Source organism: Streptomyces sp. SM18 (assembly GCF_002910775.2).
Classification (GTDB): Bacteria; Actinomycetota; Actinomycetes; order Streptomycetales; family Streptomycetaceae; genus Streptomyces; species Streptomyces halstedii.
Genome location: NZ_CP029342.1, coordinates 7,381,686 through 7,438,769 on the forward strand (window position 1 = coordinate 7,381,686; position 57,084 = coordinate 7,438,769).

Annotated in this window: 50 protein-coding genes and 4 riboswitches (2 of these 54 running past the window's edge); of the genes, 36 read left to right on the plus strand and 14 right to left on the minus strand. The window is 71.4% G+C overall.

Going from position 1 to position 57,084, the window contains the following annotated elements:
- The 3 genes in view from B9S64_RS32645 to B9S64_RS32655 are tightly spaced (at most 3 nt apart) and all read left to right on the plus strand, a layout consistent with a single transcriptional unit that may run on beyond the window.
- Positions 1-299 carry the 3' portion of an ATP-binding cassette domain-containing protein gene (locus B9S64_RS32645; RefSeq protein WP_103492941.1) on the plus strand. The gene continues 445 nt to the left of window position 1, outside the view, so the window shows 299 of its 744 coding nt (coding positions 446-744); the start codon falls outside the window, past its left edge; it ends in the stop codon at positions 297-299.
- 3 nt (positions 300-302) lie between these two features.
- Entirely contained in the window at positions 303-1,553 is a 1,251-nt protein-coding gene (locus B9S64_RS32650) for a hypothetical protein (protein ID WP_103492942.1), read from the plus strand.
- Positions 1,550-2,158 (plus strand): hypothetical protein, encoded by a 609-nt coding sequence (locus tag B9S64_RS32655; RefSeq protein ID WP_103492943.1) that lies wholly within the window; start codon positions 1,550-1,552, stop codon positions 2,156-2,158. The genes B9S64_RS32650 and B9S64_RS32655 overlap by 4 nt, the downstream gene beginning before the upstream one ends.
- Positions 2,159-2,412: 254 nt before the next feature.
- Here B9S64_RS32655 and B9S64_RS32660 read toward each other — a convergent pair whose 3' ends face one another.
- Positions 2,413-3,084, minus strand: coding sequence for a thioredoxin domain-containing protein (locus tag B9S64_RS32660; protein WP_103492944.1), 672 nt, complete (start codon positions 3,082-3,084; stop codon positions 2,413-2,415).
- 366 nt (positions 3,085-3,450) lie between these two features.
- The gene (locus B9S64_RS32665; protein ID WP_103492945.1) at positions 3,451-4,440 is read right to left on the minus strand and encodes an Lrp/AsnC family transcriptional regulator; all 990 of its coding nucleotides are present in this window, start codon (positions 4,438-4,440) and stop codon (positions 3,451-3,453) included.
- A gap of 306 nt (positions 4,441-4,746) precedes the next feature.
- On the opposite strand from B9S64_RS32665, the gene B9S64_RS32670 reads away from it, so the two are divergent.
- Positions 4,747-6,309, plus strand: coding sequence for an MFS transporter (locus B9S64_RS32670; RefSeq protein WP_103492949.1), 1,563 nt, complete (start codon positions 4,747-4,749; stop codon positions 6,307-6,309).
- Between the two features lie 210 nt (positions 6,310-6,519).
- Entirely contained in the window at positions 6,520-7,233 is a 714-nt protein-coding gene (locus B9S64_RS32675) for a GNAT family N-acetyltransferase (protein WP_375153037.1), read from the plus strand.
- Between the two features lie 87 nt (positions 7,234-7,320).
- Here B9S64_RS32675 and B9S64_RS32680 read toward each other — a convergent pair whose 3' ends face one another.
- Both B9S64_RS32680 and B9S64_RS32685 read right to left on the minus strand, forming a co-directional pair.
- Positions 7,321-8,487 (minus strand): glycoside hydrolase family 3 N-terminal domain-containing protein, encoded by a 1,167-nt coding sequence (locus tag B9S64_RS32680; RefSeq protein WP_103505272.1) that lies wholly within the window; start codon positions 8,485-8,487, stop codon positions 7,321-7,323.
- A 132-nt stretch (positions 8,488-8,619) separates the two neighbouring features.
- A complete protein-coding gene (locus B9S64_RS32685) occupies positions 8,620-9,504 on the minus strand; it encodes a GH25 family lysozyme (RefSeq protein WP_103493387.1) in 885 nt (294 codons plus the stop codon).
- A gap of 898 nt (positions 9,505-10,402) precedes the next feature.
- Here B9S64_RS32685 and B9S64_RS32690 point away from each other — a divergent pair.
- The 22 genes from B9S64_RS32690 to B9S64_RS32795 all read left to right on the plus strand — a co-directional run bounded on the left by B9S64_RS32690 (position 10,403) and on the right by B9S64_RS32795 (position 34,555).
- The gene (locus tag B9S64_RS32690) at positions 10,403-12,433 is read left to right on the plus strand and encodes an FAD-dependent oxidoreductase (protein ID WP_103493386.1); all 2,031 of its coding nucleotides are present in this window, start codon (positions 10,403-10,405) and stop codon (positions 12,431-12,433) included.
- 352 nt (positions 12,434-12,785) lie between these two features.
- The gene (locus B9S64_RS32695) at positions 12,786-13,862 is read left to right on the plus strand and encodes a methyltransferase domain-containing protein (protein WP_103493385.1); all 1,077 of its coding nucleotides are present in this window, start codon (positions 12,786-12,788) and stop codon (positions 13,860-13,862) included.
- Between the two features lie 7 nt (positions 13,863-13,869).
- Positions 13,870-14,181 carry a hypothetical protein gene (locus tag B9S64_RS32700; RefSeq protein ID WP_103493384.1) on the plus strand — a complete coding sequence of 104 codons (312 nt, stop codon included), beginning with the start codon at positions 13,870-13,872 and terminating at the stop codon, positions 14,179-14,181.
- Positions 14,181-14,582 (plus strand): nuclear transport factor 2 family protein, encoded by a 402-nt coding sequence (locus tag B9S64_RS32705; RefSeq protein WP_103493383.1) that lies wholly within the window; start codon positions 14,181-14,183, stop codon positions 14,580-14,582. Before B9S64_RS32700 ends, B9S64_RS32705 begins: the two co-directional genes overlap by 1 nt.
- 34 nt (positions 14,583-14,616) lie before the next feature.
- Positions 14,617-15,741 (plus strand): ABC transporter substrate-binding protein, encoded by a 1,125-nt coding sequence (locus B9S64_RS32710; protein ID WP_103493382.1) that lies wholly within the window; start codon positions 14,617-14,619, stop codon positions 15,739-15,741.
- 40 nt (positions 15,742-15,781) lie between these two features.
- Positions 15,782-16,612, plus strand: a complete 831-nt coding sequence (locus B9S64_RS32715; protein WP_103493381.1) for an ABC transporter ATP-binding protein — start codon at positions 15,782-15,784, stop codon at positions 16,610-16,612.
- A gap of 11 nt (positions 16,613-16,623) precedes the next feature.
- Positions 16,624-17,508, plus strand: a complete 885-nt coding sequence (locus B9S64_RS32720) for an ABC transporter permease (protein ID WP_103493380.1) — start codon at positions 16,624-16,626, stop codon at positions 17,506-17,508.
- Complete coding sequence (locus B9S64_RS32725; RefSeq protein WP_181012425.1) at positions 17,505-18,269, plus strand: SDR family NAD(P)-dependent oxidoreductase; 765 nt, start codon at positions 17,505-17,507, stop codon at positions 18,267-18,269. The genes B9S64_RS32720 and B9S64_RS32725 overlap by 4 nt, the downstream gene beginning before the upstream one ends.
- Before the next feature lie 34 nt (positions 18,270-18,303).
- Complete coding sequence (locus B9S64_RS32730; RefSeq protein WP_103493379.1) at positions 18,304-19,665, plus strand: M20/M25/M40 family metallo-hydrolase; 1,362 nt, start codon at positions 18,304-18,306, stop codon at positions 19,663-19,665.
- Complete coding sequence (locus tag B9S64_RS35335) at positions 19,662-20,927, plus strand: Ohr family peroxiredoxin (protein ID WP_239084914.1); 1,266 nt, start codon at positions 19,662-19,664, stop codon at positions 20,925-20,927. The genes B9S64_RS32730 and B9S64_RS35335 overlap by 4 nt, the downstream gene beginning before the upstream one ends.
- 74 nt (positions 20,928-21,001) lie before the next feature.
- Positions 21,002-21,820, plus strand: coding sequence for an IclR family transcriptional regulator (locus B9S64_RS32740; RefSeq protein WP_103493378.1), 819 nt, complete (start codon positions 21,002-21,004; stop codon positions 21,818-21,820).
- Positions 21,817-23,049, plus strand: coding sequence for a CaiB/BaiF CoA-transferase family protein (locus B9S64_RS32745; protein ID WP_103493377.1), 1,233 nt, complete (start codon positions 21,817-21,819; stop codon positions 23,047-23,049). Before B9S64_RS32740 ends, B9S64_RS32745 begins: the two co-directional genes overlap by 4 nt.
- A gap of 55 nt (positions 23,050-23,104) precedes the next feature.
- Positions 23,105-23,989, plus strand: a complete 885-nt coding sequence (locus B9S64_RS32750) for a cyclase family protein (protein WP_103493376.1) — start codon at positions 23,105-23,107, stop codon at positions 23,987-23,989.
- On the plus strand, positions 23,982-25,424 hold the full coding sequence (locus B9S64_RS32755; protein ID WP_103493375.1) for an MmgE/PrpD family protein: 1,443 nt from the start codon (positions 23,982-23,984) through the stop codon (positions 25,422-25,424). The genes B9S64_RS32750 and B9S64_RS32755 overlap by 8 nt, the downstream gene beginning before the upstream one ends.
- Positions 25,417-26,883: a dihydroorotase family protein gene (locus B9S64_RS32760; RefSeq protein WP_103493374.1), complete on the plus strand. Its 1,467-nt coding sequence runs from the start codon at positions 25,417-25,419 to the stop codon at positions 26,881-26,883. Before B9S64_RS32755 ends, B9S64_RS32760 begins: the two co-directional genes overlap by 8 nt.
- An 86-nt stretch (positions 26,884-26,969) precedes the next feature.
- The gene (locus tag B9S64_RS32765; RefSeq protein ID WP_103493373.1) at positions 26,970-27,809 is read left to right on the plus strand and encodes a CoA ester lyase; all 840 of its coding nucleotides are present in this window, start codon (positions 26,970-26,972) and stop codon (positions 27,807-27,809) included.
- 44 nt (positions 27,810-27,853) lie between these two features.
- Positions 27,854-28,684 (plus strand): precorrin-6A synthase (deacetylating), encoded by an 831-nt coding sequence (gene cobF, locus B9S64_RS32770; protein ID WP_103493372.1) that lies wholly within the window; start codon positions 27,854-27,856, stop codon positions 28,682-28,684.
- Between the two features lie 90 nt (positions 28,685-28,774).
- Positions 28,775-28,956, plus strand: a riboswitch (cobalamin riboswitch).
- A 181-nt stretch (positions 28,957-29,137) separates the two neighbouring features.
- A complete protein-coding gene (locus B9S64_RS32775; RefSeq protein ID WP_103493371.1) occupies positions 29,138-30,661 on the plus strand; it encodes a CoA-acylating methylmalonate-semialdehyde dehydrogenase in 1,524 nt (507 codons plus the stop codon).
- A 6-nt stretch (positions 30,662-30,667) separates the two neighbouring features.
- The gene (locus B9S64_RS32780) at positions 30,668-31,816 is read left to right on the plus strand and encodes an acyl-CoA dehydrogenase family protein (RefSeq protein ID WP_103493370.1); all 1,149 of its coding nucleotides are present in this window, start codon (positions 30,668-30,670) and stop codon (positions 31,814-31,816) included.
- Complete coding sequence (locus tag B9S64_RS32785) at positions 31,813-32,874, plus strand: enoyl-CoA hydratase/isomerase family protein (protein ID WP_103493369.1); 1,062 nt, start codon at positions 31,813-31,815, stop codon at positions 32,872-32,874. Before B9S64_RS32780 ends, B9S64_RS32785 begins: the two co-directional genes overlap by 4 nt.
- Positions 32,757-33,767, plus strand: coding sequence for a 3-hydroxyisobutyrate dehydrogenase (gene mmsB, locus B9S64_RS32790; protein ID WP_258038026.1), 1,011 nt, complete (start codon positions 32,757-32,759; stop codon positions 33,765-33,767). Before B9S64_RS32785 ends, mmsB begins: the two co-directional genes overlap by 118 nt.
- Positions 33,764-34,555: an enoyl-CoA hydratase gene (locus tag B9S64_RS32795; protein ID WP_103493367.1), complete on the plus strand. Its 792-nt coding sequence runs from the start codon at positions 33,764-33,766 to the stop codon at positions 34,553-34,555. The genes mmsB and B9S64_RS32795 overlap by 4 nt, the downstream gene beginning before the upstream one ends.
- A 21-nt stretch (positions 34,556-34,576) precedes the next feature.
- On the opposite strand, the gene B9S64_RS32800 is transcribed toward B9S64_RS32795, so the two are convergent.
- A complete protein-coding gene (locus tag B9S64_RS32800) occupies positions 34,577-36,019 on the minus strand; it encodes a short-chain fatty acyl-CoA regulator family protein (RefSeq protein ID WP_103493366.1) in 1,443 nt (480 codons plus the stop codon).
- Positions 36,020-36,227: 208 nt separating this feature from the next.
- Between B9S64_RS32800 and B9S64_RS32805 the strand changes: the two genes are divergently transcribed.
- From B9S64_RS32805 to B9S64_RS32815, 3 genes are read left to right on the plus strand one after another with little or no spacing between them, the layout of a single operon-like run.
- Positions 36,228-37,736, plus strand: coding sequence for an MmgE/PrpD family protein (locus B9S64_RS32805; RefSeq protein WP_103493365.1), 1,509 nt, complete (start codon positions 36,228-36,230; stop codon positions 37,734-37,736).
- Complete coding sequence (gene prpB / locus B9S64_RS32810) at positions 37,736-38,644, plus strand: methylisocitrate lyase (protein ID WP_181012424.1); 909 nt, start codon at positions 37,736-37,738, stop codon at positions 38,642-38,644. The genes B9S64_RS32805 and prpB overlap by 1 nt, the downstream gene beginning before the upstream one ends.
- A 33-nt stretch (positions 38,645-38,677) precedes the next feature.
- A complete protein-coding gene (locus tag B9S64_RS32815) occupies positions 38,678-39,814 on the plus strand; it encodes a bifunctional 2-methylcitrate synthase/citrate synthase (protein WP_103493364.1) in 1,137 nt (378 codons plus the stop codon).
- 5 nt (positions 39,815-39,819) lie between these two features.
- Here B9S64_RS32815 and thiI read toward each other — a convergent pair whose 3' ends face one another.
- From thiI to aceA, 8 genes are all read right to left on the minus strand, one after another.
- A complete protein-coding gene (gene thiI, locus B9S64_RS32820; protein WP_103493363.1) occupies positions 39,820-41,076 on the minus strand; it encodes a tRNA uracil 4-sulfurtransferase ThiI in 1,257 nt (418 codons plus the stop codon).
- 10 nt (positions 41,077-41,086) lie between these two features.
- Entirely contained in the window at positions 41,087-42,109 is a 1,023-nt protein-coding gene (nrdF, locus tag B9S64_RS32825) for a class 1b ribonucleoside-diphosphate reductase subunit beta (protein ID WP_103493362.1), read from the minus strand.
- Between the two features lie 40 nt (positions 42,110-42,149).
- Positions 42,150-44,309, minus strand: coding sequence for a class 1b ribonucleoside-diphosphate reductase subunit alpha (gene nrdE / locus B9S64_RS32830; protein ID WP_103493391.1), 2,160 nt, complete (start codon positions 44,307-44,309; stop codon positions 42,150-42,152).
- Positions 44,306-44,737 (minus strand): class Ib ribonucleoside-diphosphate reductase assembly flavoprotein NrdI, encoded by a 432-nt coding sequence (gene nrdI, locus B9S64_RS32835; RefSeq protein ID WP_181012423.1) that lies wholly within the window; start codon positions 44,735-44,737, stop codon positions 44,306-44,308. The genes nrdE and nrdI overlap by 4 nt, the downstream gene beginning before the upstream one ends.
- Before the next feature lie 166 nt (positions 44,738-44,903).
- Positions 44,904-45,134: riboswitch (cobalamin riboswitch) on the minus strand.
- Between the two features lie 65 nt (positions 45,135-45,199).
- Positions 45,200-45,571, minus strand: a complete 372-nt coding sequence (locus tag B9S64_RS32840; protein WP_146060176.1) for a hypothetical protein — start codon at positions 45,569-45,571, stop codon at positions 45,200-45,202.
- Positions 45,572-45,978: 407 nt separating this feature from the next.
- Positions 45,979-46,166: riboswitch (cobalamin riboswitch) on the minus strand.
- Between the two features lie 199 nt (positions 46,167-46,365).
- A complete protein-coding gene (locus tag B9S64_RS32845; RefSeq protein WP_103493360.1) occupies positions 46,366-47,235 on the minus strand; it encodes a 3-hydroxybutyryl-CoA dehydrogenase in 870 nt (289 codons plus the stop codon).
- Positions 47,232-48,812 carry a malate synthase gene (locus B9S64_RS32850; RefSeq protein ID WP_103493359.1) on the minus strand — a complete coding sequence of 527 codons (1,581 nt, stop codon included), beginning with the start codon at positions 48,810-48,812 and terminating at the stop codon, positions 47,232-47,234. Before B9S64_RS32850 ends, B9S64_RS32845 begins: the two co-directional genes overlap by 4 nt.
- Positions 48,813-48,884: 72 nt before the next feature.
- On the minus strand, positions 48,885-50,186 hold the full coding sequence (gene aceA, locus B9S64_RS32855) for an isocitrate lyase (protein WP_103493358.1): 1,302 nt from the start codon (positions 50,184-50,186) through the stop codon (positions 48,885-48,887).
- Positions 50,187-50,568: 382 nt separating this feature from the next.
- Between aceA and B9S64_RS32860 the strand changes: the two genes are divergently transcribed.
- The 6 genes from B9S64_RS32860 to B9S64_RS32885 all read left to right on the plus strand — a co-directional run bounded on the left by B9S64_RS32860 (position 50,569) and on the right by B9S64_RS32885 (position 56,099).
- Positions 50,569-51,981, plus strand: a complete 1,413-nt coding sequence (locus B9S64_RS32860) for a short-chain fatty acyl-CoA regulator family protein (RefSeq protein WP_103493357.1) — start codon at positions 50,569-50,571, stop codon at positions 51,979-51,981.
- A gap of 92 nt (positions 51,982-52,073) precedes the next feature.
- A riboswitch (cobalamin riboswitch) is annotated at positions 52,074-52,197 on the plus strand.
- Between the two features lie 63 nt (positions 52,198-52,260).
- Positions 52,261-52,638, plus strand: coding sequence for a hypothetical protein (locus tag B9S64_RS32865; protein ID WP_103493356.1), 378 nt, complete (start codon positions 52,261-52,263; stop codon positions 52,636-52,638).
- Positions 52,639-52,720: 82 nt separating this feature from the next.
- Positions 52,721-53,416 carry a (2Fe-2S)-binding protein gene (locus B9S64_RS32870; protein ID WP_103493355.1) on the plus strand — a complete coding sequence of 232 codons (696 nt, stop codon included), beginning with the start codon at positions 52,721-52,723 and terminating at the stop codon, positions 53,414-53,416.
- 330 nt (positions 53,417-53,746) lie between these two features.
- Entirely contained in the window at positions 53,747-54,349 is a 603-nt protein-coding gene (locus B9S64_RS32875) for a sporulation delaying protein family toxin (RefSeq protein WP_258038025.1), read from the plus strand.
- A 107-nt stretch (positions 54,350-54,456) separates the two neighbouring features.
- Positions 54,457-55,050 carry an SdpA family antimicrobial peptide system protein gene (locus B9S64_RS32880; protein ID WP_103493353.1) on the plus strand — a complete coding sequence of 198 codons (594 nt, stop codon included), beginning with the start codon at positions 54,457-54,459 and terminating at the stop codon, positions 55,048-55,050.
- A gap of 5 nt (positions 55,051-55,055) precedes the next feature.
- Complete coding sequence (locus tag B9S64_RS32885) at positions 55,056-56,099, plus strand: sporulation-delaying protein SdpB family protein (RefSeq protein ID WP_258038024.1); 1,044 nt, start codon at positions 55,056-55,058, stop codon at positions 56,097-56,099.
- Positions 56,100-56,206: 107 nt separating this feature from the next.
- Here B9S64_RS32885 and B9S64_RS32890 read toward each other — a convergent pair whose 3' ends face one another.
- Positions 56,207-57,084 carry the 3' portion of an NAD(P)/FAD-dependent oxidoreductase gene (locus tag B9S64_RS32890; RefSeq protein ID WP_103493351.1) on the minus strand. It continues 283 nt past the right edge of the window, so 878 of the gene's 1,161 nt are visible here — the last part of the coding sequence; the start codon falls outside the window, past its right edge — the gene reads right to left on this strand; its stop codon occupies positions 56,207-56,209.

A 57,084-nucleotide genomic window follows, 5' to 3' on the forward strand; every position in this document is an offset into this window, starting at 1 on the left:
CCCTCGTGCACCAGGCCGAGGTCGTTCTCCTGGACGAGCCGACCGCGGGGCTCGACCCGGTCCAGCGGGGAGTTTTCCGCGACCTGCTGGCCGAACTGAGTGACTCGGTGCACTTCATCGTCTCCACGCACCAGACCGAGGACCTCGCCGACATCTACGACACCGTCCTCGTCTTCGACCGTGGCCGGCCCGTCTTCCGAGGACCGGTGAGCGACTTCTTCGCTACCGCCCCCGCCGGCACCCCGTACGAGCGGCGCGCGGAGAGCGCCTACCGCGGCCTGGTCCGAGGGGAGATCTGAGCTGTGCGTACCGCGACACTCCTACGCTCGGGCGCCGCCGTGTGGACCGCTCTGATCCTCATCCCGGTTCTGGTGTGGTTCAGCGCCCAGAACACCGAGTCCGCCATCGCCTACTGGCCCTCCATCAGCTCACAGACCACCATCGTCGTCGGCTTCATCAGCGCCGCCTGCGGGGCGGCAGCAGCCTGGGAAGCCGCCCGGATCAAACAAGGCGGGATCACGGCACTCGCCCCGGCCCGTGGGCTGCTCAGCGTGGCAGCCCTGCACCTCGGCCCCATCGCCGTACTCGGCCTGATCGCGATGATCGCCCCCTTCGCCGTCGTCACGACATCGGTCGCGTCCACGTCCGGCTTCCCGAACCCGGCGATACTCGCCGTCTCCTACAGCGTGATCCTCGCCCACATCGCCCTGGGCTGGTTCATCGGCACCCGCACCCCGAAACTCCTCGGTGCCGCCACCATGCTGATCTTCGGCTACCTGTGGGGCTTCTGGCCCGCCGCCATCGGCGCACTGCCCTGGCTGCGCCATCTCAACGGACAAGGCGTCAGCGAGTGCTGCGGCCTCGACCAGGAACCCTCCGCCCGCAGCCTGATGGCCACGGTCACCTTCTCCCTCGCGATCGTGACGGCTGTCGTCCTCAGCTCAGCACTGCACCATCGCCTCCTGCGCCCCCTGCTGTCCCTGAGCGCGTTCACCCTTGTCACCGTTGTGGCACTCGTCCTGGCCGTCCCCCTCGAATTCCAGGGCACCCAGGCCCGCGACACCTCACTGCGCACCTGCTCCGGCCACGCCCCCCAGGTCTGTCTGTGGCCCGAGCAGCGGACCCAGGAAGCGCGCATCAGCCAGTGGGCCAAGGAAACCACCGCCCACCTGGCAGCCGTCGGCGTCGCCCCGGCCCGCCAAGTCGAGTTCGGCGAACCCCGCCCGGACCGTACGAACGTCGCCTCCAACGTCGCCACCAGTCCCCTGCCCAACGACGTACCCGCCTGCGCCCTGCGCCAGGGCGCCGCCTACCCCGGCGACGAAGCCATGATCGCCATATACGCCTGGCTCTCCCTCACCGGCGGCGTCCCCAAGAACGACCTCGCCCAGCGCTGGCCCCCCGAAGCCATCGCCCTCGCCGAACAGATCCAGGCCCTGCCCCCACAAGCCCAGCACGCCTGGTACGAACGCAACATGCGCTCTGTCCGCGACTGCGCCGTCCTGCCCGATCTCGCCCCTGCCTCCTACACCACCAAGGCGGGCACCCCGTGAACTGGTGGCACCGCGCGCACACCACAGCACTCACCACCGCGGTCCTCACCGCCACCATGCTGCTGGCACCGCTCCTCGAAGGATCCGTCCTGCCGATCCCGTCCCTGCTCGCCGGTACGAGTACCGGCGTCCCGGTAGCCCTGGTCCTTCCGGCCGTCCCGGCGGCCCTCATCCTGCACGCGCTCAACCGAGTACCCCGCGTCTACGACACCACCGCGGTCCGCCCGACGGCCGGCTACAAGGCGGGCATGCTGGGAGCGGCGGCCCTTCTGACGACCGTTCTCGGCTTGGCGGGCAGCTACGCGGCGGACTCCTCCATGCCTCTGGCCGCGGCCAGAAACGTAGTCGGGTACCTGGGCGCCGGCCTCATCGTCCAGTACCTCGCCGGCCGCCAGTACGGTCCCCTGGCCGTCGCTCTCGTTCCCGTACTCTGCGCGCTGATCGGTCTCGGCCCGGGCGGACGGCCATTCCCCTGGACCTGGCCCCTCCACGAAGCGACGTCCCCGCTGGCCGGTGTCACCGCGACGATCCTGTTCGCCTCGGGTGTCACCGGAGCCACCGTCCTCGCGCCGCAACGCGATGCCAGGCGCCCTGCCGCCGCCTGACAGAACGCTACCCGGGGCCGCCGCTGGTAGGCCGGTACCTCAGCCGCCCCACGTCCCCGCCGAGTGGACCCGGTACTCGGCCGAGGTCCTCGCCGACGGGCGCACGAACCCAACTTCGTCATGGCGACGCGCGTGCGCTCACGCCACCCAGCACGGCCACGTGCCCAGCGGTCCAGCGGAGATCGTGCACGGCCCGCCGACGGGCGGGTGCCCTCCTCCCGCTGCGACGTCCTTGGGGAGCCGACCGGGAGGTATCAGGGCTTTGTGGTCCACACGGGCGACGACTCGGTGTACTGGCTGAGGTAGCCCCTCTCGAACTCCGGCAGCTTCACGCCACTGAGTTCCAGCGATGGCGTGCCATAGGCACTGGACTCCTGATAGGCCTTCTCGGACGCGGTGACGAAGTCCTGGTACCGCATGGTCCTGACCGCGGCGTCGAAGTCCGGCCCGCGCAGGCCCTCCACGCGGGATGCCATCTTCAGTAGGAACCCGTCGGTGAAGCCGTCGAGCGCTTCATCCGGCTGATGCGCGTAGAGGACCTGGTGGTACTCGACGAACTTGCCCTCTTCCAGTGCAGCGCGCAGCGCGTTCGCGGCTTTCTTCGAGCCGTTGCCGCCGAGCTTGTCGTCGAGGAAGGACGCCAGTGTGTAATGAACCTGCACCGAACCCTTCTGAGCCAGCTTGCTCAGCTCGGCCCCGGCGCCCTGTGTTTCGAACTCCTCACAGGCGGGGCAACGCAGATCCTCGAAAAGCCGGATGGTGGTATCCGCGCCCTCGTCGCCGACCACGATCGTCGTTCCGTCCGTGCCCAGCGACTCCGGTATGTCGGCATCATTGGCATAGCCGGTACGCGTCCCGCACGCCGCGAGCGACAGTCCCAGGACGGTGGCGATCGCTATTGCCCGAATCGCCTGCTTCACCAGCATGAATGCACCTTCCCCGTGGCGAATGCCCGGACTCTGTACGCCGGTCTGCAAGGATGGATCATGGGCCCTGGGGCACGGAAAAGGCAAGGGAGCGGCGCCCTGCGCCCTACTCCGGCCCAGAGGCCGGCATGGCCGCTCGGATCGGACGTGACACTCGGCTGAGTGGTCCACAGAAGCCGAGCCGAACCTCTGCGTTGACGTCCATGTGTGGGAACGCCCCTGACGCGTCCACGCGACGGAGCCCGGCGCCGACGGTGCGGACGGCGGCTCGCTCCGGTCGGCTCCCCGGCTCCGGGTGGCACGTACCTGGCCACATTCTGAGGCCCGTCGGACACCAGGATGTTCCGGGGCCCGGACAGCGCTCACTCAGCGGGGCGGTGCCACCAGCCGCCCCTGGTAGACGAGTGAGGCGGCCTGTTTGAGGGTGCGGAGCCGGACGCTGATCGTGTAGCCGGTGATGCCGGGGACCGTCGAGAGCCGGCGGCTGAGCCAGTCGTAGAAGTCGGCGGTGTCCGTGCACATGACGATCGCCATGAGGTTCTGGGCGCTGGTCGTGGCGGCGGCGAAGACGACCCGGGGGAGCGCGGCGACGGCCGTGCCCGTCTCGTGCAGCAGGGCCGGGGAGGTGCTCAGCCACAGCGCGGCGCTGAAGGGGTAGCCCAGCTTTTCCAGCGCCAGGTCCACGTCGTAGAAGAGGGTGCCCGAGCGTTCCAGGACCTCCAGGCGCCGGGCGACCCGTCCCGTGGTCCAGCCGGTGCGCCCGGCGAGGGTGGCCTGACTCGCCCGGCCGTCCTCGGCGAGCGCGGCGAGCAGGGCCGCGTCCTCCTCCTGCGGTTCGACCTGCGGGCCCCGCGGCGCGATACGCGGGCCGTGCGCGCGCAGGGATTCCACCGCCTCCTCGGGGAGCGAGGGGCCGAGCCGCCCCCAGTCGGCGCCGGGCGGGGAGTAGGTGTGCAGGATCATGCGGGGGTCCGTCGCCAGGACGCCCGGGGTGCGGGCGAGCTGGCGCAGTACCTCCGGCATCCGTCCGTCGTGGGGAGCCGCCATCGAGCAGACGATCTCCGAGCCGCCGAAGGAGATGGTGGCGAAGGAGACTTCGGGGAGCCGGGTCAGCGCCTCCGCGCAGGCGTCGGTCCGGTCGGGGCGCAGCGAGATCCGGACCACGCTCGCCACCAGGCCCTGCACCGCGGGGTTGACGAGCCCCACCACCCGTACCGTGCCGCCGCGGCGCATCGTCCGGTAGCGCCGGGCGACGGTCTGCTCCGAGGCGCCCACCACCTCTCCGACCAGCCGGAACGGCGCCCGGGGTGCGACATGGAGGGCGTGGAGGATATGGCTGTCCAGGGTGTCGAGCATGGGGTAAGTATGGCGCCCGGCGTCTTCTGGTGGCGGTTTCCCTTGGATGCGCCCGCTCGGTTTGATGGAAAGACCGCTTTCGGTGGAGACTCGGGGAGGCTCGACGGTCGTGACCGCGGTCCCCGGTCGACGGCGACCGGAGCGGCCCGCCCGGTATGCCGCCGAGGCCCCCCGCGAAGGGACGCGCCCTCGCGGCCGCCCCGCCTCTCGTCTGCTGTTCCCCGCGCCGCACCCCGGCGCCCCGAAGGAGTCGTGTTGTCCCAGTCACCGCCCTCAGCCGTGCCCCACCGCGGGGCGACCATCGTCATGGCCTGCCTCGGGGTCTTCGTCGCCTACCTGCCGGTGACCAGCGTCTCGGTGAGCCTGACCGCCATCCAGCAGGCGCTGTCCACGACGACCTCGCAACTGGCCTGGGTGTCGGACGCCTTCGTGCTGCCCATGGCGGCCTTCATCCTGACCGCCGGGGTCTTCGGCGACGTGCACGGCCGGCGCAAGGTCTTCGTCGCCGGGCTGCTGCTCTCCGCCGCCGGTGCCGCCACCTCCCTCACCGCGCACTCGGTCGGCCAGCTCTGGACCGGGCAGGCGCTGTCCGGACTCGGCGCCGCCGCGCTGCTGCCCACCACGCTGGCCCTGATCAGCCACGCCGTGCCCGACCACCGGGAACGCGGGAAGTTCATCGGCATCTGGGCGATGTGCCTGCTCGGCTCGCTCGCCGTCGGCGGCGTGCTGGCCGGCACCATCCTCAGCCACGCCGAATGGCGCTGGATCTTCCTCGTACCGCTCCCCGTCGCGCTCGTCGCCGTCGTCATATCCCTGCGGGCGCTGCCCGAGTCGCGGGCGCCGCGCGCCGGGCGGCTGGACTGGCCCGGACAGATCACCGCCGCGCTCGCCATCATCGCGCTCGTCTACGGCGTCATCGAGGGCGGCGCCGGGTCCTTCGGCGACACCCAGGTCGTCGTCGCGCTCGCCGTCGCCGTCGTCAGCGGCGTCCTCTTCGTCCTGACCGAGCGGCGCTCCGCCCACCCGATGCTCGACCTCGCGCTGTTCCGCAGCCCCGGTTTCACCGCCACGACCCTTGTCGCGATGATCATGTTCCTGGGCATGATCGGCTTCTTCTTCGTGCTGAGCCTCTACTTCGGCATGGTCCAGCGGCTCGACACCCTCGGTACCGCCTGGCGGCTGCTCGTGATCACCGGAGCCGCCCTGATCGTCAGCGGCATCGCCGGACGCGTCATGCACCGGCTCTCGCCCCGGCTCATGATCACCACGGGTCTGCTCATGGTGACAGCGGCTCTGCTCACCCTGCTCGGCGCCGACGCCGGTACGTCCTTCGGCTCGCTGTCCTGGCGGCTGCTCCTCCTCGGGCTGGGCATGGGGCTGGTGACGACGCCGATGACGGCCACCGCCGTCGCGTCCGTACCGCACCCGCTCGCCGGGATGGCCGCCGCCGGGAACAACGCCTTCCGCCAGGTCGGCGGCGCGCTCGGACCGGCCGTGCTCGGCGCCCTGCTCACCAGCCGCGCCGTCTCCTCCCTGCCCGGCCACCTCTCCGAGGCGGGCGTGGACGGCGCGCTGGCCGACCAGGTCACCGCCGCGACCCGGGACGGCGGCCTCGGGGCGGTCGGCTCGATGGCCCTCGGCCCGGGTGCCGGTCAGGTCTGGGGCGCGGTCGGTGACGCGTTCCTGGAGGGCATGCGGCTGTGCCTGATCGTGTCGGCGGGCCTGACGTTCCTGGCGGCGGTCCTCGCCTTCGTCCTCCTCCACCCCCGCCTGGGGCGCGAGCGCACGCTGAGCGTCGCGGGCGACCCCGCGGCGCGGGTGTCCGGCGGCACGGAGCGGCGCGCGGTCGAAACGGGCACGCCCGCCTGACGGTTCTTCCCCGCGGTGTGAACGGCGGCACCGGTCCGGCGGCCGACACGGGCCCCGGACCGGTGCGCTGCCGTGCGCGGAGGGCGCGACCTGGAGGCCGGGCCGGTGGCCGGGCCGTCGCCTGGGCGCGCGTCCGTCTCCGGCGACCGTTCGTACGGGCGCGGCGGCACCGGGGCACGCCCATGATCCGCGAGAGGGCATCATGGGGGCGTGAGGTACGACGCGACGCTGAACGGCGACACCCTGGCGCTGGACGACCCGGTGGGTCAGTCCCTCAGCGGCGGCCATGCCCATCTGGGCCGCCGGCTCGGCCGGGCCGCCACCTATCTGCCGGAGGTGGCCACCTTCTCGGTGGTGCCCCCGGACGCGGACGAGGCCCAGTGGGCGGAGCTGGCCCGGCTGCTGGGCCCGGGGCAGTTCGCGGACATGTTCAGCTGCCCGGCCGTCCCGCCGCCGGACTGGGAGCCCGTGTTCGTCCTGGAAGGCCGCCAGATGATCTGGCGGGGCGAGAGCCGCTCGGGCGGGGCACCGGCCGAGACCGGTGTGGTCGAACTGGGCCCGGACCACGTGCCGGAGATGCTCGACCTCGTGGCACGGACCCGGCCGGGGCCGTTCTGGCCGCGCACCCATGAGCTCGGTACGCATCTCGGCGTCCGCGACCGGGGCGTGCTGGTGGCCATGGCGGGCGAACGGCTGCGACCGCCGGGCTGGACCGAGATCAGCGCCGTCTGCACCGCCCCCGAGGCACGCGGGCGGGGCCATGCCGCCCGCCTGGTCGGCGCGCTGGCCGCGCGCGTCACGGCACGCGGCGAACGCCCGTTCCTGCACGTGGCGGAGGCGAACACACGGGCGACGGCACTCTATGAACGGCTCGGATTCACGACCCGCAGGCCGGTGACGTTCCGGGGGTTCCGCACGCCGTGAGGGGCGGGGCGGCAAAGATGCCGCCCCGCCTCTCCGCGCCCCGTGTACGCGGGGCGGTCGGGGCAGGGCGGCAGGGCCGGGCCCCCGTCAGGCCAGCCACCCGCGCAGGGCCGCCACCCGGGCCGCGCCCGCGTCGAACGCCGCCCCGTCCAGCGTGCCCGCCGTCAGGGCGTCGCTCAGCGCCGTCACCGCCTGGTCCCCCTGAGCGGCGTCGCGGGCCGAGCACAGGATCAGGTCCATGCCCGCCCCGGCCGCCAGGACCGCCCGCTGCGCCGTGCCGCCGTAGGACTTCAGCGCCCCGGCCTCCAGCGCGTCCGTGACCGTCACGCCCTGGAAGCCGAGCCGGTCGCGGAGTTGGCCCACCACTGTCGGGGAGAGCCCCGCCGGACGGTCGGCGTCCAGGGACGGGTAGACCGCCCAGGACAGCATGACCAGCTTCGTCCCGGCCGCTATCGCCTGGCCGTACGGCACTTCGTCGATGCTCCGCAGGGTGGCCGCGGACGTGGTGAGGGTGACCGGGCCCAGGTCGGTGTTCTGGTTCGCGGCGGCGGGGCCGAGGCCGGGGTAGTGCTTGGCGGTGGCCGCCACCCCCGCGGCCTGCTGGGCGGTGACGAAGGCCGCGCCGCACCTGCCGACCGCCGCCGGGTCCTTGCCGTACGACCGCTTGTACTGGTCGGTGAAGTCGCCCGCCTTCCGGTACACGTCCAGCACCGGGGCCAGGTTGACGTTCATGCCGACGCCCGCGAGGTTCATGCCCGCGCCACCACCGGTGAACTCCGCCTGGGCGGACGGGTCGGCCGAAGCGCCGACCTCCTTCGCGGAGAGCACCGGTTCGCCGGGCAGACGGCGTACCAGACCGCCTTCCTGATCGGTCATCAGCAGCAGGGGGGCCTTGACGGGGGAGGAGGCGTGCGCCGCGTTCATCCGCTGGACGACGCCCTCGATCTGGGTCAGGTTCTCGATGTTCTCGCCGAAGAAGATCACTCCGGCGGTACGGCCCTCCCTGATCGCGTTCATCAGCCGGGCCGGCGGGGTGAGCCCCGGGTAGGAGTGGATCACGCACTGCCCGGCGCGCTGGGCCGGGGTCAGGGCGGCCGAGGAGGCAGGTGCCCGGGAGGGGGTGGGGGACTTCCCGACGGCACGTGGGGCCGCGTCCGTACGGCCCGCCGGCCCGAGTACGCCCGCCAGTGCGGCCGTTGTGGCGAGCAGGGCGCCGCGCCTGCTGAGGACGTGGGGCCGCGGTGTCGCGCTCATGGACTTCTCCTTCGCGGACTGCGAGGTGGGGGGAGGAGGCACCGCGCGCCGGAGCGGATCAGTCCTCCGCTCCGGCACGCGGCGCGAGGGCCCGGCGTACGCAGGTGGCTGCCGTGCGCCCCGGGCCCGCCGTCACGGGGTGTTGTTCGCCAGGGCCAGCAGCCGGGAGCGGTCGCCGCCGAAGCGGTCACGGTCGACGTTGCCGGAGACGCCGCTCACCGAACCGGTCGAGGTGTACTGCCAGACGGTGTAGAACGGGAAGCCGTTCGGGATGCTCGGACTGGCGGCCGACGTCCAGTGCGCCACCCACAGCGGGCTGCGGGTGGACATGCCGCTCCAGCCGCCCGTGCAGGAGTTCCACCAGCTGGGGCTGGTGTAGATCACCACGTCGCGGCCGGTGCGGGCCTTGTACGTGTTGTAGAAGTCCAGGATCCAGGACTGCATCGCGGCGGCCGACTTGCCGTAGCAGCTGCCCTCGATGTCCAGCACGCCCGGGAGGGTCAGGTTGTCGCGTGACCAGGCGCCGCCGTTGTCGGCGAAGAAGTTCGCCTGTGCCGCGCCGCCGGAGAGGTCGGGTCGCGCGAAGTGGTAAGCCCCCCGGATCACACCCGCGTTGTAGGCGCCGAGGTAGTTGGTGCTGAAGGTGGGGTCCTTGTACGACGTGCCCTCGGTCGCCTTCATCCAGGCGAACTCGATGCCCGCCGCGCGTACCGAGCCCCAGTTGATGCTGCCCTGGTAGTGGGAGATGTCCACGCCGGCCGGGTTGGCCAGGAGGTCCGTGGCGGGGGCCTTGTCGAGGTTCAGCTGCCGGGTGTCGGGCTTGAAGTCCTTGCTGTCCTGGACGTAGCCGACGCCCATGTAGCCCTGGCCCGGCGGCACGGCGCTGTCGGACGGCAGCGGCGCCGAGGAGGCGCTGCCCGACATCAGGCTGAGCGTGAGAGCGGCGCTCATGCCGAGCACGCCGGCCGCGGTGAGTCTCTTCTGTGTGGACGAACGGGAAAGGCTCCGGGGGAACATGGTGTGTCCTCCTGCTTGGTGGGGGGCGAGATGCGATGGTGCCGAGCGGTGGTGCCGCGGTGCGGTGGATCTCGGACGCGCCGGAGACGGCGCGACAGACAGAAAGAGGGATCTACGCGCGGAGCGAGGGGATCTACGCGCGTCTACCTGACGTGAGCACGTCATAGTGAGCCATAGTCGGGCGGGCGCGGTAAACAGTTTTCCGATTCATTAGTGGTCTAGACCTCGGTCCGCTTCGATGAGCTGCGCGAAAGGTTTGCGCTGACGGAAACTTTCTTCAGTTGGCGGGCGGTGGGTGGCACACCTGTGGGGAGCCCGCTCCGGCGTGCCCGTCCCAATTCCCGGCTTCTTGACAGCATGTGACGGCCAGTCGAATCAATTCTTGTGGTGCGCGGCGATCCGCCCGTGTCTGTGGCGGTGGAAGTGCCCCCGCCGCCGATGTCCGTGCCGGTTCCCCGTCCGGGGCGTGTGCGCACCCATCCGGCTGATGCGGTGACGGTGACTGGCGCCCGCCAGTTCGCCAACAGCCCCTATCGCCAGGCCTGTTGACGCACCTGCTTCTACGTCAGCCGCCGCGCCGGTAGCCCGTCGGCTTCCGCCCGCCGTCGCGACGGCCTCGGTGCGACCGGGCGTCCCGCCCGTCGTCCGCCACCGCCAGGTTCCTTGCCGCCCGGCGGCGCCAGGCCTCGCGCGGTGCGCGCGGGTCCATGTGGCGGCCGGTCGATGGCGCACCCGTTGCCGTGATGAGGCCGAAAACAGTCGCATGCCAGTCTCGTAAGTTACTGGTGAGTCTTGATTGACCCGCCCGACCCGACTCCTTAGTGTTCCGTTCAATCGAACGGCGTACCTGTCAATGGAACGCCGCTGAGTGCCGGCCCTCGGATAGGGGGGATCATAGGTGACAAGCACGGACATCAGCACTCTGCTTTCCCCGATCAGTCTCGGCTCGGTCCATCTGCGGAACCGGGTGTTCGTCCCCGGGCACACCACCAATTTCGGCCATGCCAACAGCCCTACCGGGCGGCTCGCCGCCTACCACGGCGAGCGCGCTCGCGGCGGCGTGGGGCTGATCGTCACCGAGGGCATACGGGTCCACCCGACCAGCGCGGGCCGGCACATCAGCCTCGGCAGCTTCGACGACGCGTCCGTACCGGCGTACGAGGCCGTCGCCCGGGCCGTACAGACCCACGGCACCAAGCTCTTCGCCCAACTCCTGCACACCGGACGCCAGGCCAACGGCGACGCCACCCGCACCGCGGCGTGGTCGCCGGGCACCACCCCGTGGGCGGCCGGCACGCACATCCCGCACGCCATGGGCCGGACGGACATCGCCACCGTCGTGCGTGCCTTCGGAGCCGCGGCCCGGCGTATGCGACAGGCCGGATTCGACGGTGTGGAGATCCACCTCGGGCACGGCCACCTGATCGAGCAGTTCCTCTCGCCCTTCACCAACACCCGTACCGACGCCTACGGAGGCAGTCCGGACGGACGGCTCCGGTTCGCCCGCGAGGTGCTGACCGAGGTCCTCGCCCAGGCACCCGGACTCCCCACGGGCATCCGCGTCAGCGCGGACGAGTTCCTCCCCGGCGGGCTCACACCCCCCGACATGGTCGGCATCGTGGACGTGCTGAGGCGGGAGTTCCCCCTGCTGTACGTCCATGTGAGCCACGCCGCCTACCACGGCAGCTACTCACTGGGCACGCAGATGGCGGACATGAGCTTCCGGCACGCGCAGTTCCGCCACCACGCGGCCCTGTTCAAGAGGGAGATCCCCGCCCTACCGGTCCTGGCCGTCTGCCGGCTGGACAGCCTGCCGGAGGCCGCGGCACTCGTCGCCGCCGACGAAGCGGACCTGGTCGGACTGGCCCGCCCGCACATCGCCGACCCGTATCTGGTCCGCCGCGCCGAGGAAGGGCGCCCGCACGACGTCCGCTCATGTCTCGCCTGCAACCAGGGGTGCGTCGGACGGCTGGAGGCGAACCTGCCGATCGCCTGTGTGGTCAATCCGGAGGTCGGCGCGGAACGGGAGTGGGCGGCCCTGCGGGCGGCCCCGCCCGCCCCGGTCCGGCGTGTGCTGGTCGTCGGGGGCGGCCCCGCCGGGATGGAAGCCGCTCTCGCCGCGGACCGTGCCGGCCACGAGGTCACCCTCGCCGAGGCCCGACCGGCCCTCGGCGGGCGGATTTCCGTCGCGGCCACGGTCCCGGGCCGTGAACGGCTCGGGCTGATGGTCACCGACCTGGCCCGCGAACTCGCCGGTCGCGCCGTCGACGTACGGCTGGGCGAGCGGGTGACGGCGGACGACCTGCTGCCCGGGGGGCGGCTGGACGGCTTCGACGACGTCGTCGTGGCGACCGGTGCCCGGCCCGGCCGCCGCGAACTGCCCGGCGGACCACCCGTGTTCGACATCCTGGAGACGATCAGCGCCCTCCGGGACCCCCGCTCCCCACTGCGCGGCACGGTCCTCGTCCGCGACGACCAGGGCACCTGGGCGGCGGCCTCCGTCGCCGAGGCCCTGGCCCGTGAGGGCGTGCGGGTGCACATGGTGTCGCCCACCGCCTCGTTCGCCTCGAAGATCACCACCTACTCCAAGCTGGCCCTGACCACCCGGATGGGAGAGCTGGGCATCAGGTCGCACCTCATGCGGGACGTGGTGACGGCGGACGGGGACACGGTCGTCCTGCGTGACACCCTCTGTGGCCACACCGAAGAACTCACCGGCGTCACGGCCGTCGTGGACGTGGGACTGCCGGTGGCCGACGACACGCTGTACCGGGAACTCGACGCCCGCACCGACGCGCCACGCGTCCATGTCGTCGGCGACGCCAACGCCCCGCGCACCGCGCTGGAAGCCGGATACGAAGGCCGGCTCGCCGGAACCTTCCTCACCGACGCCGTCACCGGCGCCGGACTCCTCGCCGACACCCACTGACTCCCCGTAACCGCACAGCGCCCCACCCGGGCAGGCACGACAGCCGGCCGCCGCACCCCTGGCGACCGACACCATCCCTGGCGGCCGACACCACCACGGGCGGCCGACTCCCGCCCCCGGTGACCGCTCGCCGGTGCGCGGGCCACGAGCCCCCGGAACGACCCCTCCGGCCCGCCGGGCACCGACACGTCCCGCTCCCGCCGGCTCACCGCGCCTCACGTCCCGCGAGGGCGGGCATCCCCCGCCCGTACGCCCTTCGAGCCGTACCCCCGTCCCCTCACCACCCGGTCGGCCCCCGTGGCCCCGTCCGGTCCCGCCTGCTCCGAAGGCCCCGCCTGAACAGGAGAGACACATGATCGACATCGAGAACCAGCTCACCCTGGACGAACGCTCCTCCGTCGACTTCATCCTGGCGCTGCGCAAGCGCTGGTCCGACACCGTCTACCCGGCCCTCGCCGAGGAGTACCGGGCGACCGGCCCGGTGGCCGACAGCGTGGACGACGCCACCGGCCGCCTGCGGGAACTCAGGCTGTACCCCTGGTACAGCCACCTGGAGCGCGTACAGCAGAAGATGCTGTGGAAGACCGTCGGTGAGGCCGTCGTCAGCCGGGCCGGGGAACTGCGCGAACAGCTCGACGAACTGCCCGACACCCCTCAGGGCACTCTCGAACTCGACTCCGACGTCGAACTGCCCGACTGGTACACGGACTACGACATCCACATCCAGCCCGGCAGCTTCTACTCCGACGACCTCAGCGCCTACGTGTACGAACTCGGCGCCCGTATCGTGATGCTCCGCGACAACGACGGCTACAAGTTCCACCGCCTGTTCACCGAGACCGCGCTGCCCGACCTTCCCGCCGCCGCCAGGGTCGTGGACATCGGCTGCGGCTTCGGCAAGAGCACCCGCCCGCTGGCGCTCCGCTACCCCGGCGCCGAGGTCATCGGCATCGACTTCGCCGCTCCCGGTCTGCGCCTGGCCCACGCCGAGGCGGAGGCCGAGGGCGCCGCCATCACCTACCGGCAGGGGGACGGCCGGAACACCGGTATCGACGACGCCTCCTGCGACGTCGTCACCGGCACCATGGTGCTGCACGAGATGCCCGCCGAGGCGGTCCGCGAGACCGTCCGGGAGGCGGCCAGGCTGCTCAGGCCCGGCGGCACCATGAGCTTCCTGGAGTTCCACCCCACCGGCGACCCCTTCCGCGACGCCACGATCCACGAGCACGCCGAGCGCAACAACGAGCCCTTCTTCCGCGACCTGTTCGCGACCGACCTCCTCGACATCTGCGCCCAGGCCGGACTGACCGGCGCCGACTGGACGCCCTTCGACGAGCGCCGGGAGGGCAAGCGCCCCGAAGGCTGGGGGGACCGCCGTGAATGGCACTTCCCCTGGGCCGTCCTGACCGCGACCAAGCCGGAGAACTGAGGCGATCATGACCGAGGAATTCGACTACTTCCGCGACCGCAACACGGGCAAGCTGTTCGACCTGCTGCTCCAGCTCACCACGGACCTGCACGTCACCACCCAGCGCCTGCACGCCCTGGAAGCGCTGCTGGTCCGCCACGGCGTCCTCACCGGCGGCGAACTCGACGCCATGCGGCCCACCGAGGACGAGCAGCGAGTGCTGGACGGCCGGCGTGAGGCGGCCCTCGCCGGACTCATGAGGATCATCACCGAGAGCGGCCCCGCCGAGCGGCCCCTGCGCGACCAGTGGGAGTCGACCCTGCGGCAGAAGGCCGGCTGATGGGCGCCGGACCGCTCACCCCCGCCGAGACCGTGGACCGGTACCTCCAGCTCTGCGAGGACCGCGAACTGGACGAGGCCGGCACGCTGCTCGCCCCGGGACCGCGCATCGTCTTCCCGGGAGGAGCCCGCTACGGCTCCCTGACCGAGATGGCCGCCGACCAGCGCGGCCGCTACCGGTGGGTGCGCAAGCACCGCGACCGGTACTTCACGGGCACCGCCCCGGACGGCCTGGTGACCATCACCTCGCTCGGCACCCTCTACGGCGAGGACCTGAGCGGCCGGCCCTTCGAGGGCGTCCGCTACGTCGACGTCTTCGTCCTCCGCGACGGCCTCATCGCCGAACAGCACGTCTACAACGACCTCTCCGACACCGGGATCAGCGCTCCGGTCCGCGGTTGACGGTCCCCTTCACCGAACAGCAGAGGTACCGAACATGAAGCAAGCTCTGAGAGCCGGCGTCGGCGCGCTCACCGTGTCGGCCCTGGCCGCCCTCACCGCCTGTGGCGGCGACGCGTCCTCCGGATCCTCCACCGCGGGCTCCGGCAAGGGGACCGCGACCGTTCAACTGGCCATCGCCTCGGCCGTCATCGGGCCGAAGGAGGAGGTCGCGACCTACGCGGTCGCCAAGGAGGAGGGCTTCCTCGCCGAGGAGAAGCTCGACGTCAAGACGATCAACACCGACGGTTCGGTCGCCGCGGTCCAGGCGGTCGCCTCCGGCAGCGCCGACATCAGCCCCGCCGACGCGAGCGCCATCCTGGCCGCGCGGGAGAAGGGGGTCCCCGTCGTGGCGGTCGGAGGCCTGGTGCAGAACTGGCCCTGGCGCATAGCCACCCTGCCCGGCAAGGGGATCAAGAGCGCCGGGGACCTCAAGGGCAAGAAGATCGGCGTGATCAGTCTCGCGTCCGGATCCGCCCCGTACGCGCGGGCCTTCGCCGAGGACGCCGGACTGGACCCGCAGAAGGACGTCGATCTGCTGCCCGTCGGCGTCGGGAGCCAGGCGCTGTCGGCCCTGGAGAGCGGCAAGGTGGACGCGCTGGCCCTGTACACGCAGGCGTACACCACCCTCGAACTCACCGGGAAGAAGTTCGACTACCTGGAGAACGGCGAGCGTTTCGACGGGATCCGCTCGCTGACCTTCGCGGTGCGCGAGGACACCCTGCGCTCCAAGAAGGACGAGATCACCCGCTTCCTGCGGGCCTCGTACAAGGGTCTGCTCTTCTCCGCCGTCAACCCCGAGGCGGCCATGAAGGACGGGTACAAGGTGTTCCCCGCGATTCTCTCCGGCCAGAAGGCCGGCACCCGGATCGAGAACGACACCGCCATCCTCGAAACCTGGGTGAAGACGGCCGTTCCGGCCGAGGGGGAGCCGGAGTCCTTCACGGACTGGGGCGCCGTCAGCGACGAGGCGTGGACCAGGACGGCCGACTACATGAAGTCCTCCGGAACCATCACCAAGGACCCCGACCTCGCCGCCCTGTGGGACGACAGCCTCCTGAAGGACGTGGGTGCCTTCGACGCGGCAGCCGTCATCAGCAAGGCGGAGAACGCCACCAAGTAACCGGCGGCGACGCCAGGACCAGGAAGCCAAGGAGGTCACCATGGCCATCAAGACCCTCGGTCGCCGCCCGCGTGCGGCAGCCGCCGCGGAAGCCGACGACGACAGCTGGATCGAGCTGAGCGGGCTGCACAAGATCTACCGCCCTCGTAAGTCCGAGCCGACCCACGCGCTGTCCGACATCGATCTCAAGGTCAGGCGTGGTGAGTTCATCTCGATCGTCGGTCCCTCGGGCTGCGGCAAGACGACCCTGCTGAAGATCCTCGCCGGTCTCATCCCCCGGACCGAGGGCGCCGTTCGCGTGGCAGGACGCGACGTGGACGGCCCGCTGCCGGAGGTGGGGATGGTCTTCCAGGCGGCGACCCTGCTGCCCTGGCGCACCATCCTGCAGAACGTGATGGTCCCGGTGGAGATCCAGCGACTGGACCGGTCCGCCTACCGGGAACGGGCCGGCCGGCTGCTGGAGATGGTCGGGCTCAGCGGATTCGAGGACAAGTACCCCGACGAACTGAGCGGCGGGATGCAGCAGCGGGCCGGCATCTGCCGGGCCCTGGTGCACGACCCGTCGGTCCTGCTGATGGACGAGCCGTTCGGTGCCCTGGACGCCATGACGCGCGAGTACATGAACGTCGAGCTGCTGCGCATCTGGCGCGAGAGCGGCAAGACCGTCGTCCTCGTCACCCACTCCATCCCGGAGGCGGTGTTCCTCTCCGACCGGGTCGTCGTCCTCAGCCCCCGCCCCGGCCGGATCGCCGAGGTCATCGACATCGACCTCGGACGCCCCCGGGACCTGGGCGTCATGGCCTCCGACCGGGCCGGCGTCCACGTCCAGCGGATTCGCACCTACTTCAACGCCCACGGCGTGATCGACTGATGAGGCCGCCCATGACGACAACCGAGAAGGCCGCGGGCGACGGCGGCGCCGGACCGGACCGCGCCCTCTCCGGCGAGGCGCCGGCCACCACCGCCCCGGACAAGCCACCCCGCCGACGGGACCTGCGCGACCACCCGGAATGGGTCCTGGTCCCCGGTGTCTTCGTGATCGTCGTCCTGCTCTGGGAGTACCTGCTGCCGGTGCTCGGGGTCGACGCGTACGTACTGCCGCGGCCCAGCCAGATCGCCGACGCCCTGGTGACCCAGCTGTCCGACGCCCTGTTCTGGACCCATCTGAAGATCACCATGCTGGAGTCCCTGTACGGCTTCCTGCTCGGGGTCGGCGCCGCACTGTTCCTCGGCACCGCGATATCCCAGATCAGGCTGGTCGAGAAGACGCTGATGCCCTACATCGTGGCCTTCCAGACGGTCCCGAAGGTGGCGCTCGCGCCGCTGTTCGTGGTCTGGTTCGGTTTCGGCATGACCAGCAAGGTCGTGATGGCGGCGGTCATCTCGTTCTTCCCCATGCTGGTCAACGTCGTCGAGGGACTGCGCTCGGCGGACGCCGACCGGGTGCAGATGCTGACCGTGTTCGGGGCCGGCAAGTTCGACGTCTTCCGCCGGGTACGGCTGCCCAGCGCCCTTCCCTTCATCTTCGCCGGCCTCGACATCGGCATCGTCTTCGCCATCCTCGGCGCGGTCGTCGGTGAGTTCATCGGAGCCAAGGAGGGGCTCGGGTACCTGCTGCTCCAGACCAACTACAACTTCGACATCGCGGGGATGTTCGCGGTCCTGGTGGTGCTCTCGCTCATGGGCCTGATCGCCCACTTCATCATCCGCACCGCCCAGAAACGCTTCGCCTTCTGGGCCGAGGACAACACGGTGATCGGCGCATGAGCATCCCTGTGAACGACCCCGTACGGTTCGACGGAAGGGTGGCCCTGGTGACCGGGGCCGCCCGGGGGATCGGGGCGGCCGTCGCGGCCCGCCTGGCCGAACTGGGCGCCACCGTGGCGGCGGCCGACATCCTTCCCGAGGACCAGTGGCAGGACGCCCTCCCCAGCTGCGGCCCGCACACCCGCCACCACCTCGACATCACGTCCGCGCGCTCCTGCCGCCGCACCGTCGACGATGTCGTGGCGGCACACGGACAACTGAACCACCTCGTCAACAACGCCGGAATCGTCAGAAGGGGAGCGGCCGCCACGACCAGCGACGACGACTTCGGCCTGGTCATCGACGTCAACCTCACCGGCACCTTCCGGATGTCGCGGGCCGCCTACCCCGCGCTGCGCTCCGCCGACGAGGCCAGCATCGTCAACATGGGCTCGACCAACGGGCACATAGCGGTCCTCGACACCCTCGCCTACTGCGTCAGCAAGGCCGGTGTGATGCACATGGCCCGGGTCCTGGCCCTGGAATGGGCCCCCGACGGCATCCGCGTCAACGCGGTCGGCCCGACCATCGTGCCGACCGCCATGACCGAGGACGTCCGGGCCGACGGCGCCTACATGGCGGACAAGCTGGCCGGCATTCCGCTCGGCCGGATGGCCGAAGCCCGCGACGTGGCCCTCGCCGTCACCCATCTCCTCAGCCCGGCCGCGTCCATGACGACCGGTCAGACCGTCTTCGTCGACGGCGGAGTCGTCATCCACTAGCAGCCCGGTCCACCCGGAAATCGGAGAACCCACCATGCCCGAGATCGATCTGGAAGCGGCCCTGGCGGCCGTCGACGAACACTTCGACACCTTCGTCACCGAGCTCCAGGAGCTGTGCCGCCTGCGCAGCCGACGCCAGGAGCCCGAGCAGATGTCGGCCACCGCCGACTTCCTCAAGGCCTCCGTGGAACGCTGGGGAGGCACCGCCGAGGTCATCGCCTGGGAGAAGTCCCACCCCTACGTCCTGGCCGAGGTCGGCGGCGGCGAACGCCGCCTCCTGCACTTCAACCACTACGACGTCGAGGTGGAGCCCACCGGCGACGCGTCCGAGTGGATCAGCCCCCCGTACGCCGCCGAGATCCACGACGGCCGGCTGTACGCACGGGGCGTCGCCGACGACAAGGGCGCCCTCATGTCGCGGGTGCACGCCGCGGCCGCCTGGCAGCTCTCCGGCCAGGAACCCCCGGTCACCAGCCGGTACATCCTGGAGGGCAAGCAGTGGCTGCACAGCCCCGGGCTCGGCTCCTTCGTCGCGGCGCACGCCGACCGGCTGGCCGCCGACGCCGCGCTGTGGGAGAACTCCTGGTGCGACGGCGAGGGGCGGCCGCTGCTGAAACTCGGCGAGAAGGGCGTCCTCTACCTGCGGCTCACCTCGACCACCCTCACGCGCGAACTGACCAGCCAGAACACCGTGCTGCTGCCGTCCGCCACCACACGGCTGACCGCCGCCCTGGCCAGTCTGCTGAACCCCGACGGCAGCTGCGCCGTCACGGGTTTCGCGGACGACGCCCGCGTCCCCACCGACGCCGAGCGCGCACTCCTGGAGAAGATGCCGTTCGACGGCGCGTTCCTGAAGAAGCGCGCGGGAATCGACGCCTTCAGGGGAGACCTGGACGACACCGAGGCCGCCGTGGCGATCCGCACCGTCCCGACGCTCACCGTCACCGGCGTCCAGGGCGGCGACCTCGCGGACGACGTCACCCTCGGCGTCCCGGCCACCGCCACCGCCAAGATCGAGATCCGTCTCGTGCCCGGCCAGGACCCCGAACGGGTACTGGCGGCCGTCCGCGACCACCTGGCGGCGGCCGGCTTCGAGGACGTCGCCGTCGACGTGATGGCCGTCAGCCACCCCCACCACACCGACCACACCGACCCGTTCGTCGCCCTCGTCGCGGAGACCGCGCGCACCGCCTACGGTGCCGAGCCCCTCGTCGAGCCCTACACCCAGTGGATCGGCAACCAGGGTGTCCTGTCCGGCCTGCCCATCGTCGGCGTGGGCGTCTCCCGCGCGGACGCGGGCATCGACGGCCCCAACGAGCACATACGCCTGGAGGACTACCGCACGGGCATCAAGCACGTGGTCGCGATCATGGCCGCGATGGCGGTGCGGGCATGAGCACCCACGCCACCCACCTGAGAGGCACCTCACACCGCGGGTACCTCGAACTCCCCTGGGGGCAGGTCCACTTCCGCCGGTCCGGCGACACCGGCGGACCCGCGCTCCTCCTCGTCCACCAGTCTCCGCTCTCCTCGGCCACCTACGAACCGGCCATGGCGGAACTCGCCGCCCACGGACTGGACTCCGTGGCCGTGGACATCCCCGGCTTCGGGATGTCGGACGCCGCCCCGGAACCGTGGTCCATCCCCCGGTACGCCTCGGCACTGTGGCAGATCGCCGACGCGCTCGGACTGGGCGAGGTGCACCTCCTCGGCCAGCACACCGGCGCCGTCATCGCCGCCGAGGCCACGCTCCAGCAGCGTGACCGGGTACGGAGCCTGGTCTTCCAGGGCATCCCCCTCTACGACGACGAGGAACGCGCCGAGAAGGCCGCCCGGTACGCCCCCGGGTACACCCCCGCCCCCGACGGCGGTCATCTGCGGGTCGTGTGGGACCGGATCCGATGGCTCTACCCCACCATCCCGGCCGAGTCCGCGAGCCGCCAGGTCGCCGAATACCTCGGTGTCGGCCCCGACTACGGCGTCGCCTACCGCGCGGTCTTCGCCCACACGACGGACACCGCGGCGCTCGCGGGTGTGCCGACCCTGCTGCTGCACGGCGCCGACGACGTCCTCGACCGGATGAACGACGTCGTCACCGCGGCGTTCCCCCACGCGCCCCTCGTCCGTATCGACGGGGGCACCGACTTCGTCGCGGAGGAGAAGCCCGAGGAGTTCGCGGACGCCGTCGCCGCCCACGTACGGGCCCACAGCGGCGGCCGCGCCGGCGAGCCCGGGTTCAGCCCCCTCTACACGGCCACCGTCGAGGTGACGGGCGGTCGCGCGGGGCGCGCCCGGTCCACCAGCGGCTCACTGGACGTGCCGCTGTCCCGGCCGGCCGAGCGGGGGAAGGACACCGCGGGGACGGACCCGGAGGAACTCTTCGCCGCAGGCTACGCCGCCTGTTTCGGCAGCGCGCTGGAGGTCGCCGCGCGGCGCCGCCGGGTCACCGCGGGACCGGTCACCGTCACCGCCGCGGTCACGCTCGGCACGCGGCCGGGCGGGGCGTACGGCATCGCGGTCCGGCTGGGCGTCAGCGCGCCCGAATGCCCGCAGGACACGCTGGAGGAACTGGTGCGGCTCACCCACTCCCTCTGTCCCTACTCCCACGCCGTACGGGGCAACATCGAGGTCGTCACGGAGACCCACGGCGGCGGTTGACGCCGCCGTGGGCCCCCTGTGCGACCCATCCACGCCGGCCCGGGAGCCGGGCCGGCCAACTGACCGAGGTTCCCATGATCATCGACGAAACCACCGAGCACACCAGCCCCAGCCGCTCCGGGATCTCCCGGGCGCTCGCGGTGATCGACGTCATCGCGCGTACCCCCCAGGCCCAAGGCGTCTCGGTGATCGCACGGGAGACGGGGCTGTCCAAGGCGGTGGCCTACCGGATCCTGCGCGAACTCGTGGCCGGTAACTTCCTCTCCTTCGACGAGGACACCAAGGTCTACCGGATGGGCCCCGGCGCCCTGAACATCGGCCTCGCGGCGATGCGGGAACTCGACGTCCCCTCCGTCGCCCACCGCCATCTCGTGGCCCTGTCCGAACTCACCGGCCAGACCGCGACCCTCTCCCTGCGCCAGGGCTGGGCGCGGGTGTACGTGGACCAGGTCCTCTCCCGCCAGGAGATCCGGATGTCGGTCGCGCTCGGCACCAGTCACCCGCTGCACGCGGGCTCCTCCTCCAAGGCCATCCTCGCCGCCCTGCCCGACACGGAGGTGGAGGACTACATCGACCACCACCGCCTGGACAGCGTCACCGACGCCACCATCACCTCCGCCACGACCCTGCGCGACGAGATCTCCCTGATCCGCGCCGCCGGCTACGCGGTCAGCGTGGGGGAGCGGCAGGCGGAGGCGGCCAGCGTGGCCGCCTGCCTGCACGGACCCATCGGGCAGGCCGTCGGTTCGGTCTCCGTCTGCGGAACCAGGGCGATGTTCGGCGAGACCAGCAGCCGTCAGCTCGGCGAACAGGTGGCCAAGGCGGCCGCCGACATCTCCGCCGACCTCGGCGCCGTGCGGGAGACCGCAGGGGAACGAAAGGACACACCATGACGACACCGGAACAGCGGGCACCGGACAGCGGTGCGGGGCCTCTGCGGGGCATCCGCGTCATCGACGCCTCCACCATCCTGGCCGGACCGCTCTGTGCCCAGCTGCTCGGCGACTTCGGGGCGGACGTGGTCAAGATCGAGCATCCCGTCGCCGGTGACGGGATGCGTGGCCACGGGGAGTCCAAGGACGGCGTCCCGCTGTGGTGGAAGGAGATATCCCGCAACAAGCGCACCGTCGGCCTCAGCCTCTCCGACCCGGACGGCGCCGCGCTCTTCCGCCGGCTCGTCGAGACCGCCGACATCCTGGTGGAGAACTTCCGCCCCGGGACGCTGGAGCGCTGGGGCCTGGGCCCCGACGTCCTGCACGGGATCAACCCCGGTCTGGTGATCGTGCGCATCACCGGCTTCGGCCAGAGCGGCCCGTACGCCTCCCGGGCCGGCTTCGGCACCCTCGCCGAGGCGATGAGCGGGTTCGCCCACCTGACCGGGGAGGCCGACGGCCCGCCGACGCTCCCGGCGTTCGGGCTCGCCGACACCATCTGCGGGATCGCCGCCTCCTCGGCCGCCACCATGGCGCTCTACCACCGGGACCGCGACCCGCTGCGCCGGGGACAGGTAGTGGACATGAGCCTGATCGAGCCCATCATGGCCGCCGTCGGCCCCTCGCCGACGGTCTACGACCAGCTCGGGATCGTCAGCCGGCGCCACGGCAACCGGTCCACCAACAACGCCCCGCGCAACACCTACCGCACCCGGGACGGCCACTGGGTGGCCGTCTCCACCAGCGCCCAGAAGATCGCGGAACGCGTCATGGAACTGATCGGCCATCAGGAGGTCGTCGACGAGGCGTGGTTCGCCACCGGCGCGGGGCGGGCCGAGCACGCCGACCTCCTCGACGACCTCGTCGGAGGCTGGATCGCCGAACGCACCCGGGAGGGTGTCATCGCCGAGTTCACCGCGGCCGGGGCGGCGGTGGCCCCCGTCTACGACGCGCGGGACCTGGTCGAGGACCCCCACATCCGGGACACCGGCATGCTCACCACAGTCGAGGACGACGACTTCGGTCCGCTGCTCATGCACAACGTCATGTGGCGCATGTCCGGCACACCGGGACGGATCCGCTTCACCGGACGCCACCTGGGAGCCGACACCGACGAGGTCCTCACCGGTGAACTCGGAGTGAGCGAAACGGAACTGACGGACCTTCGGCGGCGCCGGGTCGTCTTCTGACCGTCAACGGGCGGACCACAGAGCACAGAACCACCGAAAGAAGGACGGGACGTACATGAGCAGCACGGCATCGATCACCGGACCCGCGCCCACGAAGCCGCGGGATCCCCTCCTCGCGGCAGTGCGCGAAGGGGTGCGCGTCCTCGATCTGGGCCGCCGGCTCTACATCGGCATGCCCCAGTCGCCCAACCATCCCGCCTACTGGCACACCCTGCCGCGCCGTCACGGGGACCGGGTGCGCGAGGACGGCGGCTCCGCGGCCAACGACATGCTCGTCATGGGCACCCACGTCGGTACCCACATCGACGCCCTCGCCCACGTCTCCCACCAGGGGAAGCTGTTCGGGGGCGCGGACGCCCGGACCGCCGGAGAAGGAGGCGTCTACCCCGACCACGGTGTGCACACCATCGCCCCGATGATGTGCCGGGGCATCCTGCTCGACGTGCCCGCCGCCCTCGGCGCCGAGGTCTGCGAGCCCGGCTACGAGATCACCGTCGCCGACCTGGAAGCCACCGAGCGCCTCCAGAAGACCCCCGTGGAACCCGGCGACGTCGTCCTGGTCCGCAGCGGCTGGGGGCGCCAGTTCGACGCACCCGGCCGGGACGCCTTCATCGGCCACGACTCCGGCGTTCCCGGGGTCGGCGAGAGCGGCGCGCGGTGGCTCGCCGGGCGCCAGGCGCACGCGGTGGGCGCCGACTCCATCGCCTTCGAGCGGCTGGCCCCCGGCGCCGGCCACAGCAGCCTGCCCGCCCACCGGGTGCTGCTGGTGGAGGCGGGCATCTACATCATCGAGACGCTGGACCTGGAGGAGATCGCCGCCGAGGGCATCCACGAGTTCACCTTCGTCCTGTCCCCGCTGCCGCTGTTCGGCGCCACCGGATCGCCCGTCCGCCCGCTGGCCGTGATCAGCGAACCGGTCACGGGAGGCGGCCGTGGCTGAGCGCACCCTCGCCCAGCGGCTCGCCCGGTTCGCCGTCGCCACCACGTACGAGACCCTGCCGGGGGAGGTCACCGACAGCGTCCGCAAGCGGGTCGTCGACGTCCTGGGGCTGTGCGTGGCCGCCCACCGGCTGCCCACCTCCACGGCGATCGTCGAGCACGTACGGGAACAGGGCGGCCGGCCCCAGGCCACCGTCGTCGGCGGCGGACACACCCCGCTGCCCGCGCCCCTGGCGGCCCTCGCCAACGGGGTCCTGGCCCACTCCCTCGACTACGACGACACCCATCTGCCGTCCGTGCTGCACCCCAGCGCCTCGGTCGTCCCCGCGGCGCTCGCGGCGGCCGAGTCCTCGGGAGCGGACGGCCGTGACACCGTCCGGGCCATCGCCGTGGGCCTGGAGGTGTGCGTGCGGCTGGGCATGGCGGGCTACGACCGGGCCTCCGGCAACTCCACCTTCTTCGAGCACGGCCAGCACGCCACGTCGATCTGCGGCGCGCTCGGCGGTGCCGTGGCCGCCGGGCTGCTGCTGGACCTCCCCGAGGACGGCCTCGTGGACGTCCTCGGGGTCACCGCCTCCATGGCCGCCGGCATCATCGAGGCCAACCGGACCGGCGGCACCGTCAAGCGCCTGCACTGCGGACTGGCGGCCCAGTCCGCGGTCACCGCCGCCCAGTTGGTGCGGCGCGGATTCACCGGGCCGCCCACCGTCCTGGAGGGACGCTTCGGGTTCTTCGAGGCGTTCCTGCACGGCGTCTACGATCCGGCCGCCGTCACCACGGACCTCGGCACCGCATGGGCCGTACCGGGCATCTTCTTCAAGCCCTACCCGGCCAACCACTTCACCCACACCGCCGCCGACGCCGCGATGGCGCTGCGCGAGCGGGGCCTCGACCCGGCGAAGGTGGAACGGCTGGTGCTCGGCGTACCGGCGCCGGTGATCCGCACCATCGGCCAGCCCATCGAGCGCAAGCGCGCCCCGGAGACGGGATACCAGGCCCAGTTCTCCGGGCCGTACATGGTCGCGGCCGGACTTCTGGGCGGAGGCGGCGGACTCGGCCTCGGCCTGGACGACTTCACCGACGAACTGGCCCGGGACCCGGTCCGCCGGGCCCTGATGGCCAAGGTCGAGGTCGTCGCCGACGACACGGCCACCGGCGTCTTCCCGGAGCAGTTCCCGGCGGTGCTCACCGCTCACGACAGCGACGGCCGTACCTGGCGGCAGGACGTGCCGCACAACCGAGGCGGCCCGCACCGCCCCCTGTCGGACGCCGAACTCGCCCTGAAGTTCCGTGACAACGCCACCGGCCGGCTGTCCGGGACCGACATCGACACCGTCATGGACCGGGGCGCGCGCCTCGCCGAACTGGACCGCATCCAAGACCTGCTCAGCCCCGTGGCCGAGCTGAAGACAGTGGCAGGAGACCATCATGACTGAGTACGACCTCGTGCTGACCGACGTCCGTGTCGTCACCGACGAACGGGACGAGGCACGGGCCGCGGACATCGCCGTACGCGACGGGAAGATCGTCGAGGTGGCACCCGGCCTGGACACCGCCGGCGCCCGCGACGTCGTGGAAGGCGGCGGGAAGCTGGCCTTCCCCGGAGTCGTCGACGCCCACCAGCACTGGGGCATCTACAACCCGCTCGACGAGGACGCCTCCGTCGAGAGCAGGGCCTGCGCCCAGGGCGGTGTCACCACGGCTCTGACGTACATGCGGACCGGCCAGTACTACCTGAACAAGGGAGGCGCCTACGCGGACTTCTTCCCGGAGGTGCTGGAGCGGACGGCGAACCGCGCCCACGTCGACTACGCCTACCACCTGGCCCCCATGTCCAAGGGCCACATCGCCGAGATACCCGACCTGGTGCGCGAGCACGGTGTCACCTCGTTCAAGGTGTTCATGTTCTACGGCGGCCACGGCCTGCACGGACGCTCCGCCGACCAGAGCTCCTTCCTGATGACCCCCGAGGGGGAGCGGTACGACTACGCCCACTTCGAGTTCGTGATGCGGGGCGTCCAGGAGGCCCGGGAGCGGTTCCCCGACATCGCCGACCAGATCTCGCTGTCCCTGCACTGCGAGACGGCCGAGATCATGTCGGCGTACACCCAACTGGTCGAGGAGGCCGGTGAGCTGACCGGTCTGGCCGCCTACAGCGCCTCACGCCCGCCGCACTCCGAGGGCCTGGCCGTCTCCATCGCCTCCTACCTCGCCCACGAGACCGGCCTGCCCACGATCAACCTGCTGCACCTGTCCTCGCGCAAGGCGGTGGACGCCGCCGTACGCATGGGCCGGGCCTTCCCGCACATCGACTTCCGCCGCGAGGTCACCGTCGGACACCTGCTCGCCGACATCACCACCGCACACGGACCGGGCGGCAAGGTCAACCCGCCGCTGCGGCCCCGCGAGGACGTCGAGGCGCTGTGGGAGTACGTCCTGGACGGCACCGTCGACTGGGTCGTCTCCGACCACGCCTGCTGCCGCGAGGAGGCGAAGTTCGGCGAGCCGAAGGACGACGTCTTCCTCGCCAAGTCCGGTTTCGGCGGGGCGGAGTACCTGCTGCCGGGCATGGTCACCGAAGGTACCCGGCGCGGTCTGTCCCTCGGCCGGATCGCCGCTCTGACCGCGTGGAACCCGGCCCGGCGCTACGGGCTGCCCACCAAGGGACGGCTGGCGGCCGGCTTCGACGCGGACATCGCGCTGGTCGACCCGGACCACACCTGGACCGTCCGCGCGGCCGACTCGGAATCCGCCCAGGAGTACACGCCCTTCGAGGGCTTCGAGCTGACCGCCCGGGTCACCGACACCTTCCTGCGCGGCACCCGCGTCCTGACCGACGGCAAGGTCGGCGGTGAGCCCACCGGCCGCTACCTGCACCGCCCCACCGGCCGCTGAGCGGACCGGGCGGACACGAACCGCGGTGGCGGACGGAGCCGCTCCGCCACCGCGCCCCACCGAGCGGCCATGAAGGAGGACGAAGCGTGAGATCCGCGCTGTACGTGCCGGGGGACCGTCCGGACATGCTGGCGAAGGCCCTCGGGAGAGGCGCCGACGCCGTGATCGTGGACCTGGAGGACGGTGTCGCCCCGGCGGCGAAGGAGTACGCGCGGACCACCGCCGCCCGATGGCTGGGGGAACTGCCGCCGTCCGGGTCCCGGTCGGGCACGGAGATCTGGGTCCGGATCAATCCCGGCGGCCCGGGACTTCTCGACGCCCGCGCGGTGGCCCTTCCCGCTGTCGCCGGGATCGTGGTGGCCAAGGCCGAGCACGTCGACGACCTCGCCGCCGTGGCCGGCGAACTGGCCTCGGCCCCCTGGATCGCGCTCTGCCCCCTCCTGGAGAGCGCGGCCGCCCTGCTGGCCGCGCCGCTGATGGCCCGAGCGCCACGGGTGACGAGAATGCAGCTCGGTGAGGCGGACTTCTGCGCCGACACGGGCATCGTCCCCGGGCCGGACGAGAGGGAGCTGCTGTGGCCCAGGACGCAGCTCACCCTGGTGAGCGCGGCCGCCCGGCTGGCACCGCCGCTCGGCCCGGTCAGCACCGACTTCCGTGACCTCGGCGCCCTGCGCCGCTCCACCACCGCCCTCAAGCGCCTCGGCTTCGGCGGCCGGACCTGCATCCACCCTGCCCAACTCGCCGTCGTCAACGAGGTGTTCACCCCGTCCACCAGTGAACTCGACCGGGCCCGCGCACTGGTCGAGCGATTCGAGAGCGCAGGCTCGGGCGTGGCTCAGGACGAGTCCGGCCGCATGATCGACGAGGCGGTGGTGCGCGGCGCCCGGCGCGTCCTGGCGGCGGCGCGGGAGGCCGGCGCGCACTGAGCCCGCGCGCCCTCCCCAGGGACGCGCGTGTGAGACTGCGTACCATGACCGCACAGCAGCGCCGGATCCTCGTCATCGGTATCGGAGCGGGCGACCCGGACCACCTGACCCTCGCCGCGGTGAAGGCCATGCGGCGCACCGACGTCTTCTTCGTCGTCGGGAAGGGGCCCGAGAAGGCGTCACTCACGGACCTGCGGCTCCGCATGCTGGACGAGCACGCGCGGATGCCCTACCGCGTCGTGGAGACCGACGACCCGAGCCGGGACAGGCGCCCGATGGGGCGCGGTGACTACACCCTGGCCGTCGACGACTGGCGTACCCGTCGCGCGGACCTCTTCGAGGCCATGCTGCGTGACGAGATGACGGCCGAGGAGACCGGTGCCTTCCTCGTGTGGGGCGACCCGTCCCTGTACGACAGCACGCTCGGCATCCTGGCCGACATCGAGGCGCGTGGCACCGTCTCGCCGGACGTCGAGGTCGTTCCCGGCATCAGCAGCGTCTCCTCGCTCGCCGCCCGGCACCGCATCCCCCTCAACCAGGTCGGCCGGCCGGTGCACATCACTCCCGCCCGGCGGCTCTTCGACGTCGGCCAGAACGACGACGGCGACATCGTCGTCATGCTCGACGCACACGAGTCGTTCTCCCGGATCGAGGGGGAGGGCGTCTGGATCTACTGGGGGGCGTACCTCGGTACGCCCGACGAACTGCTGGTCGCGGGACCGCTGCGGGACGTGGCGGACCGGATCAGGCGGTTGCGGGCCGAGGCGCGGAGCCGGCACGGCTGGATCATGGACACGTACCTGCTGCGGCTCGCGGACGCGGGGACCGGACCGACGGCACCGGTGACACCCGGGGAGCCGGGCGGCGACGCGTAGGACAAGCTCCGGCACCTGCCGCGGTACGGCCCCGTCCGGCTGACCTGACGGACCCTGACACGGGTGCTGGATTTACTAGGACGTCCAACTATAGAGTGGCGGGTACAAGGCCCGCGGTGCAGGGAAGCCGGTGTGATTCCGGCACGGTCCCGCCACTGTGACCGGGGAGTACGCCGTCGAGCAGGACGCCACTGACGAGCAGGATGTCGGGAAGGCGGACGGCGCACGCTGATCCGGGAGTCAGGATACCGGCCGCGGGACGTTCCGTGTTGTCCACGAGGATGGAGCTGACACGCATGGCACAGGTGTGTACCCACGACCCTGGTGAGCCCGCCGTCTGACGGGACTTCGGCCCTATGCGATCTCGCGCCCCCCGGCGCCCGTACGCCACCCGCGTACGTGTGCGGGCTCGGCGCGCCGTCCCCGGATCCCTCCTGACGAGAGCAGGCAGTCATGGTCCGCGAGCAGGAACGCGCCTCCGTGCGCGAGTTGACCCACTTCATCGGCGGCAAGCACACCCCGGGAACCTCGGGGGCCCACGGCGAGGTGTACGACCCGAACACCGGCGAGATCCAGGCCCTCGTGCCCCTCGCCGACCGCACCGAGACGGAGGCGGCCGTCGCCGACGCCGTCCGCGCCCAACGCGAGTGGGGCGGGTGGAACCCGCAGCGGCGCGCCCGCGTCCTGACGCGGTTCCTCCAGCTCGTCGAGGGCGAGAAGGACGCGCTGGCCCGGCTGCTGTCTGCCGAGCACGGCAAGACGGTCGCCGACGCACACGGTGACATCCAGCGTGGTCTGGAGGTGGTCGAGTTCGCGGCGGGGATCCCGCACCTGCTCAAGGGCGAGTTCACCGACAACGCCGGCACCGGCATCGACGTCCACTCGCTTCGCGCCCCGCTCGGCGTGGTCGCCGGCATCACCCCGTTCAACTTCCCGGCGATGATCCCCCTGTGGAAGGCCGCACCCGCACTCGCCTGCGGCAACGCCTTCATCCTCAAGCCGTCCGAGCGCGACCCGTCGGTTCCGCTGCGGCTCGCCGAACTCTTCCTGGAGGCGGGCCTGCCGCCCGGCGTCCTGAACGTGGTCAACGGGGCCCGCGAGGCCGTCGACACCCTCCTGGAAGACCCGCGGGTGGCGGCCCTCGGCTTCGTCGGCTCGACACCGGTCGCGGCGCACGTCTACGCCACGGCCGCCGCCCACGGCAAGCGCGCCCAGTGCTTCGGCGGGGCGAAGAACCACATGATCGTGATGCCGGACGCCGACCTGGACCAGGCGGTGGACGCCCTGATCGGCGCCGGGTACGGCTCGGCCGGCGAGCGCTGCATGGCGATCTCCGTCGCGGTCCCGGTCGGCGAGGACACCGCCGACGCCCTCGTGGCCCGGCTCAAGGAGCGCATCGGCACCCTGCGGATCGGGCGCGGCGACGACCCCGACGCCGACTTCGGCCCCCTGATCGGCCCGGACGCCGTCGACCGGGTCCGCTCCTACGTCGGCCTCGGAGTCGAAGAGGGCGCCGAACTCGTCGTGGACGGGAGGGACTTCGTCCTGCCGGGTCATGAGAACGGGTTCTTCGCCGGAGCCTCCCTCTTCGACCGGGTGACCCCTTCCATGCGGATCTACCAGGAGGAGATCTTCGGCCCGGTGCTCTCCGTCGTACGCGCCGCCGACTACGAGGAGGCCCTGCGCCTGCCCAGCGAGCACGTCTACGGCAACGGCGTCGCGATCTTCACCCGCGACGGGGACACCGCCCGGGACTTCACCCGGCGGGTGGACACCGGCATGGTCGGCGTCAACGTGCCCATCCCGGTGCCGGTGGCCTACCACACCTTCGGCGGCTGGAAGCGCTCCGGCTTCGGCGACCTCAACCAGCACGGGCCCGACGCGATCCGCTTCTACACCCGTACGAAGACGGTCACCTCCCGCTGGCCCGCGGGTCTGCGCGAGGGCGCCAGTTTCACGATCCCCACGATGGGCTGAGCGGCCATGACCAGCACCCTGCTCACCGAGGACCAGCAGGCCCTCGTGGAGACCACCCTCGACTTCGCCCAGGACCACCTCGCCCCGCACGCCCTCGACTGGGACCGCGACAAGCACTTCCCGGTGGACGTACTGCGCAAGGCGGCCGGGCTCGGTCTCGGTGGCGTCTACGTCCGCGAGGAGTCCGGCGGTCAGGGGCTCACCCGGGCCGACGGCGTCCTCGTGTTCGAGTCCCTCGCCTCCGGCTGTCCGTCCATCGCCGGATACCTCTCCATCCACAACATGGTCGCCTGGATGGTCGACCACTACGGCGGCGACGCCCAGCGCGAGCGGTGGCTGCCGCGTCTGTGCGCCATGGAGGACCTCGCCAGCTACTGCCTGACCGAGCCGGGCGCGGGCTCGGACGCGGCGGCCCTGACGAGCCGCGCCGTCCGGGACGGCGACGGCTGGGAGCTCACCGGGGTCAAGCAGTTCATCTCCGGCGCCGGGGCCGCCCAGGTGTACGTCGTGATGGCCCGCACCGGCGGCGAGGGCGCCGGCGGGGTGTCCGCGTTCGTCGTCGACAGGGACGATCCCGGCGTCACCTTCGGGCCGAACGAGCGGAAGATGGGATGGAACGCCCAGCCCACGCGCCAGGTGGTCCTGGACGGGGTCCGCCTGCCCGCCGACCGGCTCCTCGGCCGGGAGGGCGAGGGCTTCCGGATGGCCATGAGCGGCCTCAACGGCGGGCGTCTCGGCATCGCCGCCTGCTCCCTGGGCGGTGCCCGCAGCAGCCTGGACCGCAGCCTGACCCATCTGGCCGACCGCGAGGCGTTCGGCATGAGGCTCCTCGACGCCCAGGCGCTGCGCTTCCGTCTCGCCGACATGGCGACCGAACTCGCCGCGGCCCGTGCCCTGGTGGGACAGGCCGCCCAGGCGCTCGACCGGGGCGATCCGCAGGCACCGTACCTGTGCGCGATGGCGAAGCGGTTCGCCACCGACACCGGCTACTCGGTCGCCGACCGCGCCCTCCAGCTCCACGGCGGGTACGGCTACCTCAGCGAGTACGGCATCGAGAAGATCGTCCGCGACCTGCGTGTCCATCAGATCCTGGAAGGAACCAACGAGATCATGCGCGTCATCGTGGCCCGCGGTCTGACGGAGGCGTTCGGATGAACGACGTCCTTGTCCGTACGAGCGGCCGTCTCGGCCACATCCGCCTGAACCGGCCCAAGGCCCTGAACGCACTCACCCACGCGATGGTGCTCCGTATCGACGAGGCGCTCACACGGTGGGCGCACGACCCGGCGGTCGAGACCGTCGTCATCACCGGAGAGGGGGACCGAGGTCTGTGCGCGGGCGGCGACATCCGGGCCGTCCACGACGACGCCCGCGACGGCGACGGCAGCGCGTCGGCCGCCTTCTGGCGTGACGAGTACCGCCTCAACGCCCGGATCGCCCGCTATCCGAAGCCCTATGTCGCGGTCATGGACGGCATCGTGATGGGCGGCGGTGTCGGCGTCTCGGCGCACGGCAGCGTCCGGGTCGTCACCGAGCGGTCCAGGATCGCCATGCCCGAGACCGGGATCGGCTTCGTCCCCGACGTCGGCGGCACCTACCTGCTCGCCCTGGCCCCCGGCGAGCTGGGTACCCACCTCGCCCTGACGGGCGCGCCGATCGGCGCCGCGGACGCCCTGCTGTGCGGGCTCGCCGACCACCACATGCCCTCGGCCTCGCTCCCGTCCTTCCTCGGCGACCTCGCCGGGCTGCCGGTACGAGAGGCCCTCGCACGCCACGTCCAGGAGCCGCCGCCAGGAGAACTGCCCGGCCGGAGGGAATGGATCGACGCCTGTTTCTCGGCCGGCACCGTCGAGGAGATCGTCCGGCGGCTCCTCGCCCACGGCGGCCAGGACGCCGAGAAGACCGCCGGGACCCTGCTCACCAAGTCCCCGACCGCGCTCAAGGTCACCCTGGCGGCCCTCCGCCGGGCCCGCCGGCTCGGGCCACTGGAACGCGTGCTGGAGCAGGAGTACCGGGTGTCCCTCGCGATGCTGACCGCCCCCGACCTGGTGGAGGGCATCCGGGCCCAGGTCATCGACAAGGACCGTGACCCCAGCTGGTCTCCGGCCACCCTCGCCGAGGTCACCGACGCGGATGTCGAGCGCTTCCTCACCTCTCCCGACGGGCGCGGACGCGCCGTCGCGGCCGACACCACCGAGGAGGTGGCCTGGTGAGCCGGACCGTCGCGTTCATCGGACTCGGACACATGGGCGGCCCGATGGCCGTCAACCTCGCCAAGGCCGGCCACCGGGTGCTGGGACACGACCTGGTGCCCGCGGCGGTGGAGACCGCCGCCGGTTCCGGCGTGGAACCAGCCGCGTCCGCGGCCGAGGCCGTCGCCGCCGCCGACGTGGTCGTCAGCATGCTGCCCGCCGGGCGCCACGTGCTGTCCCTCTACGACGGCATCCTGACCGCCGCGCGCCCCGGCACCCTCTTCGTCGACTGCTCCACCATCGACGTCGCCGACGCGCGCACCGCCCACGAGCGGGCCGTCGCCGCCGGGGTGCGGGCCCTGGACGCCCCCGTCTCCGGAGGGGTGGTCGGCGCGGAGGCCGCCACGCTCACCTTCATGGCGGGTGGGGGAGAGGCCGAGTTCGCCGAGGCCGGTCCCCTGCTGGAGGTCATGGGCAAGAGGGCCGTGCACTGCGGCGGACCGGGCGCCGGACAGGCCGCCAAGATCTGCAACAACATGATCCTCGGCGTCTCCATGATCGCGGTCAGCGAGGCGTTCGTCCTCGGCGAGAGCCTCGGGCTGTCGCACCAGGCGCTGTACGACGTGGCCTCCACGGCGTCCGGACAGTGCTGGTCACTCAGCGTCAACTGCCCCGTCCCCGGGCCCGTCCCGACGAGCCCCGCCAACCGCGCGTACCGGCCGGGATTCGCCGCCTCCCTGATGGCCAAGGACCTGGGCCTGGCCGCCAACGCCGCCCGTGAGGGCGGTGTGCACGCCGAACTCGGCATGCGGGCCGCCGAGTTGTACGCCAGATACGCCGAACACGTCGGTGACTCGGAGGACTTCTCCGGCATCGTGCGAACCGTCAGGGACCGGAGCGGAGCAGAGGGATGACCACCGAATCCACCGGCGGGTACGAGACCGTCCTCGTCGAACGCAAGGGCCGCACCGCCCTGCTCACCCTCAACCGGCCCAAGGCGCTCAACGCGCTGAACCTCCAGGTGATGCACGACGTCGTGGCCGCCACCGAGGCCCTCGACCGGGACCCCGACTGCGGCTGCGTCGTGATCACCGGCTCCGCGAAGGCGTTCGCGGCCGGCGCCGACATCAAGGAGATGCGGCCGCGGGGGTACATGGACATGTACCTCACCGACTGGTTCGCCGCCTGGGACCGGCTCGGACAGCTGCGGACCCCGACCGTCGCCGCCGTCGCCGGATACGCCCTCGGCGGCGGCTGCGAGCTGGCCATGCTCTGCGACATCGTGCTCGCCGCCGACACCGCCGTCTTCGGCCAGCCGGAGATCAAGCTCGGGGTGATCCCCGGCATCGGCGGCTCCCAGCGGCTGACCCGCGCGGTGGGCAAGGCCAAGGCCATGGAGCTGTGCCTGACCGGGCGCACCATGGACGCCGCCGAGGCGGAGCGGGCCGGACTCGTCTCCCGGGTCGTGCCCGCCGACGAGCTGGTCGGTGAGGCACTGGCGGTCGCCGAGACCGTGGCGGGCATGTCGCTGCCGGTGGCCATGATGGCCAAGGAGGCGGTCAACCGGGCGTTCGAGACGACCCTGGCCGAAGGCGTCCGCTTCGAACGCCGGCTCTTCCACGCGGTGTTCGCCACCGCGGACCAGAAGGAGGGCATGACCGCCTTCACGGACAAGCGGCCCCCCGCCTTCCGGCACCGCTGACCCGTACGGACCAGGAGCCCGTCACGCCCCGGTGCTCTCCACGGGATAGGGCACATAGGCCCGCCGGTCGGGATCGACGGCCAGACGGCCGCCCGCCGGCGGGCGTGCCCGCTGCGCGCAGTCACGGCGCTCGCAGATCCGGCAGCCGAGCCCGATCGGCGTGGCGGCGCGGGAGTCGTCGAGGGCGACGCCCTCGGCGTAGACCAGGCGAGGGGCGTGGCGCAGCTCGCAGCCGAGGGCGACGGCGAACTCGGCGCGCGGGGCGTGGTGGCCGAAGCCTCCTCGTGCGATGGTCCGGGCCACCCAGAAGTACCTTTTGCCATCCGGCATTTCGGCGACCTGGGTCAGTATCCTGCCCGGCGCCGAGAACGCCTCGTACACCGTCCACAGGGGACAGGTGCCGCCGAGGCGGGAGAAGTGGAAGTCGGTCGCGGACTGCCGCTTCGAGATGTTCCCGGCCCGGTCGACGCGCAGGAAGGAGAACGGCACGCCCCGGCGTCCGGTGCGCTGGAGGGTGCTCAGGCGGTGACAGACCGTCTCGAAGCCGACGCCGAAGCGCGCGGAGAGCAGCTCGATGTCGTACCGCACCTCCTCGGCCACCGTGTGGAAGGCGGTGTACGGCATGAGGAGGGCGCCCGCGAAGTAGTTCGCCAGGCCGATCCGGGCCAGCGCCGGCGACTGCGGCGAGGTGAGTCCGGTGGCGCCGGACACCAACTGGTCCAGGAGCGGGCCGTGTTCCAGCAGGGCGAGCTGGGTGGCGAGCTGGAAGGCGCGCTGGCCGTCACTGAGCCAGGGGGAGAGGAACAGCAGCCCGGACCCGGGGGCGAAGCGCCGCGCGTCGCCGGCCCGGTCCGGTGCCGCCTGGACGACGCGGACGTGGTGGCGTTCGGTGAGCAGCGCCGTGAGGGGGTCGGCCGCTTTGCCCGGACGCAGGTCCAGCGCGGCGGCGGTCCGTTCGGCCTCGGTGTCGAGCGATCCGAAGTGGTTGTGGTGCGTGTAGAAGAAGTCCCGCACCTCGTCGTGCGGCTCGGCGGGAGGCAGCAGATCGCCGGCCGCCCCCGGAGAGCCCAGGGCGGCGGCCTGTTCGACCGTGTCGCGGTAGCGGCGGTGCAGGGCGATCAGGGCGCGCGCCACCTCGGGATGGTCACGGACGGCCTCGGTGATCTCCTCGGGGGCGGGCGGCGACACCCCGCAGGCCTCGTCGGCGAGCGCGGCCCGCAGATCGGCGGCGAGCCGGTCCCCCTCGGCCTCCGAGAAGAACTCCGCGTCGACGCCGAAGACCTCGGCGATCCGCAGGAGCACGGACGCGGTCAGCGGACGCTGGTTCTGCTCGATCTGGTTGGCGTAACTGGTGGAGATCCCCAGAGCACGGGCCATCTCGACCTGGTTCATTCCGTGCTCACGGCGGAGCCGCCGCAGCTTCGCGTGGGCGTAGACCTTGCGGCCGGCCGGTCCTCGTGGCATCGGTACCTCCTCGTCGCACGCCGGAAGAGGGGACATTCCGGTAGGCGCTGTTTGCGAACATAGCATCCGCGTTCTTCGCAGATTTCGCAGATCCACAACGGACGGATGGAGGAAATCCGCAGATTGGAAGGTAGCCGGACCGCCGCGGAACGGGCACCGTCGATCACGTCAGCACCGACAAGGATCGTCCGCACCCGCGAGGAGTCCCGTGATCGAGCACCACGTCCGAGTCCACCCCAGCGCCGACCGGCTCCCGCGCGAGGACCAGCTCGCCTGGAAGCTGGCCTCCGTGGCCACCGGCACCGAGGAGCTGGACGCAGGCAGCACCGCGATGGCCGTCAACCGGGTGATCGACAACGCCTCGGTGGCCGTCGCCTCCCTGCTGCGCCGCCCCGTCGCCGTCGCCCGCGCCCAGGCCACCGCCCACCGCACGGCCGCCCCCGGTGCCTCCGTCTTCGGCAGCCGCTCCCGGGTCTCCCCGGAATGGGCCGCCTGGGCCAACGGCACCGCCGTCCGCGAGCTCGACTTCCACGACACCTACCTGGCCGCGGACTACTCCCACCCCGGCGACAACATCCCGCCCCTGCTCGCGGTCGCCCAGCACACCGGCCGCACCGGCGCCGACCTGCTGCGCGGGATCATCGCCGCGTACGAGATCCACGTCGCCCTGGTCAAGGGCATCTGCCTGCACGAGCACCGCATCGACCACGTGGCCCACCTCAGCGCCGCCACCGCGGGCGGACTGGGCGCCCTGCTGCGGCTGCCGACCGAGACGGTCTACCAGGCCGTCCAGCAGGCCGTGCACACCACCACCGCCACCCGGCAGTCCCGCAAGGGCGAGATCTCCAGCTGGAAGGCGTACGCGCCCGCCTTCGCCGGCAAGGCGGCCATCGAGGCGGTGGACCGGGCGATGCGCGGGGAGACCTCCCCGTCACCGGTCTACGAGGGCGAGGACGGCTTCCTCGCCTGGATGCTCGACGGACCGGACTCCGACTACACGGTCCTGCTGCCCGAGCCCGGCGAACCGCGCCGCGCGATCCTCGACACGTACACCAAGGAGCACTCCGCCGAGTACCAGGCCCAGGCGATCATCGACCTGGCCCGGCGCCTGCGGGAGAAGGCGGGGCCGCTGGACCAGGTGCGCTCGATCGTCCTGCACACCAGCCACCACACCCACCATGTGATCGGCTCCGGTGCGAACGATCCGCAGAAGTACGACCCCACCGCCAGCCGCGAGACCCTCGACCACTCGGTGCCCTACATCTTCGCGGTGGCCCTGGAGGACGGGACGTGGCACCACGAGCGTTCCTACGCGCCCGACCGTGCCCGGCGTCCCGGGACGGTGGAGCTGTGGCAGAAGATCACCACGGTCGAGGACCCGGCCTGGACCCGCCGCTACCACGACCCCGACCCGGAGCGCCGCGCCTTCGGCGGGCGCGCGGTGATCACCCTCGCGGACGGCACGGTGGTCGAGGACGAACTCGCCCTGGCCGACGCCCACCCGGCCGGCGCCCGGCCCTTCGACCGCCCCGCGTACACGGGCAAGTTCCGCACGCTCGCCGAGGGCGTCGTCACCCGGTCCGCCCAGGACGCCTTCCTGGACTCGGCGGCCCGCCTCGCGGAACTGTCGGCGGCCGACCTCGGCGGCCTGTTCCCGGCCGTCGACACCGAGGCCGTCGCCGCCTTCGACGCGAGCCTGCCGAAGGGCCTGTTCTGATGCTGCTGCACACCACCACCACGCCCGCCGAACGCCGTCGGACCTTCCGCGAACAGCTCGCCTCCGGGCGGCTGCTGCGCATGCCCGGCGCCATCAACCCGCTCTCCGCCCGCCTCATCCAGGACACCGGCTTCGATGCCGCCTACCTGTCGGGCGCGGTCCTCGCGGCCGACCTCGGCCTGCCCGACATCGGCCTGACCACGTCGACCGAGATCGCCGCCCGCGCCCAGCAGACCACCCGCGTCACCGACCTCCCCGTCCTCATCGACGCCGACACCGGATTCGGCGAACCGATGAACGCGGCCCGCACCGTCCAGCTCCTGGAGGACGCCGGCCTGGCCGGGCTGCACCTGGAAGACCAGGTCAACCCCAAACGCTGCGGCCACCTGGACGGCAAGACCGTCACGCCCCGCGAGGAGATGGCCCGTCGGATCCGGGCAGCCGCCGACGCCCGCAGGGACCCGGACTTCCTGCTGATGGCCCGTACCGACGCCCGCTCGGTCGAGGGACTGGACGCGGCGATCGACCGGGCGAAGGCGTACGTCGACGCCGGCGCGGACGCGATCTTCCCCGAAGCCCTGGCCGACGTCACCGAGTACGAGGCGTTCCGCGAGGCGATCGACGTTCCGCTGCTCGCCAACCTCACCGAGTTCGGCAAGACCCCCCTGCTCCACACGGCCACCCTGGAGAGCCTCGGCTACAACATCGCCCTCTACCCGGTGACGCTGCTGCGCATCGCCATGGGCGCCGTCGAGGACGGACTGCGCACCATCGCCGCCGAGGGCACCCAGGAGTCCCTGCTGCCGCACATGCAGACCCGCTCCCGGCTGTACGAGCTCCTCGGCTACGACGCGTACGCGGCCTTCGACTCGTCCGTCTTCGACTTCACCCTTCCGCCCGGCACCTGACCGGGCACCTGACCCCTGAAGGCAGGCATCGCCATGACCACCACCGCGCCCGAGATCCACCGCGGCCTCGCCGGTGTCGTCGTCGACACCACCGAGGTCTCCACCGTCATCCAGGAGACCAACTCCCTCACCTACCGCGGCTACCCGGTCCAGGACCTCGCCGCCCGCCGCTCCTTCGAGGAGGTCGCCCACCTCCTCTGGTACGGCGAACTCCCCGACACCGCACAGCTCCAGGACTTCACGGCCCGCGAGCGTGCCCTGCGGCCCCTGGACCGCACCTCGCTGGAGCTGCTGACCCGGCTGCCCGAGACCTGCCACCCGATGGACGTGCTGAGGACGGCCGTCAGCTTCTTCGGTGCCGAGGACCCCACGGAGGACGACGGCTCGCTCGCCGCCAACCGTGCCAAGTCCCTCACCCTGCTGGCCAAGCTGCCCACCGTGGTGGCGGCCGACCAGCGGCGGCGCCGGGGTCTGGACCCCATCCCCCCGGACCCCGCCCTCGGGTACGCGGAGAACTTCTTCCACATGTGCTTCGGCAGCGTCCCCGACCCGGACGTCGTCCGCTGCTTCGAGATCTCCCTCACCCTGTACGCGGAACACAGCTTCAACGCCTCGACGTTCACCGCCCGGGTCGTCACCTCCACCCTCTCCGACCTCTACAGCGCGGTCACCGCGGCGATCGGTGCCCTCAAGGGCCCTCTGCACGGCGGCGCCAACGAGGCCGTGATGCACATGCTGCTGGAGATCGGCGACCCGCAGCGGGCCGAGGAGTGGCTGGACGAGGCACTGGCGTCCAAGCGGAAGATCATGGGCTTCGGCCACCGCGTCTACAAGCACGGCGACTCCCGCGTCCCCCTCATGCAGGAGGCCCTCGACCGGCTGGTGGCGCGTGCCGCCGACCCCGAGGTGACGCGGCTGGCCACCCTGCACGCGGCCCTGCGGCACGCGATGATCACCCGTAAGGGCATCCACCCGAACCTGGACTACCCGGCCGGCCTCGCCTATCACCTGATGGGCTTCGACATCCCCGCCTTCACACCGATCTTCGTGATGAGCCGGATCACCGGCTGGACCGCGCACATCACCGAGCAGCTGGCCCACAACGCGCTGATCCGCCCGCTGGCCTCGTACGACGGTCCGGGCCAGCGGGCGGTGCCGGGCGCCTCGTAGTCCGGTCAGGCGGGTGCGGGGCAGTCGCCGCTCGGGACCGGCGCGTCCTCGTCCGCTCCGGGACGGAACGTCCGGGCGGCCCCCAGCAGGGTTTCGACCACCTCGTCGAGGTCGAGTCGCTTCTCGACGGACCGCAACCGCGGCAGCCCGGCGCGGGTGCTGACCCGTGGCGGGGCCAGCAGTGTGCAGCAGTCCTCGTCGGGCAGCACGGAGATGCCGGCCGTTCCGACGGAGCGGGCCTCGTCTATTATCTCCTGCTTCTCCCAGCCGATCAGCGGACGCAGCACGGGCAGTGCCGAGGCCTCGTCCACCGCGACGAGATTGGCCAGCGTCTGGCTGGCCACCTGCCCGAGGCTGTCCCCCGTGACGAGGGCCTCCGCGCCGGAACGAGAGGCCAGCGCGGAGGCCGTGCGCACCATCAGCCGGCGCTGGGCGACGACCTGGAGCCGTCCCGCGCCGGCCACGGCGAGCTGCTTCTGCGCCGTGCCGAGCGCGATGACGTGCAGGAGGCCGGGCGGCTGGTAGCGGTTCAGCTCGCGGGCCAGGGCGTACGCCTTGTACACGGACGACGGGTTGGTGTACGGGGCGCCGTTGAAGTGCACGAGGTCGCAGGCCAGGCCGCGCCTCATGGCCCGGTGGGCGGCGACGGGGGAGTCGTAGCCCCCGGACAGCAGCACCAGGGCGCGACCGCTGGAGCCGACGGGCAGCCCGCTTCGACCGGGGAGACGTTCCCAGGACAGATACGTCTCCCCGCGGTCGATCTCCACCGCCAGCGTGACGTCCGGCCTGGCCAGATTCACGCGCAGCCCCGGGACCCGGGCCAGGACCCGGGCGCCGATGTGCGCGTCCACCCGCGACGAGGTCAGCGGGAACCGCTTGTCCCGCCGCTTGGTCCGAACGGCGAACGTGGCGCCGTGCGGGATGGCGCCCAGTGCGTCGACGGCCGCCGCGGTGATGGCGTCCAGATCGCTGGGCACCCGCACGGCAGGCTCCACCGAGTTGAAGCCGATCACCCGGCGTGCCCGCTCCAGCAGGGCCTCCTGGGGCACCTGCCCGCCCAGCACGGTCACGTTCTGGGCGGATTTGATCCACGTGGACCCGCCGATCCCGCGCAGGGCGAGCCGCAGATTGTCGTGCAGCCGCTCGGTGAAGCGGTGGCGGTTGCGTCCCTTGAGGAAGACCTCGCCGTGCTTGAGCAGCACACAGGTTCCGTAGGTGTCAGCCGCGTGGCGAGGCGCGGGCACGCCGGGTGTGCCGGACATCGTCAGCCCCTCAGAAGTCCCAGTCGTCGTCGGCGGTGTCCTCCGCCTTGCCCATGACGTAGGAGGAGCCGGAGCCGGAGAAGAAGTCGTGGTTCTCGTCCGCGCCCGGGGACAGCGCGGCCAGGATCTCCGGGTTCACCGCGGTCTCCTCCGCGGAGAAGCGCGCCGGGTAGCCGAGGTTCATCAGCGCCTTGTCGGCGTTGTAGCGGACGAAGACCGCCACGTCGTCCATGAGCCCCAAGGGCTCGTACAGCTCGCCCGAGTACCGGAGTTCCAGCCGGTACAGCTCCTCCAGCAGGTCGTACGTGAACTCCCGCATCTCCTCCCGCTCGGCCGCCGTCCGCTTCTCCAGGCCGCGCTGGTACTTGTAGCCCGAGTAGTAGCCGTGCACCGCCTTGTCGCGCAGGATCAGCCGGATCATGTCGGCCGTGTTGGTGAGCAGGGCGTGGGTGGAGAAGTGCAGCGGCAGGTAGAAGCCCGCGTACAGCAGCAGCGACGACAGCAGGGTGGAGGCGACCTTCCGCTTCAGCGGGTCGTCGCCGTAGTAGTGCTTCAGGACCGTCTTGCAGCGCTGCTGGAGGACGTCGTTGTCCACCGCCCAGCGGTACGCGTCGTCGATCTCCGGGGTGTTGGAGAGCGTGGAGAACACCGAGGAGTAACTGCGGGCGTGCACGGCCTGCATGAAGGCGATGTTGGTGTACACCGCCTCCTCGTGCTCGGTGCGGGCGTCCTGGATCTGGACGATCTCGCCGACGGTGGCCTGCACGGTGTCGAGCATGGTCAGACCGGTGAACACCCGCATGGTCAGGGTGCGTTCCTCGGCGGTGAGCCGCTGCTGCCAGGCGTTCACGTCGTTGGAGAGCGGGACCTTCTCGGGCAGCCAGAAGTTGGCGGTGAGCCGGTTCCACACCTCCAGGTCCTTCTCGTCGGTGACCCGGTTCCAGTTGACCGGACGCAACCGGGCGGCCGGGTCGTGGCGGTAGGAGGGAGGGGTGACCGAGACCTCGGTCAGGGGGGCGGGGCTGGTGGTCATCGCTGGTGCCTCGGTGAGTCGCGTACGGGGTGGTCGGTGGTCACAGGGTGCAGGACAGGCAGTTCTCGATCTCGGTGCCTTCCAGGGCCTCCTGGCGCAGCCGGATGTAGTACAGGGTCTTGATGCCCTTGCGCCAGGCGTGGATCTGTGCCTTGTTCAGGTCGCGGGTGGTGGCCGTGTCGCGGAAGAAGAGCGTGCAGCTCAGGCCCTGGTCGACGTGCTGGGTGGCCGCCGCGTAGGTGTCGATGATCTTCTCGTAGCCGATCTCGTACGCGTCCTGGAAGTACTCCAGGTTGTCGTTGTCCATGTGCGGCGCCGGGTAGTACACGCGGCCGAGCTTGCCCTCCTTGCGGATCTCCACCTTGGAGGCGATCGGGTGGATGGAGGCGGTGGAGTCGTTGATGTAGCTGATGGACCCGGTCGGCGGCACGGCCTGGAGGTACTGGTTGTAGATGCCGTGTTCCCGTACGGAACGCTTCAGCTCACGCCAGTCGTCCCGGGTGGGCAGGACGGTCCCCGCCTCCGCGAAGAGGGCGCGTACCCGCTCGGTGGCCGGCTGCCACACCCGCTCGGTGTACATGTCGAAGTACGAGCCGTCGGCGTACGCGGACTTCTCGAAGCCGTCGAAGGCCCTGCCGCGCTCGATCGCGATCCTGTTGGAGGCGCGCAGCGCGTGGAAGGCCACGGCGTAGAAGTACATGTTCGTGAAGTCGACGCCCTCCTCGCTGCCGTAGTGGATGCGACGCGAGGCGAGGTAGCCGTGCAGGTTCATCTGGCCGAGGCCGATGGAGTGGGAGAGGTCGTTGCCGTGGGCCACGGACGGCACGGCGTCGATGTGGGACTGGTCGGAGACCGAGGTCAGACCGCGCACCGCCGTCTCCACGGTGGCACCGAGGTCCGGGGAGGCCATCGCCGCGGCGATGTTCAGCGAACCCAGGTTGCAGGAGATGTCCCTGCCGACCGTCTCGTAACCGAGCGAGGCGTCGTAGGTGCTGGGGGTGTTGACCTGGAGGATCTCCGAGCACAGGTTGGACATGTTGATCCAGCCGGGGATGGGGTTCGCCCGGTTCACCGTGTCCTCGAACAGCAGGTACGGATAGCCGGACTCGAACTGCAGCTCCGCGACCGTCTTGAAGAACTCGCGGGCGCTCAGGGTCGTCTTGCGCACACGCGGGTTGGCGACCAGGTCGTCGTAGTGCTCGCTCACCGACAGGTCCGACAGCGGCCTGCCGTACTCGCGTTCGACGTCGTACGGCGAGAACAGGTGCATGTCCTCGTCGCGCTTGGCGAGTTCGAAGGTGATGTCGGGGACGACGACCCCGAGGGAGAGCGTCTTGATGCGGATCTTCTCGTCCGCGTTCTCCCGCTTGGTGTCCAGGAACCGCATGATGTCCGGGTGGTGCGCGTGCAGGTACACCGCACCCGCGCCCTGCCGGGCGCCCAGCTGGTTGGCGTAGGAGAAGGAGTCCTCCAGGAGCTTCATCACCGGGACGACACCGGACGACTGGTTCTCGATCTTCTTGATCGGGGCGCCCTGCTCGCGCAGGTTGGTGAGCAGCAGCGCCACACCGCCACCGCGCTTGGAGAGCTGGAGCGCGGAGTTGACGCCCCGTCCGATGGATTCCAGGTTGTCCTCGACCCGCAGCAGGAAGCAGGAGACCAGCTCACCGCGCTGGGCCTTGCCCGCGTTGAGGAAGGTCGGGGTGGCCGGCTGGAAGCGGCCGGTCATCATCTCGTCCACCAGCCGGGCCGCGAGCGCCTCGTCACCGGCGCCGAGGAACAGGGCGGTGGCGACGATCCGGTCCTCGTACCGCTCCAGGTAGCGGGAGCCGTCGAAGGTCTTCAGCGTGTACGAGGTGTAGTACTTGAACGCGCCGAGGAAGGTACGGAAGCGGTGCTCGTGGGCGTACGCCTGCCGGTACAGGTCCTCCAGGAACTCCCACCGGTAGCGGCGGAGGGGCGCCTCCTCGTAGTAGTCGTTCTCCACGAGGTGGTCGATCTTCTCCTTCAGCGACCCGAACACCACCGTGTTCGGGTTGACGTGCTGGAGGAAGTACTGGCGGACGGCCTCGCGGTCCTTGTCGAACTGGATGGCGCCGTCGCAGTCGTACAGGTTCAGCATGGCGTTCAGCGCGTGGTAGTCCTTGCGCGTGCCGACCGACTCGCGCCGGCCCGTGGCGGCCGTGGTGAGGGCGTTCATGCCGCCTGCCGCCCCGCCGTCGATGAGTGTCGTGTCCAAAACTCTCGTAGCCCTTCCCTTACGGCGCGGACGTCTCGGTCCGTGCCCAGCAGTTCGAATCGGTACAGCTCCGGGACCCCGCACTTCGCCGAGATCACCCGGCCGGCCAGGCAGTAGTCCGCGCCGAAGTTGGTGTTGCCGGAGGCGATGACCCCCCGCAGCAGCGCCCGGTTGGCCTCGACGTTCAGAAAGCGGATCACCTGTTTGGGGACCGCGCCCGCGCGCTCGCCCCCGCCGTAGGTCGGCACGACGAGCACATAGGGCTCGGTGACCAGGGGCATGCCGTCACGGCGGGGATGCAGGGGGATCCGGGTGGCGGGCAGGCCCAGCTTCTCCACGAAGCGCCTGGTGTTCTCCGAGACGCTGGAGAAATACACGAGACCGCTCATCGGCGCCGTCTCCTCTCACTCGTTCCCGTGTCCGTCCGAGGACCGGGAGGGGAGGAGCGGGCGGCGCGTACGGCTGGGGGCCGGATGGTGAACGGACAAGCCTCACCCGGCGCCGCGCGTCTGCCACCTGGCCCTCCCTCGGGGCCTCGGAGCGCGCACACCGCGGTCCGGCGTGCGCACCGGTGGCAGGTCTTCGGACTCGCGGGCCCGTCGCGCCGGACAACGCCGTACGCGACTCCTACTGGCCGTCGCTTCCCGGGCCCGGTTTCCAGGCCCAGTGCGTGTGACGGCGGTCGTTCCCACTCACCGCTGCGGGGCAGTCCCGGTCTTTCACCGGGTTCCCTCTTGCGACGCCGGGCACAGACGTACCCGGCGAACCACCAGCACCAACAACACTACATCTAGAAGCTGGCGCGTGGTGAACACCCCAGATGTTGTGTCGCAGGCGATAGTTAGGTATACCTAAGCATTGCTTCGGCCGGAGGCGGAGGGGTCCTGCGACGTGCGTGACGTGCGCGGCGTGCGTCGTGCCCCGATGACGGAGCGCACCTGGTGCGCGCGTCGGTGCATCTCCGTGACCAGGGCCGGGCGGGACGGCGGAGGGCCGGAGGCCGAGGGCTCCTCCTGAGCCCCTGGCGGAGTTCCGCCGCCGAGCGCCTCGGCCACGGAATCCAGGAACGCGCCCACGTCGATCAGCGTGTCGCGCAGCATCCGCAACCTGGCGGTCTGACTGCCGAGCTGTCTGCGCATGGCCAGCAGATTCTCGTATTCCTTCTCGGACACGGCGACCATGGGCTCGCCGTCCACGACGACCTTTCGCGGTTTACCACGCACCGGTGGGTCCCCTTCCCGCCTCGTTCACGACGGTGCTGTGGGACGGGCGGGGACGTCTGTGGCGTCCCGGCCCCTGGACGGTTCGGTACGGAGCCGGGCAGCTCATGCCGTACGGTGCGGGGCGGCCGCGGCGGGCCGGCCGTCGCGGGCGAAGGTCCGGGCGGGCGCCGCTACTTTCGCAACACGCCGTAGGTGCGGTACGTGCTGCCGTGGGCCGTGCTGTCACGGACATCTCCTTCGCGAGCGACTCCTCGGAATCCCGGCGACGGGACACGGGCGCGAAGGGGTGACGAACCGGACGGCCACGACGCCGCGCGGCACGGGCACGGTCGTTCCGTCTGGTGTGTACGCCGACCCGCCCACGAGGTCACCGAGATGTCCGCGCACGGAAGGACCCGCACGCGGGCAGGTGGCAGGTCTTCGGACTCGTGGGCACGTCTGCCGGGGCAGACACCTACTGGCCGTCGCTTCCCAGGTCCGTGCGGACCCAGTGCGTATGACGGCGGTCGTTCCCACTCACCGCTGCGGGGCAGTCCCGGATTCCCACCGGGTTCCCTCTTACGACGCGTCTGTCTGGCGGACAGGGCGGACCAACTGCTGCGGCCAGCCTACGGGGTGGTGCCGCGAAGGGAGGAGAGCCGCCCGGCATCCGCGGCAGAGGCGGGCGCGCCGGCACCGGAACGCGGAGGGGCGGGAAGCGCCGCCCGCGCGCTCCCCGCCCCTCCGCCGTGCTGCCGCGGGGACCCTCACCCCCACGGCGGTGCGGGCCCACCGGCCCGCGTCGTACCAGGCCCTCAGCCCTGGTAGTAGGTGTGGAACCCCCTGCCGGTCTTCCGGCCCAGCAGTCCTGCCTCCACCATGCGCTGGAGCAGCGGCGGCGGCGCGTAGAGGGATTCACGGAACTCGTCGTAGAGGGACTCCGCGATGGAGGCGACGGTGTCCAGGCCGATCAGGTCGGCGAGTTCGAGCGGGCCCATGGGGTGGGCGCAGCCGAGCTTCATGCCCGTGTCGATGTCCTCCGCGGTGGCGAAACCGGATTCCGCCATGCGGACGGCGGAAAGGAGGTAGGGGACGAGCAGGGCATTGACCACGAAGCCCGCACGGTCCTGGGAACGGACGGCCTTCTTGCCGAGCGTGCGGACGACGAAGTCCTCGACCAGGGCCGTGGTCCCGGCCGAGGTGTGCAGCGAGGGCACCACCTCGACCAGCGGCAGCACCGGCACCGGGTTGAAGAAGTGCAGGCCGATCACCCGGTCGGCGCGGGCGGTCGCCATGCCGAGCCGCATGACGGGCAGGGAGGACGTGTTGGTGGCGAGAACCGCGGCCGGGTCTTCGACGATCTTGTCGAGGGCGGCGAAGACCTCGGTCTTGGCGTCCCGGTTCTCGACCACGGCCTCGACGACGAGCTGGCGGTCGGCGAGACCGTCCAGACCGCTGGTGAAGACGAGCCGCGCGAGCGCGGCCTCGGAGGCCTCCCGGCTCAGCTTGCCCCGTCGAACGGCGCGGTCCAGCGAGGCGGCCACGCGGTCCCGGGCGGCACGCGCCGCGACCGCGTCCACCTCGCACACCACCGTGTCCACCCCGGACCGGGCGCACACCTCGGCGATCCCCGCACCCATCTGCCCGCCGCCGACCACACCGACGCGTGCGACGCCCGCGCTCATGCCCGCACCTCCGGGTGGCGCACGAGGTGGCGGCTGTAGGCGTCCGGGGTGAAGAAGAGCGGCAACTCGCGGCCCAGGGCGGTGCGTTCGAAAAGGGCGCGGACGTCGTCCACATGTGCGCGCGGGTGCTCCGCGCGGAGTGCGGTGACCTCACGGTCGAGCAGCTCCGTCACGGTCTCCCGGTCGGTGACCCGGTGCCGTAGCCACTGCCAGATCTGCGCGCGGGCGATCTCGGCGGTGGCCGCGTCCGCCGCCAGCCCGTCGAGCACGACCGCACCCCGACCGCGCAGCCAGGCGGCCTGGTACCGCAGCGTGACGGAGACGCAGGCGCGCACCTCGTCCGGGGTGGCCGGGCCGCTGATCCGGCGTACGGACAGCAGGTCGGCCGCGGTGACCTCCACATCGTCGCGTGTGCGGTCGAGTTGGTGGGGGCGTTCGCCCAGGACCCTGTCGAAGATGTCACGGCAGACGGGGACCAGTGCGGGACGAGCCACCTGGGACCCGTCGAAACCGTCCTCCGCCTCCCGCTCCTTGTCCAGCCGGACCGTGGCGGACACCGCTTCGCCCGCCGCCGGGTCCTCGCCCGGGTCCTGGGCGGCCGTCCCGCCGACGGCGTGGGCGCCGCGCCGGTGGCAGGTGCGGACGAGGAGTTCCGCGCGGGCCCGCAGGAAGGGCGCGGTCGTCGTCACCCTCGCGCGGTCGGGGAGGAGGAAGTCGGAACGGTGGCCGAAGGTCTTGATCAGGCTGAACAGGTAGTCCCGGTGCCCCACGCCCAGCCCCGCGCTGTGCTCACGCAGTTCGTAGAGGATCTCCTCCATCTCGAAGGCGGCGGTGATCGTCTCGATGAGGACGGTGGCGCGGACCGTGCCACGGGGGATGCCGAGCAGCTCCTGGGCGAGCAGGAAGACCTCGTTCCACAACCGCGCCTCGTAGCGGTTCTCCAGCTTGGGCAGCGAGAAGTACGGGCCGTGTCCGGCGTCGATCTGCCGCTGGGCGCAGTGGAAGAAGAAGAGGCCGAAGTCGACGAGCGCGGCGGGCACCGGGCGGCCGTCGTACTCCAGGTGCTCCTCGTCCAGGTGCCAGCCGCGCGGGCGGACCACGACGGTGGGGAGCCGGTGTCCCTGACCCTCCCGCGTGGTGCGGCCGATGCGCCGCTCGACGGCGTCGAGCAGGGTGAGCTGACCGCCGACGACGTTGTCCCACAGGGGCGCGGTGGCGTCCTCGAAGTCCGCCGTCCACACCTGGGCACCGGAGTCGAGCGCGGCCAGGGCCGTCCGGCGGTCGGGCGGGGCGGTGATCTCCACGCGGCGGTCGGTCAGTCCCGGCGCGGGCGGTGCCACCCGCCAGGTGGGGTCGTCGCGTACGGCGGAGGTGACCATGGGGAAGTCGAGAGGCGAGCCCGACGCCAGTCGCTGTGCCTGCCGGCGGCGTTCCTTCATCAGATCCCGCCGACGCGGTGCGAACGCTTCGGCGAGCCGTCCGACGAAGTCCAGGGCGGCGGGGGTGAGGATCTCTTCGTGCCGGTGTCCGGGTGCGGCGAGGACGCGGACCTGACGGGTGAGGGCGGTGAGGGTCATCGGGCTCTCCTGAGGGGTGAGAGCGGAGGGGGACGGGGACGGTTCGTCCCCCTCCGCCGGCCGGGCCAGGCGCTACTTCCGGAACACGCCCTGGTGGAACTGCTCTTCCTCCGTGGACCCGGCCAGGGCGGTGGTGGAGGAGGCGGGGTTGACGGCGGTGGAGACGAGGTCGAAGTAGCCGGTGCCGACCTCACGCTGGTGTTTGACGGCGGTGAAGCCCTGGGCCTGTGCGGCGAACTCCTTCTCCTGGAGGTCGACGTAGGCGGTCATGCCGTGGTCGGCGTAGCCCCGGGCGAGATCGAACATGCCGTGGTTGAGGGAGTGGAAGCCGGCCAGGGTGATGAACTGGAACTTGTAGCCCATCGCGCCCAGCTCCCGCTGGAACCTGGCGATCTGGTCGTCGTCCAGTGCGGCCTTCCAATTGAAGGAGGGCGAGCAGTTGTAGGCGAGCATCTGGTCCGGGTACCGGGCGTGGACGGCCTCGGCGAACTCCCGTGCCTGCTTCAGGTCCGGGGTGCCGGTCTCGACCCAGATGAGGTCGGCGTAGGGGGCGTAGGCGAGACCGCGGGCGATGACCGGCGCCATGCCGTTGCGCACCCGGTAGAAGCCCTCGGCCGTGCGCTCGCCGGTGACGAACTCGGCGTCCCGCTCGTCCACGTCGCTGGTGAGCAGGTTGGCGGCGAGGGCGTCGGTGCGGGCGACGACGAGGGTGGGCACGTCCGCGATGTCGGCCGCGAGCCGGGCCGCGTTCAGGGTGCGGATGTGCTGCGAGGTCGGCACCAGTACCTTGCCGCCGAGGTGGCCGCACTTCTTCTCGGAGGCGAGCTGGTCCTCGTAGTGGATGCCGGCCGCGCCCGCCGCGATCATCGCCTTGGTCAGCTCGAAGGCGTTGAGCGGGCCGCCGAATCCGGCTTCCGCGTCCGCGACGATCGGCGCGAGCCAGTCCGTGGTGTCACCGGCGTTCTCGGCAGTGGCGATCTGGTCGGCGCGCAGCAGGGCGTTGTTGATCCGGCGGACCACCTGCGGCACGGAGTTGACGGGGTAGAGGCTCTGGTCCGGATAGGTGTGACCGGCCTGGTTGGCATCGGCGGCGACCTGCCAGCCCGACAGATAGATGGCCTGCAGCCCGGCCCTGACCTGCTGGACGGCCTGACCGCCTGTCAGCGCGCCGAGCGCGTGGACGTAGTCCAGGTCGTGCAGCTGCCGCCACAGCCGCTTGGCACCGCGCCGGGCCAGGGTGTGCTCCTCACGGACGCTGCCGGCGAGACGGACCACGTCCTCGGCGGTGTACGTCCGCTCGATGCCCTGCCAGCGCGGGTCGTCGGCCCAGCGCCGCGCCAGCTCCTCGGCCGTCCGCGTGCTCGCTTCTGCCATGACTGTCACCGTCTCCTCGTTCTGTACTGGCTGCCAATCCCACCGTCCGGATGAACCGAGGTGGCACTGCGTGTCGTGATGCTGTGGTGCGGCCCGCCGTCACCTGGGCGGTGGAGCTGGGCAATGTTGCCTGCGCAGGTGACTGCCGCTGCCGGGGTCTCCGACGTCAGGGCGGAAATCGTGCCCCAGGTCCGGGCGCTTCCTGCTGGTTCCGGCGGGCCGCGGTACGACTCTGGCACTGGCACTGAGTGCCATCAAGCGTGGATGCATGCCAACCTTTGCGAATCTTCCCGACGGTTTTTGCCAAGCTTGCGAAGGCACGGCAGGGGGACTGTTGCCTTACGCTGACCGGATCGGGTCCCCGGTGTGGAGGAGCGGTTCGGTGAGCAAGACGTACGCGGGCGCACGGCTGCGGCGGCTGCGCGAGGAGCGCCGGATGAGCCAGGCGGATCTCGCCCGCGTGCTCGCCATCTCGCCGAGCTACCTCAACCAGATGGAGCACGATTCCCGCCCCCTCACCGTGCCCGTCCTGCTCCGGCTGACCGAGGCGTTCGGTGTGGACCCGGGGTTCTTCTCCGAGCGCGACACCACACGCCTGATGGCCGACCTCCGTGAGGCGCTCGCCGGGGAGATCGCCGAGTCCAGGGTGTCCGCGGCCGACCTCGGTGACCTGGCTGCCCGGCTGCCCGGGGTCGCCCACGTCCTTCTCGGCCTCGGCCGCCGCAACCAGCAGCTGTCCGAGCGCCTGGCCGGGGCGGCGGACGGCCGGGACCGTGACCGGGGAGCCGTCTTCTCGCCCCACGAGGAGATCCGCGACTTCTTCTACCGCCACCAGAACTACCTCCACGACACCGACCTCGCCGCCGAGCGCCTTGCCGGTGAGATCGGGGTCAGGCCGGGAGAGGTGACCGGAGCCCTCACCGCGAGGCTCGCCACGGAGCACGGTGTCCGTCTGGCCGCCGAGCCAGGCGTACGGCTGCACCGTTACGACGACGCGAGCCGCACCCTCCACCTGTCCTCCCGGCTACGGCCCGGTCAGCGCGCGTTCCGCATGGCGACCCAACTGGCCCTGTTCGAACACCGGGAGGACCTCGACCGGCTGGCCGGCGAGGACTTCCCGCCCGGATCGCCCACCCACGCGCTGGCCCGCATCGGAATCGCCAACTACTTCGCCGCCGCCCTGGTCCTGCCCTACGCTGCCTTCCACGCGGCGGCCGAAAGCGCGCGCTACGACATCGAGCGGCTCACCGACCACTTCGGTCTCGGCTACGAGACGATCTGTCACCGGCTGAGCACCCTCCAGCGGCCGAGACTCCGCGGTGTGCCGTTCTCCTTCGTCCGTGTCGACCGCGCCGGCAACCTGTCCAAACGCCAGTCCGCGACCGGCTTCCACTTCTCCCGGGCCGGCGGCACCTGCCCCCTGTGGAACGTGTACGAGGCGTTCGCCGCGCCGGGGCGCATCCACGTCCAGGTCGCCGAAATGCCCGACGGCCAGCGGTTCCTGTGGACCGCGCGAGCCGTCACCCGGCACTGCGGCGGCTGGGGCGAACCCGGCAAGACCTACGCCATCGGCCTCGGCTGCGAGATCCGCCACGCCCACCGGCTCGTCTACTCGGACGGCCTCGACCTGACCAATCCGTCCACCGCCACCCCCATCGGCATGGGCTGCCGCGTCTGCGAACGCCTCGACTGCTCCCAGCGGGCCGCACCACCGCTCGGCCGCCCGCTGCTCATCGACCAGAACAGCAGCACCTTCGTGCCCTATCCGGTCGAGAGCGACCGGACCGCCGGCTGATCACGTCGCCGGGCCTTCCCGGAGTGCCCCCACCCTGACAGCACGGCGTACGAGGTGGAAAGATGGCCGGAGCAACAAGGCGACGGCGGTCCGAGGAAGCCGGTGGAAATCCGGCGCGGTCCCGCCACTGTGATCGGCGAGCGAGCCCCGCACCCGCCCCCTGCCCCGAGGGCGGGACGGCGCGGAGCGAGCTGTGACCCGAGAGCCAGGAGACTCACGCGGTCGCCTCCTCGACGGACCACCGGGGCGGATCTCCCCGGAAGAGAGGAACGATGCGGCATGCCCGCCGACACCGTCCCGTCCGGCCGCGAACCGGTGCCCTGCCGGGTCGTCGTGTGCCGTGACTGCTGCTGCGGCACCCCGAAGGTGACGGGCGTCGACCACTCCGCCCAGACCGCGCGCCTGCGCGCCGAGGTGCCGGTGCGGGTCTCCGCCTGCCTGGACGTATGCGAGCAGGCCAACGTCATCGTCGTCCAGCCCTCCGCCGAGGGCCGCGCCGCCGGTGCCCGGCCCGTCTGGCTGGGACTGGTCAACGATCCGGACGCCACCGAGGACATCGTCGCCTGGGCACGCGCCGGCGGACCTGGTGTCGCACCCCGGCCGGACATCCTCGACCTGTACGCCATCACCCCGGCCCGGCGTCGTACGGCCCGCTGACCCTGTCGTACGGGCCGGCCGGCCCGTCGTACGCCTTCCTGGCCGTGCCGTACGGCCCCCTCACCCCACGGAGAGACAGCACGTGCACGATGCCCGCGCCTCGGCCGCGTCCGTCACCGACGCCCTGCGCGACGTGGCGGACCTCGGCGGCTTCTTCGTCCTGCGCGCCGGGGGCGAGGACGACGGCTGGCATCCGCTCGCCCGTTCCTACGCGGACGGTTTCACCGATCTCGCCGAGGCCGTCGCGCGCCGCCACCACACCGCGGAACCGCGCATCGACGTCTCCATCGCCCAGCTCGGACACGCGGCCCGCCTCTGGTCCCCGGCGCTGGCCTGCGTCGTCCTGCACGGGATCCTCCTCGACCTGGACGGACTGCACAGGGCCGACGACGGACCGGTCCTCCGGATGCCCCGTCCGGGCGGTTGGCACGTCGAACGGCTGGACGACGAGCCCGCCCACGCCCTGTACACGCAGGTGACGAGCCAGCTGTCGGCGCTGGCCGACGGACTCCGTGTCAAGATCGCCCCGCGTCTGCTCGACGGGAACTCCGCCTCGGCGCTGATGGGGGCCGCCCATGCCCTGCTCGCGGCCCGTCCCGGCACACGCGTGGCGCTCACCCGCCTCACCGCCACCCTGCTGAGCACCGGACGCCTGGCGAACACCGGAGTGATCACCGGCCCCGACCTCGGCTTCCGTCGGCGAAGCTGCTGTCTCTACTACCGCGCGCCCAACGGTTCCCTGTGCGGTGACTGCGGGCTTGCCGACCGCGAGTCCTGACGAGCCCTGGAACCAGGCGGCTTCCGGAGGGGGCGGCCTGGATCCCCTTCCGACCGCAGGCCGTATACCACCCACCGCATCAGTGGCAAATCGCCCATGGGTGAGGGTGAAACCCCAGACGGCAGGCTCACCCCGAGCCTCTTCTCCATCTGCGGTGAGTTTGCGGAATTTGGCTGAAACAGATCAGTCGCGACTCAGAAGAGCCTTGTACTGACGTCGCATCAGCCACAAGGATTACGCCGTCTCGCACAAGGTCAACACAACTTCCTTCGAAAGGAACGATCTGTGAAGCACTATGGGCGAATAGTGGGCATCGTCACGGCTGTGGCCGTGACCGGCGCAGCGGCGTTCACGACCATCGGCAGCGCGAACGCGGCACCCACGCACGTGAACACCCAGGCCGGAACAACCACTTCGGCGGGGTCGGAGAGATCGAAGCTCTCGGCCGCCGAGGACGGCCACCAGCTGTTCGCCGGACTCTTCTTCGGCCAGGGCCCGGTCGCAGCGAAGCTCGCGGCCGACGGGAACCTCAACGGCATCGAGCCGGGGGTGAACGACAACGCCAAGGCCGTCCGCGCCGTGGCAGAGCTGATCAAGAAGATCGAGCTGAAGTCCCCCGGTATCTTCGCCGACTTCTCGGCCAAGGCACGCAGCGGCGACCCCAGACTCGTGGACGAGGCCATGACCGCCGTCTCCCAGGTCCTCATCGACGTCTCCGACTCGAACGGATCCGTCCCCAGCGACTCGGGCGCCTGTGTGGTCCTGGTCGTGTCCGTGGCGGTGGCGGCGGTGGCCGTCGCCGTGGCGACCGGAGGCTTCTTCGTCAACGCCGCCGCCGTCATCAACGTGGTGGTCAAGAGCCCGGCACCCATGGAGAGCCTGTCGAGGGACGAACTCGTGGCAGGGCTGACCAAGGTACTGAGCACCGTCTGACCAAGAGGACCACGTCCACCAGCATGTGCTGGCTCCGGGTACCGGCGCACCGCCGGCCGGGCCCGGAGCCGGCGCGTACGTCCGGAACCCATGGAGAGACGAACAGAATGTGGTGGAAGGATTCCCCGCACAGGGGGAGCGGCCGGGTCACCGTGTCCGCCCGGCACACGGTGGAGGTACCCCGGGCGTGGATCACCGGGGCCGCCGTGCTGTGCGTCGTCGTCGCCCTGTACGTGGCTCAGACGCAGGTGCCGAAGAACGTTCTGTCCCTGCCCGGCCAGAAGGCCGTCAAGCCCGTCGCGGTCACCGTCACACCGCAGGGCTGGGCCTTCTTCACCAAGTCGGCGCGCAGCCCGGAGTTCGAACCCTTCCGCTGGAACGGCTCCACCTGGACGAGCGCCTCGCTCGGCCGCCACTCCGAGCACGGGTTCAATCGGGTCTCACGCTCCCAGGGCATCGAGACCGCGCTGCTCCTCCACGAGGCGGGCAAGGCCGCCCGGACCGCATGCGAACGGAGCGCGGTCCAGGAGTGCCTGAGGAAGACCCAGGTGGCCACCGCGGTCACCAACAGGACACCGGACCCGACCCTGTGCGGGCGGATAGCCGTGATGGAGCAGAAACCCACGCCGTTCGCCTGGCGCGACCTTCTGCCCGACACGCGCACCCCGGAGAAGGCCGTCCTGCTGGACGTCTCATGCTGAGGCCGGTGCCGGTGCCCTGGACCAACGTGTACGGGCTGGCCCGCACGCTCCTCGCACTGGGCACGCTGGGCACCTTGGCCTTCAGCAGCACGGGGACCCTGTTCCGTCCCGTGGCGACACAGGGCGACTATCCCATCTGTACGGGGCCGATGCGGGCAGGTGTGTTCTGCCTGGCACCCGAGAACGGTCTGACAGCGACCCGGTGGCTGTGTGTCCTCGTCCTCCTCGTCGTGGCCTCCGGATGGCGCCCCAGGTGGACCGCGCTTCCGCACGCCTGGGTGTCCTTCAGCGTCTTCTCCGGAATCGCCATCGCCGACGGCGGCGACCAGGTCACCGTGGTCCTCTCGTCGCTGCTCGCCCTCACCGCGCTCGGTGACCCCCGGCGTTGGCACTGGCAGACGCTCCCGGAGGAAGCTGCGCCGAGCCGCCGTCGGGCCGTGCTCCTGGGGGCGACGGGCCTGGTGCTCGTACGCGTCCAGATGTCGTTCCTCTACTTCCAGTCCTGTGTCGCCAAGCTGCCCCACGCGGAATGGGCCGACGGCACCGCGATGTGGTACTGGGGGCACAGCCTCGCGTTCGGTGCCCCCGGCCCGCTCCAGCCCCTGGTCAACCCGGTGCTCGCGTCCCCCCTGGGTGTCGCGCTGCTCACCTGGGTCCCCCTGGTGATCGAAATCGGCCTCGCCGCGAGCCTGTTGCTCGCGCAGCGCTGGCGCTGGCGGCTGTTCGCCGCGGGAGTCCTCTTCCATCTCTCCATCGCGGTGATGATGGGTCTGTGGAGTTTCGCCCTGGCCATGATCGGCGGCCTGGTGGTGCTCTGCCTCCCCCTCGGCTCGCATCTGCACGTCACTCTGCCCGAGGCCGTCCGCGGAATGGCCGGGCGGCGGGGCACCGCCGTCCCGAATCTCCCGGCGGGAACGGAGGGCGGCGCGAAGCGGGAAGCGGAGGACGCGAAGGACGCGAAGGATGCGGAGTACGAGCGGGAGCCCGCGCGACACGCCTCCTCCGCCGGGCCTTCGGGGCCGTCGGCACCCGCCGGCCCCGAGCGGTAGAGGGCCGGGGTCCCCGCACCTGCCGAACCCGTCTCCGGTCGCCCGGGGGCGGGTTCGCCGAACCGGCTGACCGGCGGCGGACAGGACCACGCCCGTACGCCCGGCAGTCAGGAAGGCTGGACCTCGTCGAAGACGGCGAGGGCTCGGGAGGGGTCCGGGCTCACGAGGCGTTCCAGACCGGCCATCGTGATCTTCGCCCACCTGCCGGCCCGTGCCCACATCTGTTCCTCGAAGGCGCGGACGGCCTCGTCCAGTTCTTCAGGGCCGGTGGCGGCGGCGACGGACTCGGCGAGTTCGGCGCCTTCCAGCATCGCGAGGTTCGCGCCCGCCCCCAGCGGGGGCATCAGATGGGCGGCGTCGCCCAGGAGCGTCACCCCGGGGACGTGGGCCCAGGTGTGGGACTCGGGCAGGACATGGAGCGGACGGTGGGCGAACGCCGTGCCGTGGCGGAAGAGGTCGAGAAGGGGAGCGGCCCAGCCGTCGAACAGAGCCAGCACACGTGAGCGCACGGCCTCGACGTCGTTCGTGCCCTGGCCCGCGTTCTGGTACGGGCCCGTAGGCCGGTCCGAGGACGTGTGCGGGTCCAGCGGTGTGCGGTACTGGGCGTACACCTTGACGTGCCCGCCGCTGTTGCGCTGGGCGACGATCGCGCGGTTCATGCCGTACACGGCCACGGAACCGTCGCCGACCAGCCGGGCGAGGTCGGGGTGGCGGGTGTCGACGTCGTCCAGCGAGGTCTCGACCAAGGTGACGCCGGTGTACCGCGGTGTCGCGGGCGAAACCGCCGGGCGGACCCGGGACCAGGCACCGTCCGCACCGACCACGAGGTCGAACGTCTCCTGCCGCCCGTCCGCGAAACGGACCAGCACGCCGTCCCGGCTCCCGGGCACCACCTCGGTCACGCCCCGGCCCCACCGCACCTCCAGGGACCCGAGCAGCAGGTCACGGAGCTGCCCCCGGTCGATCTCGGGGTTGGCCCGCTCAT

Excerpts from the sequence above, each read along its gene's own strand:
- B9S64_RS32780 (WP_103493370.1), top strand. The coding sequence starts at position 30,668 with ATGACCAGCACCCTGCTCACCGAGGACCAGCAGGCCCTCGTGGAGACC.
- B9S64_RS32665 (WP_103492945.1), bottom strand. The coding sequence starts at position 4,440 with ATGCTCGACACCCTGGACAGCCATATCCTCCACGCCCTCCATGTCGCA.
- nrdI (WP_181012423.1), bottom strand. The coding sequence starts at position 44,737 with ATGAGCGGTCTCGTGTATTTCTCCAGCGTCTCGGAGAACACCAGGCGC.
- nrdF (WP_103493362.1), bottom strand. The coding sequence starts at position 42,109 with ATGACCACCAGCCCCGCCCCCCTGACCGAGGTCTCGGTCACCCCTCCC.
- B9S64_RS32660 (WP_103492944.1), bottom strand. The coding sequence starts at position 3,084 with ATGCTGGTGAAGCAGGCGATTCGGGCAATAGCGATCGCCACCGTCCTG.
- B9S64_RS32880 (WP_103493353.1), top strand. The coding sequence starts at position 54,457 with ATGTGGTGGAAGGATTCCCCGCACAGGGGGAGCGGCCGGGTCACCGTG.
- prpB (WP_181012424.1), top strand. The coding sequence starts at position 37,736 with ATGCTGCTGCACACCACCACCACGCCCGCCGAACGCCGTCGGACCTTC.
- thiI (WP_103493363.1), bottom strand. The coding sequence starts at position 41,076 with ATGTCCGGCACACCCGGCGTGCCCGCGCCTCGCCACGCGGCTGACACC.
- B9S64_RS32745 (WP_103493377.1), top strand. The coding sequence starts at position 21,817 with ATGACGACACCGGAACAGCGGGCACCGGACAGCGGTGCGGGGCCTCTG.
- aceA (WP_103493358.1), bottom strand. The coding sequence starts at position 50,186 with ATGGCAGAAGCGAGCACGCGGACGGCCGAGGAGCTGGCGCGGCGCTGG.
- B9S64_RS32785 (WP_103493369.1), top strand. The coding sequence starts at position 31,813 with ATGAACGACGTCCTTGTCCGTACGAGCGGCCGTCTCGGCCACATCCGC.
- B9S64_RS32815 (WP_103493364.1), top strand. The coding sequence starts at position 38,678 with ATGACCACCACCGCGCCCGAGATCCACCGCGGCCTCGCCGGTGTCGTC.
- B9S64_RS32680 (WP_103505272.1), bottom strand. The coding sequence starts at position 8,487 with ATGAGCGCGACACCGCGGCCCCACGTCCTCAGCAGGCGCGGCGCCCTG.
- B9S64_RS32725 (WP_181012425.1), top strand. The coding sequence starts at position 17,505 with ATGAGCATCCCTGTGAACGACCCCGTACGGTTCGACGGAAGGGTGGCC.
- cobF (WP_103493372.1), top strand. The coding sequence starts at position 27,854 with ATGACCGCACAGCAGCGCCGGATCCTCGTCATCGGTATCGGAGCGGGC.
- B9S64_RS32760 (WP_103493374.1), top strand. The coding sequence starts at position 25,417 with ATGACTGAGTACGACCTCGTGCTGACCGACGTCCGTGTCGTCACCGAC.
- B9S64_RS32730 (WP_103493379.1), top strand. The coding sequence starts at position 18,304 with ATGCCCGAGATCGATCTGGAAGCGGCCCTGGCGGCCGTCGACGAACAC.
- B9S64_RS32740 (WP_103493378.1), top strand. The coding sequence starts at position 21,002 with ATGATCATCGACGAAACCACCGAGCACACCAGCCCCAGCCGCTCCGGG.
- B9S64_RS32715 (WP_103493381.1), top strand. The coding sequence starts at position 15,782 with ATGGCCATCAAGACCCTCGGTCGCCGCCCGCGTGCGGCAGCCGCCGCG.
- B9S64_RS32750 (WP_103493376.1), top strand. The coding sequence starts at position 23,105 with ATGAGCAGCACGGCATCGATCACCGGACCCGCGCCCACGAAGCCGCGG.
- B9S64_RS32705 (WP_103493383.1), top strand. The coding sequence starts at position 14,181 with ATGGGCGCCGGACCGCTCACCCCCGCCGAGACCGTGGACCGGTACCTC.
- B9S64_RS32720 (WP_103493380.1), top strand. The coding sequence starts at position 16,624 with ATGACGACAACCGAGAAGGCCGCGGGCGACGGCGGCGCCGGACCGGAC.
- nrdE (WP_103493391.1), bottom strand. The coding sequence starts at position 44,309 with ATGAACGCCCTCACCACGGCCGCCACGGGCCGGCGCGAGTCGGTCGGC.
- B9S64_RS32700 (WP_103493384.1), top strand. The coding sequence starts at position 13,870 with ATGACCGAGGAATTCGACTACTTCCGCGACCGCAACACGGGCAAGCTG.
- B9S64_RS32850 (WP_103493359.1), bottom strand. The coding sequence starts at position 48,812 with ATGACCCTCACCGCCCTCACCCGTCAGGTCCGCGTCCTCGCCGCACCC.
- B9S64_RS32685 (WP_103493387.1), bottom strand. The coding sequence starts at position 9,504 with ATGTTCCCCCGGAGCCTTTCCCGTTCGTCCACACAGAAGAGACTCACC.
- B9S64_RS35335 (WP_239084914.1), top strand. The coding sequence starts at position 19,662 with ATGAGCACCCACGCCACCCACCTGAGAGGCACCTCACACCGCGGGTAC.
- B9S64_RS32795 (WP_103493367.1), top strand. The coding sequence starts at position 33,764 with ATGACCACCGAATCCACCGGCGGGTACGAGACCGTCCTCGTCGAACGC.
- B9S64_RS32695 (WP_103493385.1), top strand. The coding sequence starts at position 12,786 with ATGATCGACATCGAGAACCAGCTCACCCTGGACGAACGCTCCTCCGTC.
- B9S64_RS32670 (WP_103492949.1), top strand. The coding sequence starts at position 4,747 with ATGGCCTGCCTCGGGGTCTTCGTCGCCTACCTGCCGGTGACCAGCGTC.
- B9S64_RS32845 (WP_103493360.1), bottom strand. The coding sequence starts at position 47,235 with ATGAGCGCGGGCGTCGCACGCGTCGGTGTGGTCGGCGGCGGGCAGATG.
- B9S64_RS32775 (WP_103493371.1), top strand. The coding sequence starts at position 29,138 with ATGGTCCGCGAGCAGGAACGCGCCTCCGTGCGCGAGTTGACCCACTTC.
- B9S64_RS32800 (WP_103493366.1), bottom strand. The coding sequence starts at position 36,019 with ATGCCACGAGGACCGGCCGGCCGCAAGGTCTACGCCCACGCGAAGCTG.
- B9S64_RS32710 (WP_103493382.1), top strand. The coding sequence starts at position 14,617 with ATGAAGCAAGCTCTGAGAGCCGGCGTCGGCGCGCTCACCGTGTCGGCC.
- B9S64_RS32865 (WP_103493356.1), top strand. The coding sequence starts at position 52,261 with ATGCCCGCCGACACCGTCCCGTCCGGCCGCGAACCGGTGCCCTGCCGG.